The sequence below is a fragment of the Lactiplantibacillus sp. 7.2.4 genome (assembly GCF_018991185.1).
Classification (GTDB): domain Bacteria; phylum Bacillota; class Bacilli; order Lactobacillales; family Lactobacillaceae; genus Lactiplantibacillus; species Lactiplantibacillus pentosus.
In genome coordinates this window covers 1-56,882 of sequence record NZ_JAGYGS010000017.1, presented here as the reverse complement: position 1 = coordinate 56,882, position 56,882 = coordinate 1, and the positions used below count along the sequence as shown (strand labels likewise).

44 protein-coding genes and 2 pseudogenes are annotated in these 56,882 nt (G+C 47.5%); 31 read left to right on the top strand and 15 right to left on the bottom strand.

The features are described 5' to 3' along the window. The first annotated feature begins 335 nt into the window (after positions 1-335). The 4 genes and pseudogenes from KGF70_RS07635 (at position 336) to KGF70_RS07620 (ending at position 4,969) form a co-directional block, all read left to right on the top strand. The gene (locus tag KGF70_RS07635; protein ID WP_216768330.1) at positions 336-2,339 is read left to right on the top strand and encodes a Na+/H+ antiporter; all 2,004 of its coding nucleotides are present in this window, start codon (positions 336-338) and stop codon (positions 2,337-2,339) included. A gap of 1 nt (position 2,340) precedes the next feature. Next, positions 2,341-2,628 (top strand): annotated as a pseudogene (locus KGF70_RS07630) (1-deoxy-D-xylulose-5-phosphate synthase N-terminal domain-containing protein); the annotation flags it as partial. Positions 2,629-2,922: 294 nt separating this feature from the next. Continuing rightward, a complete protein-coding gene (locus KGF70_RS07625) occupies positions 2,923-3,942 on the top strand; it encodes a Gfo/Idh/MocA family oxidoreductase (RefSeq protein ID WP_050339568.1) in 1,020 nt (339 codons plus the stop codon). A gap of 49 nt (positions 3,943-3,991) precedes the next feature. Continuing rightward, positions 3,992-4,969: a Gfo/Idh/MocA family protein gene (locus tag KGF70_RS07620; RefSeq protein ID WP_216768331.1), complete on the top strand. Its 978-nt coding sequence runs from the start codon at positions 3,992-3,994 to the stop codon at positions 4,967-4,969. A gap of 322 nt (positions 4,970-5,291) precedes the next feature. On the opposite strand, the gene KGF70_RS07615 is transcribed toward KGF70_RS07620, so the two are convergent. Next, positions 5,292-6,161, bottom strand: coding sequence for a MurR/RpiR family transcriptional regulator (locus tag KGF70_RS07615; RefSeq protein ID WP_216768332.1), 870 nt, complete (start codon positions 6,159-6,161; stop codon positions 5,292-5,294). Between the two features lie 163 nt (positions 6,162-6,324). On the opposite strand from KGF70_RS07615, the gene KGF70_RS07610 reads away from it, so the two are divergent. Together KGF70_RS07610 and KGF70_RS07605 are read left to right on the top strand one after the other, a co-directional pair. Further along, positions 6,325-7,263 carry a LacI family DNA-binding transcriptional regulator gene (locus KGF70_RS07610; protein ID WP_088770959.1) on the top strand — a complete coding sequence of 313 codons (939 nt, stop codon included), beginning with the start codon at positions 6,325-6,327 and terminating at the stop codon, positions 7,261-7,263. A 17-nt stretch (positions 7,264-7,280) separates the two neighbouring features. Continuing rightward, the gene (locus KGF70_RS07605) at positions 7,281-8,054 is read left to right on the top strand and encodes a Cof-type HAD-IIB family hydrolase (protein WP_021337609.1); all 774 of its coding nucleotides are present in this window, start codon (positions 7,281-7,283) and stop codon (positions 8,052-8,054) included. A 193-nt stretch (positions 8,055-8,247) separates the two neighbouring features. Here KGF70_RS07605 and KGF70_RS07600 read toward each other — a convergent pair whose 3' ends face one another. Next, positions 8,248-9,174 carry a ribonuclease H family protein gene (locus KGF70_RS07600; protein WP_216768333.1) on the bottom strand — a complete coding sequence of 309 codons (927 nt, stop codon included), beginning with the start codon at positions 9,172-9,174 and terminating at the stop codon, positions 8,248-8,250. A 463-nt stretch (positions 9,175-9,637) separates the two neighbouring features. Between KGF70_RS07600 and KGF70_RS07595 the strand changes: the two genes are divergently transcribed. The 3 genes from KGF70_RS07595 to KGF70_RS07585 all read left to right on the top strand — a co-directional run bounded on the left by KGF70_RS07595 (position 9,638) and on the right by KGF70_RS07585 (position 11,619). Further along, the gene (locus KGF70_RS07595; RefSeq protein WP_050339560.1) at positions 9,638-9,958 is read left to right on the top strand and encodes a bacteriocin immunity protein; all 321 of its coding nucleotides are present in this window, start codon (positions 9,638-9,640) and stop codon (positions 9,956-9,958) included. A gap of 350 nt (positions 9,959-10,308) precedes the next feature. After that, positions 10,309-10,572, top strand: a complete 264-nt coding sequence (locus KGF70_RS07590) for a hypothetical protein (protein ID WP_216768334.1) — start codon at positions 10,309-10,311, stop codon at positions 10,570-10,572. 279 nt (positions 10,573-10,851) lie between these two features. Next, complete coding sequence (locus KGF70_RS07585; RefSeq protein ID WP_216768335.1) at positions 10,852-11,619, top strand: hypothetical protein; 768 nt, start codon at positions 10,852-10,854, stop codon at positions 11,617-11,619. 223 nt (positions 11,620-11,842) lie between these two features. Here KGF70_RS07585 and KGF70_RS07580 read toward each other — a convergent pair whose 3' ends face one another. After that, positions 11,843-12,799, bottom strand: coding sequence for a nucleoside hydrolase (locus KGF70_RS07580; RefSeq protein ID WP_088770962.1), 957 nt, complete (start codon positions 12,797-12,799; stop codon positions 11,843-11,845). A gap of 199 nt (positions 12,800-12,998) precedes the next feature. On the opposite strand from KGF70_RS07580, the gene KGF70_RS07575 reads away from it, so the two are divergent. Next, positions 12,999-13,559 carry a nitroreductase family protein gene (locus KGF70_RS07575; protein ID WP_105922453.1) on the top strand — a complete coding sequence of 187 codons (561 nt, stop codon included), beginning with the start codon at positions 12,999-13,001 and terminating at the stop codon, positions 13,557-13,559. Between the two features lie 19 nt (positions 13,560-13,578). Beyond that, positions 13,579-14,463: a polyphosphate kinase 2 family protein gene (locus tag KGF70_RS07570; RefSeq protein ID WP_050339551.1), complete on the top strand. Its 885-nt coding sequence runs from the start codon at positions 13,579-13,581 to the stop codon at positions 14,461-14,463. 163 nt (positions 14,464-14,626) lie between these two features. Here KGF70_RS07570 and KGF70_RS07565 read toward each other — a convergent pair whose 3' ends face one another. Both KGF70_RS07565 and KGF70_RS07560 read right to left on the bottom strand, forming a co-directional pair. Further along, positions 14,627-16,549 (bottom strand): LPXTG cell wall anchor domain-containing protein, encoded by a 1,923-nt coding sequence (locus tag KGF70_RS07565; protein ID WP_216768336.1) that lies wholly within the window; start codon positions 16,547-16,549, stop codon positions 14,627-14,629. 171 nt (positions 16,550-16,720) lie between these two features. Continuing rightward, entirely contained in the window at positions 16,721-17,488 is a 768-nt protein-coding gene (locus tag KGF70_RS07560; protein ID WP_216768337.1) for an alpha/beta hydrolase, read from the bottom strand. 349 nt (positions 17,489-17,837) lie between these two features. Here KGF70_RS07560 and KGF70_RS07555 point away from each other — a divergent pair, with 349 nt between their 5' ends. After that, positions 17,838-18,833, top strand: coding sequence for an NAD(P)/FAD-dependent oxidoreductase (locus KGF70_RS07555; protein WP_216768338.1), 996 nt, complete (start codon positions 17,838-17,840; stop codon positions 18,831-18,833). Between the two features lie 1,003 nt (positions 18,834-19,836). On the opposite strand, the gene KGF70_RS07550 is transcribed toward KGF70_RS07555, so the two are convergent. Beyond that, entirely contained in the window at positions 19,837-21,651 is a 1,815-nt protein-coding gene (locus KGF70_RS07550) for a glycerophosphodiester phosphodiesterase (RefSeq protein ID WP_216768339.1), read from the bottom strand. 213 nt (positions 21,652-21,864) lie between these two features. Next, positions 21,865-24,015 carry an LTA synthase family protein gene (locus KGF70_RS07545; protein ID WP_050339545.1) on the bottom strand — a complete coding sequence of 717 codons (2,151 nt, stop codon included), beginning with the start codon at positions 24,013-24,015 and terminating at the stop codon, positions 21,865-21,867. Between the two features lie 264 nt (positions 24,016-24,279). Between KGF70_RS07545 and KGF70_RS07540 the strand changes: the two genes are divergently transcribed. The 3 genes from KGF70_RS07540 (at position 24,280) to KGF70_RS07530 (ending at position 28,537) form a co-directional block, all read left to right on the top strand. Then, positions 24,280-24,726, top strand: a complete 447-nt coding sequence (locus tag KGF70_RS07540) for a GNAT family N-acetyltransferase (RefSeq protein ID WP_050339544.1) — start codon at positions 24,280-24,282, stop codon at positions 24,724-24,726. An 824-nt stretch (positions 24,727-25,550) separates the two neighbouring features. Continuing rightward, positions 25,551-27,932 (top strand): SpaA isopeptide-forming pilin-related protein, encoded by a 2,382-nt coding sequence (locus tag KGF70_RS07535; RefSeq protein WP_216786427.1) that lies wholly within the window; start codon positions 25,551-25,553, stop codon positions 27,930-27,932. Between the two features lie 230 nt (positions 27,933-28,162). Next, on the top strand, positions 28,163-28,537 hold the full coding sequence (locus tag KGF70_RS07530; protein WP_216768341.1) for a hypothetical protein: 375 nt from the start codon (positions 28,163-28,165) through the stop codon (positions 28,535-28,537). 171 nt (positions 28,538-28,708) lie between these two features. On the opposite strand, the gene KGF70_RS17240 is transcribed toward KGF70_RS07530, so the two are convergent. After that, on the bottom strand, positions 28,709-29,380 hold the full coding sequence (locus KGF70_RS17240; protein WP_253954787.1) for a hypothetical protein: 672 nt from the start codon (positions 29,378-29,380) through the stop codon (positions 28,709-28,711). 131 nt (positions 29,381-29,511) lie between these two features. Then, a complete protein-coding gene (locus tag KGF70_RS07525; protein WP_253954788.1) occupies positions 29,512-31,362 on the bottom strand; it encodes an MMPL family transporter in 1,851 nt (616 codons plus the stop codon). A 150-nt stretch (positions 31,363-31,512) separates the two neighbouring features. On the opposite strand from KGF70_RS07525, the gene KGF70_RS07520 reads away from it, so the two are divergent. The 4 genes from KGF70_RS07520 to KGF70_RS07505 all read left to right on the top strand — a co-directional run bounded on the left by KGF70_RS07520 (position 31,513) and on the right by KGF70_RS07505 (position 34,031). Beyond that, a complete protein-coding gene (locus tag KGF70_RS07520; protein ID WP_216768357.1) occupies positions 31,513-32,139 on the top strand; it encodes a TMEM175 family protein in 627 nt (208 codons plus the stop codon). Next, entirely contained in the window at positions 32,139-32,357 is a 219-nt protein-coding gene (locus tag KGF70_RS07515) for a hypothetical protein (RefSeq protein ID WP_003639318.1), read from the top strand. The genes KGF70_RS07520 and KGF70_RS07515 overlap by 1 nt, the downstream gene beginning before the upstream one ends. A gap of 505 nt (positions 32,358-32,862) precedes the next feature. Beyond that, positions 32,863-33,216 (top strand): hypothetical protein, encoded by a 354-nt coding sequence (locus KGF70_RS07510; protein WP_216768342.1) that lies wholly within the window; start codon positions 32,863-32,865, stop codon positions 33,214-33,216. Next, positions 33,153-34,031 carry an MFS transporter gene (locus tag KGF70_RS07505; RefSeq protein ID WP_216779373.1) on the top strand — a complete coding sequence of 293 codons (879 nt, stop codon included), beginning with the start codon at positions 33,153-33,155 and terminating at the stop codon, positions 34,029-34,031. The genes KGF70_RS07510 and KGF70_RS07505 overlap by 64 nt, the downstream gene beginning before the upstream one ends. Positions 34,032-34,292: 261 nt before the next feature. Here KGF70_RS07505 and KGF70_RS07500 read toward each other — a convergent pair whose 3' ends face one another. Both KGF70_RS07500 and KGF70_RS07495 read right to left on the bottom strand, forming a co-directional pair. Continuing rightward, positions 34,293-34,808, bottom strand: a complete 516-nt coding sequence (locus tag KGF70_RS07500) for a hypothetical protein (RefSeq protein WP_216768344.1) — start codon at positions 34,806-34,808, stop codon at positions 34,293-34,295. A gap of 423 nt (positions 34,809-35,231) precedes the next feature. After that, positions 35,232-36,185 (bottom strand): linear amide C-N hydrolase, encoded by a 954-nt coding sequence (locus KGF70_RS07495; RefSeq protein ID WP_216768345.1) that lies wholly within the window; start codon positions 36,183-36,185, stop codon positions 35,232-35,234. Between the two features lie 498 nt (positions 36,186-36,683). On the opposite strand from KGF70_RS07495, the gene KGF70_RS07490 reads away from it, so the two are divergent. The 3 genes from KGF70_RS07490 to KGF70_RS07480 all read left to right on the top strand — a co-directional run bounded on the left by KGF70_RS07490 (position 36,684) and on the right by KGF70_RS07480 (position 39,399). After that, a complete protein-coding gene (locus KGF70_RS07490; protein ID WP_003639329.1) occupies positions 36,684-37,745 on the top strand; it encodes an aspartate-semialdehyde dehydrogenase in 1,062 nt (353 codons plus the stop codon). Between the two features lie 200 nt (positions 37,746-37,945). Further along, entirely contained in the window at positions 37,946-38,539 is a 594-nt protein-coding gene (locus tag KGF70_RS07485) for a type IV toxin-antitoxin system AbiEi family antitoxin domain-containing protein (protein ID WP_216768346.1), read from the top strand. Further along, complete coding sequence (locus tag KGF70_RS07480) at positions 38,536-39,399, top strand: nucleotidyl transferase AbiEii/AbiGii toxin family protein (protein WP_216768347.1); 864 nt, start codon at positions 38,536-38,538, stop codon at positions 39,397-39,399. Before KGF70_RS07485 ends, KGF70_RS07480 begins: the two co-directional genes overlap by 4 nt. A gap of 320 nt (positions 39,400-39,719) precedes the next feature. On the opposite strand, the gene KGF70_RS07475 is transcribed toward KGF70_RS07480, so the two are convergent. Further along, a complete protein-coding gene (locus tag KGF70_RS07475) occupies positions 39,720-40,955 on the bottom strand; it encodes an MFS transporter (RefSeq protein WP_216768348.1) in 1,236 nt (411 codons plus the stop codon). A gap of 613 nt (positions 40,956-41,568) precedes the next feature. Between KGF70_RS07475 and KGF70_RS07470 the strand changes: the two genes are divergently transcribed. From KGF70_RS07470 to KGF70_RS07435, 8 genes and pseudogenes are all read left to right on the top strand, one after another. Further along, a complete protein-coding gene (locus KGF70_RS07470; protein WP_253954790.1) occupies positions 41,569-42,894 on the top strand; it encodes an iron reductase in 1,326 nt (441 codons plus the stop codon). 101 nt (positions 42,895-42,995) lie between these two features. Further along, positions 42,996-43,913, top strand: coding sequence for an esterase family protein (locus tag KGF70_RS07465; protein ID WP_216768349.1), 918 nt, complete (start codon positions 42,996-42,998; stop codon positions 43,911-43,913). Positions 43,914-44,067: 154 nt separating this feature from the next. Continuing rightward, positions 44,068-44,733, top strand: coding sequence for a flavodoxin (locus KGF70_RS07460; protein ID WP_216768350.1), 666 nt, complete (start codon positions 44,068-44,070; stop codon positions 44,731-44,733). 546 nt (positions 44,734-45,279) lie between these two features. Then, entirely contained in the window at positions 45,280-47,019 is a 1,740-nt protein-coding gene (locus tag KGF70_RS07455) for an ABC transporter ATP-binding protein (RefSeq protein ID WP_216768351.1), read from the top strand. Beyond that, positions 47,006-48,787, top strand: a pseudogene (locus tag KGF70_RS07450) (ABC transporter ATP-binding protein). The gene KGF70_RS07455 and the pseudogene KGF70_RS07450 overlap by 14 nt, the downstream one beginning before the upstream one ends. Positions 48,788-50,046: 1,259 nt before the next feature. Continuing rightward, on the top strand, positions 50,047-50,550 hold the full coding sequence (locus KGF70_RS07445; protein WP_088770977.1) for a polyketide cyclase: 504 nt from the start codon (positions 50,047-50,049) through the stop codon (positions 50,548-50,550). Between the two features lie 47 nt (positions 50,551-50,597). Beyond that, positions 50,598-51,425, top strand: coding sequence for an SDR family NAD(P)-dependent oxidoreductase (locus tag KGF70_RS07440; RefSeq protein WP_216768353.1), 828 nt, complete (start codon positions 50,598-50,600; stop codon positions 51,423-51,425). A 44-nt stretch (positions 51,426-51,469) separates the two neighbouring features. Next, entirely contained in the window at positions 51,470-51,979 is a 510-nt protein-coding gene (locus KGF70_RS07435; RefSeq protein WP_216768354.1) for a MerR family transcriptional regulator, read from the top strand. A gap of 235 nt (positions 51,980-52,214) precedes the next feature. Here KGF70_RS07435 and KGF70_RS07430 read toward each other — a convergent pair whose 3' ends face one another. The 3 genes from KGF70_RS07430 to KGF70_RS07420 all read right to left on the bottom strand — a co-directional run bounded on the left by KGF70_RS07430 (position 52,215) and on the right by KGF70_RS07420 (position 54,733). Further along, entirely contained in the window at positions 52,215-52,562 is a 348-nt protein-coding gene (locus KGF70_RS07430) for a DUF1801 domain-containing protein (RefSeq protein ID WP_216768355.1), read from the bottom strand. 15 nt (positions 52,563-52,577) lie between these two features. After that, the gene (locus tag KGF70_RS07425; RefSeq protein ID WP_050339515.1) at positions 52,578-53,486 is read right to left on the bottom strand and encodes a magnesium transporter CorA family protein; all 909 of its coding nucleotides are present in this window, start codon (positions 53,484-53,486) and stop codon (positions 52,578-52,580) included. Between the two features lie 83 nt (positions 53,487-53,569). Next, on the bottom strand, positions 53,570-54,733 hold the full coding sequence (locus KGF70_RS07420; RefSeq protein ID WP_216786426.1) for a VanZ family protein: 1,164 nt from the start codon (positions 54,731-54,733) through the stop codon (positions 53,570-53,572). A 1,123-nt stretch (positions 54,734-55,856) separates the two neighbouring features. Between KGF70_RS07420 and hisJ the strand changes: the two genes are divergently transcribed. Then, the gene (gene hisJ, locus KGF70_RS07415) at positions 55,857-56,693 is read left to right on the top strand and encodes a histidinol-phosphatase HisJ (RefSeq protein ID WP_216769663.1); all 837 of its coding nucleotides are present in this window, start codon (positions 55,857-55,859) and stop codon (positions 56,691-56,693) included. Positions 56,694-56,882: the final 189 nt, after the last annotated feature.

The window sequence follows — 56,882 nt, the reverse complement described above, 5'->3', positions numbered from 1 at the left end:
TGGGACGAATGAGTTCAAATTGTTGGCGGGAAATATTGCTTGGGTAGTTCATGACTAATCACCTTTTTTGAACTATCATACCAAATATATTAGATTTTAAACAAGTTCTTAGGCTAAAGGGTGAGTGATACCGGTACGGGCAACAGCTAGGTCGCGAGCAAATCAACGGATTCCCGATTGCCCGGCTGTTAGCTACCCGATATAGATACCCCAACGCAGTGTAGATGATCGACTACCGGTGAGAAATCAGTGTCGTAAATCAAAGTCACAATGTGTGTTTATCTGGCGAGTTGCGTTAAAATTAAAGAACAACTAAATCAAGGAGGATTTTTGGTGTGCAAACTGTTTTCTTAGTGCTACTCCTCGTCGCGGCTGTCGTCGTGGCAAATGCCGTCTATGCACGCTTTAATCAAGTCCCGGTCGCCTTTTTGCAAATTGGGGCCGGATTAATTTTGTCATTAATTCCGTTATATCAAGACTTCGAGCTGGAACCGGAAATATTCTTATTTGTGATTATTTCGATTCTCATGTTCAATGACGGGCAAAATACGAACGTCCGTAAGTTGAGTCACCAATTTGGGACGACCTTGTCGTTAGCGGTCGTGTTGGCAATCGTCACGATTTTCATTGTCGGGATACTGACGCACCAACTGATTCCAGAGTTTTCATTAGCACTGGCGTTAGCCTTGGGTGCAATTATTACGCCGACCGATGCCGTGGCCGTTTCATCGATTACGACTAAGGTGGCGATTCCTGATGAAGTCATGACGACGCTGGAAAATGAGTCGCTCTTTAACGATGCTTCCGGTATCGTGGCCTTTAATCTGGCGATTGCCGCCATTGTGACGGGCCAATTTTCCGTCTGGCACGGAATTACGAATTTTTTATACGTCTTTGTTGGCGGAATTATCGTTGGCTTGGTATTGGGATACGTCATCGTCGCCATCCGAATCATGTTGATCAATATGCGTGTGGACACGCCGTCGGTCATTGTGCCTTACACGTTACTGACACCATTTGTCGTCTACTTCTTAGCTGAATCTCTCGGCGTTTCTGGCATCTTGGCCGTGGTGGCGACTGGTTTGATTCATGGCGTGCAATCGGATCGGTTACGGCTGACGACTTCGCGCCTCCAAATCGTGATGTCGACGACCTGGTCGATTGTTGCTAGTATTTTAAACGGAATCGTGTTCGTGCTGTTGGGCGTGTCACTGCCGAGCGTCATCAAACATTTACAACAGCGTGATACCGGGTCAGTGGCCGTATTAATCGGCTTGGGAGTTCTCCTATATCTAGTGATGACCCTGGTGCGGTTCTTCTGGACGCGGTTTGATCTGGCCCGTATTCGCGCTTGGGATACACACGAAAAGACCCGTAATGCGTTTGTGATGGGGCTCAGTGGGGTGCACGGGACGATTACACTGGCGATGGCCTTCTCATTGCCACTAACACTCAACGGCAGTGCGTTTCCATACCGCAATGACATTATTTTCGTTGCCGCCGTCGTTATTTTGACCAGCCTACTGGTACCGACGATTTTGTTACCGCTGACGCTACCGAAGCAAACCGTTAAAGTGACGGAAGAAGAGTTAGCATCAGCCAAAGCGGAGATGGTCACTCATGCGATTCAACTGATGCAGGCGCGCCACGGCAATAACGCCGGTACGGGTAAGGTGATTGAAATCCTATCTGGGCAGCGGACGCTGGATGGCCGGCCAAAACGGTCAGAATTGTCGCAGCTCTTCGATGCCACGTTTGATGTTGAACAGCAGACCATCAATCAAATGGTCGACCGCGATGAAATTACGCCTCAAGCGGCAGATAAATACATGCGCTTGGCGAGTCAGACACGGCTCCAAAACCAGCAAACCTTTTTCAAGCGGTTTAAATTATTTTTCCGGTTTGCAATGGTCAAATGGTCGCTAACCAAGAAGGCTCGTGCTCGCCGTAAAGCCTTCCGTCAATACCATGCGCGTCATGGTCAAGAACGCTCAGAATTGATGTCGCGTCATCGCGAAATGTGGCAACAGATGCGTGCGATTGAACAACAGCCATATGATGCAGTGCTGGCCTATCTCTCAAAGACGATCACTGCCGAAAACCAGCAAGCTATCGGTATCGTCCGTCGAGCCTACGATGAACGGCATCGACGCTTGTCGGGAGAACGGGACTTGCAAGATGTTCAAAATGAATTATTAATTGAAGCCTTTCAGCTGGAATACAACTTTATTCAGAACCAGTTGGCCAATAAGACGTATAGCGCTGAACTGGGCAATCAGTTATATGAACAAATCTCAACTGACCAGTTAGTTTACTTACAATCGGTGAATACCGATTAGTTACACTTCGACGTCAATCGCACTCGCGACTGGGATGGCGGTTGCACGTGATATTGAAGGTAAAACGGGTAACGTGATGGCCGTCATTGGTGATGGGTCCTTGTCCGGTGGTTTAGCACTGGAAGGCTTGAATATTGCGGCGACCTTGAAGTCGAACTTGATTATTTTAGTCAATGATAATGGGATGGCGATTGCGGAAGACCATGGCGGTATTTATCAAAATCTACGGGAACTCCGTGAATCGAACGGGACGAGCAGCCATAACTTGTTTAAAGACTTCGGCCTGAACAAATCGTGACTGCCATCACAGCCCAATTGGCACAAAAGTAATTAAATGACGGTCGTCATATTTTTAGCACCACTGCGTTAAAGCAATCGCTTAGCCGCAGCCAGACACCTGATGAAGGGCTTGGCTGCGGCTTTTTTGTTCGGCAAGTGGTCAGATAAAACATTGGACAAAATGTCCAAAATCTTGGCGACTACGCTTAATTATTGAACGTTTTGACCGAAAGTCAGTCTTTAGCTTGGTTCCGGCGATTAAGTCGGTATAATGAAGCTATCAACCAATTTGGAGGAAGTCAACATGCTAACGATTGCTTATATTGGAAATGGGAAGAGTGCGAATCGCTACCACCTACCGTTTGCCTTGAAACTAAAGGATAAAATTAACGTTAAGACGATTTATTCACGCTCAGGACGACAAACGTGGCAACCGATTGCGGGGGTCCATTACACGACTGACCTGGATGATATTTATCAGGACCCGGCGATTGATTTAGTGGTCGTCTCAACGCCCAGCCACACCCATTACGCGGTAGCCAAGGATGTCTTGTTGCATGGGAAGAACGTGCTAGTCGAAAAGCCGTTTACCGAAACGTCGGCGGAAGCTCAAGAGTTGTTCGCATTAGCCAAAGAAAAGCAGCTGTTCATCCAATGCTACCAGAATCGCCGTTTTGACTCAGATTATCTTACGGCCCAAAAAGTAATTGAAAGCGGCGTACTGGGGGATTTACTGGAAGTCGAGATGCATTTTGACTACTTTCGGCCGGAAGTTCCGACCAGTGTTAAAGAATTCTCGTTAGATACGAGTTACCTCTATGGCCACGCTTGTCATACTTTGGATCAAGTCATCGCCTATTTTGGGGAACCGGACGACGTGCACTTTGATGTTCGGCAACTGTTGGGCGCAAACCGGATGAATGATTACTTTGATATCGATATGTATTATGGCGCGCTGAAAGTTTCCGTGAAGTCCAGCTATTTCCGTATCAAACCACGGCCAAGTTTCGTATTGTATGGCAAGCAGGGGATGTTCGTGAAGGCGGATAAGGATCGGCAGGAATATGATTTAAAACACTTCTACATGCCAGACCATGCAGACTTCGGTATTGACCAACCGGAAAACTACGGGACGCTGACGTACGTTGATGACGCTGGTCGCTATCATGAGGAGAAGGTCGTCTCAGAGGTCGGTGATTACAGCCGCGTTTATGATGGCGTGTATGAGACGCTCGTTAACGGGGCACCGAAGCTTGTGAAGGACGAGGAGACTCTGTTGCAAATCAAACTATTGGAACAAGGCATTCAACAGTGCCGCCGGTAATTATCATTAGACGAGTGGAACAATTTATATAATACGAGGAGGAAGACACATGCGATTAGGAATTTTAGGAACTGGAAAAATTGTTCAAGAATTTTTGCCAATGGTCAAGACGATTCCATCAATTGAACTCGCGGGCTTATTGTCGACGCCGCGGAGCGTTGAACGGGCGCACGACTTGCAGCAACAGTACCAGATTGCGACTGTTTATACGGATTATGCGACGTTATTGGCGGATGCGGCGATTGACACGGTGTACGTGGCGCTGCCGAATTCGCTACATTATCAGTATGCCAAACAAGCCTTATTGGCGGGTAAAAACGTGATTTGCGAGAAGCCGTTTACCCTGGTGGCTGAGCAGTTGGCGGAGTTAAAAGACCTCGCTTTGAGCCGCGACTTAGTCCTGATCGAAGCCATCACCAACCAGTATCTGGAGAACTATCAAGCCATTCGGCGGGACCTACCGGATCTCGGAAAATTGAAGATTATTGAATGCAACTATTCGCAATATTCTTCACGCTATGACCAATTTAAGGCGGGGACCGTCTTACCAGCTTTTGACCCCAAACTGGGTGGTGGGGCGTTGATGGATTTGAACATCTACAACATTCACTTTGTCGTCGGTCTGTTAGGCGCGCCGACCCATGTGCAATATCTGGCAAACGTTGAGCGAAATATCGATACATCGGGTATCTTGGTGTTGTCCTATCCGGATATCAAAGTCGTCTGCATTGGTGCCAAGGATTGTACCTCACCAGTGCGGTCAACGATTCAAGGGACTGATGGGTCAATCGTTTTGAATGGTCCAACCAATACCGTCGAAAGTTTCACGGAAATTGCGCACGATGGGACGGCAACTGATTATGCGCTTAATCAGGCCGCACACCGGATGCATGCCGAATTTGTCGCGTTTGAACGGATCGTTGCCGAGCACGATATGGCAACGGTCAAGCAGCAATTGGCTCATTCAGAAACCGTCATGGCCGTGGTCGACCAGGCGGTGGCGAGTGCGGGATTGAAACTGGGTTAAGCACAGTTATCCATAGGCAATCAACGATTAGGTACTCACGTGCGTCAGTAATTTGGCGTGGTGGGCGCCTTTTTGTGTTGGCACTTGGCAAGTATGAAACCCAAGTTGACTGACAAATGGTAGGACGGCCAGGCCTCGCACGCTTCCAGACTAGGAGCGACTTAACTGCGGATTGCGGACCAACTAGACCCGATGGCGACCGGCAACTCGATAATCCAGCAGGGGACGTCGCATCAGTTGGCATGACCTCTGTTGCTGCGGGGTGCCGCCGTTGCATTGGTTTTAATTATCGCTACCGCCTCCCAATAGCAACTTCACCGCCTTAGCGCTCCTTGGTCGTCAGCGGACCAGCTTGCAGCAGTTGTTGCTTGGCCTGTAAGTTTTGCAAGTTGGCGTGGAAATCTTGCGCGTACATCGTGGCAAAGAGGCTATCGAGGACGTATTCGAAGGCCGCTTGTGAGGCAAAGGTGCCGATCTTGGCAAAATTATATTCGCTTTGCACGGTCAGCAATTGCGTCGTTGCTTGTGCCAACAGCGGCGATTGCGGGTTGCCCGTCAGCACGAGTAATGGAATTTGATGGTCGGCGAAGTACGTGGCAAATTGCTGGTGCACACTGGTTGTGCCGGCATATGAGATGATGAAGGCACAGTCTTCTGTCGTCAAATTAGCGGCGTTCCAAGCCTCATCTGCATACTCGTCGGCAATAATCGCAAAGCGGTTGATTTTAACGAGTTTGTTTTGAAAGCTCCGTGCGCGTAATTGGGAATCACCCTGGGCAAAAATGAAAATTCGGTTCGCTTGCATCAGCAAGTTCGCGGCTTGGGCGAGCTGTGCCGCATCTAGTTGCTGCTGCGCGGTTTGGATGGTGTTGATGGTCAACGTCGCCATCTTGGCGCTGATGGTTTGAACGGAATCGTCATCTGAGAAAGGAAAGTTGGCATCCACGGTAGTCGATTGGTGTTGCTGTGTGGCAATTTCAGCTGTCAACGCCTGCTGAAAATCGCGAAAGCCATGGTAGCCCAGCTTCTGGGTCAGACGGACGATCGTTGAATGCGAGGTGTACGTTTTGGCGGCCAGGTCTTTGATTCGCAACGTGGGCATCTGATTCAAATGAGCTAAGATGTAGGCGCTGATGCGTTTTTCAGTACTTGTGAAGTCGGTCGGGTGTTGTAAGCTGATTAAAATTGACATGTCATGATTTCCTCCAATCATTAATATCATACGAGTAATTCCTAAAAATTGCGATTGTTATCAGAAAATTGAAAATAAACGGCTTGACCTGGTACCGGTTTCATAAATTATGGTAATTATATGAAACATCGTGGTATCATCAAGTTAGAGAGGAAGTTCTGTGATGACGAATATTCATGATATTGCCCGACTGTCAGGCTATTCCGTTTCAACTGTCTCACGGGTGATCAACCACCAAAAGTACGTGGCAGACGATAAGCGGGCGAAAGTCGAAGCGATTATGCAAGAACTCGATTACGTGCCCAACCGGGTCGCACGGGATTTGAGCCGGGGGCAAACCAAAACCATTGGCGTGGTCTTACCGTACGCCAATCATCCGTACTTTGCCCGGATCGTAGACGGCATCGTGGGGGCGGGGTTTGCTGCCGGTTACAAGATTACGCTACTGCCCACTAACTATGACCGGACGATTGAACGACACTACTTGGAAGAACTTCGAAGCAAAGCCTATGATGCGTTAATTTTTACCTCACGTAGTAGTTCGTTAGAAACGCTCGAAAATTATCGCAAATACGGTCAAATCGTGTGTTGTGAAGATCCTGGCGACGACCGTGAACTGGCGGCGGCGTATACTGACCGGATGGCGTCGTACGTGACGGCCTTAAAATGGGCCAAACAGCGCGGTTATGAGACGATGGGCGTCATTTTGAGTCGCAACAACGTCATCAGTGCTAGCACGCGAGTAACCAAACGGGCGTATCAGCAGGTCTATGGGCCGTTGGATGACGCCCACCTGTTTATCGGTGCGGCGACCTATGAAGATGGCTACCGGGCTGGCGAGTACTTTGCGGCGCAGTCACCACAAGTGGCGGCGGTCTTTGCGAATGGCGACGACATTGGGGCGGGCGTTTATCAATACTATATTGACCATCAGTTGCCCCCAATGCCGATCATTGGTCAGGAGAACCTATTGACGAGTCGATTGCTGAAGTTTTCGACGATCGATCATCATTTGGAATCATTAGGCCAGTCTGCATTTCGATTAGCGATGGGCAAGACCCGGACGCATGAATTAATAAAATCAGAGTTTATTGAGCGATAATTTGGAGGCACATTAATATGGTAGCGAGATTAGCCGTTTTTGATATCGATGATACACTATTAGCAAGTAATAAGACCCTTTTGCCGAGTACCGTGGCAAGTATTCAGGCACTCAAGGACCAACAGATCCATGTCGCGATTGCGACTGGTCGTAATTTGGCGATGGCGCGTCCCGTGATTGAAGCGTTGGCGTTACGAGACTATGTGCTCTGTAACGGGTCGGCTGCTTTTGCGGATGGTAAACAAGTTCATCAGCACACCTTGTCCAAAGCTAACTTGGGCAAGCTAATTACGGCTGCTGACCAACAACAAATCGATATTGTGGTCGAGTCATTGGATGGGTTACATATTCACACCCATCCGTCACAACAAACGCGGGATGTTTTGGAGACATTTCGGGCACCGCAACTCGACTACGCCCCGGATTACTATCAAGCCCATGATGTGTATCAGGCGATGATGTTTTATCCGGATGCCCAGAACCGGTTGTTACCACATCCAGATGAGTTTTCGTTTGTTCGCTTCCATGAACGGGGCGTCGATATTATCCCTAAAGCCGGTTCGAAGGCCCAGGGGATTGCCAAACTGGCAGCGGCGTTGAATGTCGACAACGCCAACGTGGCGGCGTTTGGCGATAATGAAAATGACCGTGAAATGCTTCAAAGCGTGGGCATCGGTGTTGCGATGGGCAATGCCAAGCCTGAAATTAAAGCCTTAGCGGACATCACGACCACGGATTGTGACCATGACGGCATCGCCAATGGTTTGAAAAAAATCGGTTGGATTGCCTGAACGTCACAAGCAATAACGGATTGCCTTAAAGCATATAGGGCGTTGTGTTCGGCAGGTTTGATGAGCACAACGCTCACGAGTATCTCACTAAAATAATGACAAAACCGGCGACCTGAATTAGGTCGCCGGTTTTAGACTGCAATGGAAAGTAGAGGTTTACCGTACATTCAAACTAGAATGGTTGCCCCTAAGATTACCGGTCCTGCAGCATTTTTTTGATTGCTGCTACGGAGCGGGCGACTTGTTCCGGGTCTGCGGGGCGCTCGTCAGAATTGAATGGCCCAGTCGAGTCAGTCCGAGTCGAAGGTGCTGAAACGGACTTGGCAGTTGCACTCGGCTTAGTTTGAGTGTTTGTTGTTGCCGACTTGGCTTGACGGGCACTCGTTTTCGCGCCAGTCGAAGCTTGTGCGGGTTTACCGGCGTGCATCTGGTCCATCGTTTGATTTAATAAATGGTCGACGAAGACGTTGCCTTGGTTGGTCGCATGGCCCTTGGTCCACCGGTAGTGAAGGTCAGTGAACTTGGGGAGTAGGCGGTCAACGGCTTGCCATAATTCGGCGTTGACTAGCGGGCCATTACTTCGTTTCCAGCCACGGCGTTTCCAACCAGATAGCCAACCCTTAGTGACCGCATTTAAGACGTACTGTGAATCGAGCACGAATAAAATCGTCGTGTTGGTTTGTTCTAATTTTTCGAGCTGTTCGAGTGCCCGCAAAAAGGCCATGATTTCCATACGATTATTGGTCGCGCCCCATTCACCGGCTGAATCGGTGACGAGTTGATCCGGCAATTCGATCCGATACGCCCACGCGGCCTTGTCATCATGATGCACGTGTTGACCGGCGACGTTACCAGTGTTCCGAGAGCCACCATCGGTATAAACGGTGATGGCGGCGTCCACGGGTGCGGATGCTGGATGTGCTGATGATTTAGAACGGCTAGACTGACGTGTTGATTTGGCGCTAGTTTGACCACTCATAAACGCTTCCGCTTCGGCGGCCGTTGGAAAACTCTTGTACTGTGCTTGTGAGTAACCGTTGACTTGTGCTTGCGTTTCAGCCCAGGTCCGGTAAATGCCAGGCTGACGGCCTTTGCGAACAGCATAATATTTTTGTGCCACGAGGATTCCTACTTTCTGAAAGGTGGCTGCGATTGCGAACGATGCAATCAAGCATTGACACCCAGGATAATGCCCTAAATTATACCATATTTGGCTGGTGAAATTGATGAGTAGACTGCCATGGTAGCGGTTTTGATGGAATGTGAACACAGTGGGTGGCAGGTCAAAACGGCGGTCACACGGTCAATGGTTGGATAACGAACTATCTCGCATTTCCTCTGGACATTGGTTTAGGGAGTGCTCAACGTGACGCTGTGCAATTTTGCAGCATCATCCCATTGCTGGTGATTCGCTAGTTTGACTATCTTCAAGATGCTAACGCGCAAAGTCAATCCTGATGCGTATTGACATGTTATCAAGACTCTGTCAAAATATGGCATGCAAGTGAATCATTTACTTGACTGTCATTGCCAACAATGTTGGTGCGGGGGACAGACTTAAAAAGGAAGTTAGGTGAAGCACAATGTTTGGACGACATCATGTGACTTTGGATGAGGAAGAACTGTTAAGTAATATATACGATTTTGTACTGGACGAATCGATTACTGAACGTGAGCGCAGAATTGGATTGCTGGCTAAGGCTGATTTGGAGGCCAAGCGCTATCCAGTCGCCGTTTTGAATAAAATAGTCGTCAGTTTTCAGATGGAAGCGTTGAACAAGAAGGGGTTGTCACCAGTGGCGTCTAAGTTCTATGACCAGATCGAGCCGCTATTAGTGGCGGTGAAACCCTTTGGTACCAATATCGGATTTGTCGGGATGCACTGTAGTTATTTAGACGACTAACAATTGAATAATGGCTAGGAAAACTAACTGGTGAAAGCTGTGACGGCTTAGTGGGTATATTCGGACTGAATCGTCGCAGCTTTTTTGTGCCTTTGATGGCATGATGATGCAATATCATGACATGGGAATGCAGTGGTTGATTGGGTGGTGCCCGCCGTATGTAAAGCTTTCGGACGTGTGAACATATGAAATATTAATTCCCCGGCGTAAAATAAGTGCAATAAATATTGAATCTTTTCTGATCATTTGTTTGTAAAAATAGTTATGTAACTATATAATTAAGCAAATAAAAACATTGGATTTATGATAAGTGTGACAAATGTAGGCTTGATACAGAAAGGACGACACTAATGCGATTTTATCTGTTTACTCAAGATGAGCAACAAGCCCTGATTGCGGCTAACAATGACTGGTTGGCACGCAAGCGGGCGGTACAAGAATGTGGCCTGAACGCTACAACACCAGCCGTTGAAGTTGAAGAAGCGGAAGTGTTTGATCGCTTCCAACCCATTTTTTTTGATGTGCTGGGTGATAAGAGTGCTTCTGCCGCTCAGATGGCTCGGGCAGTCTTTTCAACGCCTGGTGTGATTTTGACCAATATTCCAAACGTGTGAACGAATGAAAGACGGTGTTGGCAGGGAGCTGATGCCGTTTTATTTCAAAAGGTGAGTGACACGCGCAACGCGACCAACCAGTAGAATCCTGACGACTAACGATCACGACGATTACTGAAAGCCTTTATTTTTAAGCAAAAATCATGACGAACGATGGCTTATTTTTAAAAATTACGACATAATTATCTTGTAGGTGAATTAGTGCTTAGAAAAATAATTATCATTGGACGGTTGAGTATTCTCAGCCGCCAATAAAATCGTAAACGAGGGAGTCAAAGCATGGCAGATCGTCACGAAATCAAAACTGCAGATGTGGATGGGCAGTTGCGAAGCCTATCCTATCTGGCGGATAAATACGAAATCGATCAAATCAGACTAACGACACGTTACAAAAATGGCGAGCGTGGGAAACGACTGGTGCGGCCGGTGCATTATACGAAAGGCCTGCAAATGATTGATATTGATGGGCAAAAGATGAATTTTATCCAGGTTGCTAAGAAGTTCGGTTTAAACCAGCAGACGGTCCTCAGTCGCTATAAGCGGAGCGTTCGCTATCCAGACATTGTGCTACCAGTCGATGAATTTAAACGTAAGATGAAACGTGATGGTCCTCAAGATATTCAAACCGCGATTGATGGCCACGAGATGACGTTAGCCGAGGCTTCCGCTGAATACCAGGTCAAGCCAAGTACGGTGATCAACCGCTATAAACGGGGGATTCGTGGTCCTGAATTGGTGCAAACGGTCAAGCGAGTCACTTCCGGGCCAATCGTTTTGGAAGACGGTCAGACCCTGTCAGAACTGGCCGCAAAGACGGGAATTGATTATATGACGCTCTGGCAACGTTACCAGGCCGGCAAACGGGGCGCTGAGTTAAGTGTTCAACCGAAGCGCAAACGGTTTATGGTTGATTATCAGGGTCGGACGTGGACGCTGTTAGAATTATCGCGCGCGTTTCACGTGCCGGTGGGGACGTTACGAAATCGCGTCAAACAAGGCGAGTCCGGTGATAACTTAGTTCGGCCACCCTATTCACCAAAGAAATAGCTGAACGACTCAAAAGTGCCACTGATTTTGTGGTCTTGAAGGCTGTTTCCAGAGTGAGTTAATAATTTGACGAGTTTTTGTAGGCGCTGATTTTTAACCATTGGTGATCATTAAGACGTTAATATTCAGATAAAAACAGTGTCGTCAAACTGAATTCAGTCTGACGACACTGTTTGTGTTTATTAATAAATTTGTATTGAATTATTCCAGTTTTACAGCAAGCCTAGTGTTGCTTGAACAGCGTCGTTAAGTAGTCCATGAAGGTCTTCAAATAACGGTCCTTATCGACAGTTAAGGCGACGGTCACATTCGTGGGGTCGTTCAAACGGGCAGGGTCGCCAATCGTCCGACCGTAGTCTTCGCCGCTGGCTTGGACGTACATATTCAAGTCAAGTGTCGTGACGAAACTTGGGTCGAGTGAAACGCCGACTGCCAGTGGGTCGTGCAATGCGCAACCGTGTAAATCTGGGCTGGTGATGTCGTAAGCGGCGATGTAGTAGTCAACGATATCCGCGAATTTTTCGCCGGCCGTCGTCTTCAAGTCGCGCCATTGTTGGGTTTCAGTCTTGGTCAATAATGTCCGTAACGTGACGTCGAGGCCGACCATCGTCAACGGCATATTACTAGTGAAGACGGCATTGGCGGCTTCGGCATCTTGGTTGATGTTGGCTTCAGCGTAGTGGCTGACGTTACCAGGAACCGTGAGTGCGCCACCCATCAAGGTCACGTTGCCAATTGTGCTGGCGATGTCTGGGGCTTTTTCGAGTGCTTCGGCCAGGTTGGTCAGTGGACCGGTTGGCACAAGGGTCAAATCAGCGCCATATTGGTGAACAGCGTCAATCAAGAAATCAACGCCAGATTGTTTTTCAACGGCACGTTTTGGTGCGGGTAGTTCGACGTCACCGATCCCGTTCATCCCGTGGATTTGTTGTGAAATCGGCATGACATCAAAGTGCTCGGTCGTACTGGAGTGGGGTTCGCCTAAGAAGACGGGCACATCGGTTGCACCTAGTAATTCCAAGATTTGTAAACTATTAATGGCGGCTTGGTCGACCAGGCAGTTCCCGTATGAACTAATAATCCCAATCAAATCAACGTCGGGCGCACCGACCGCATAAGCAATTGCCATTGCGTCGTCAATCCCAGTGTCCAAGTCTAAAATCATTTTGCGTTTTGCCATGAAAAACATCCTCCCTAGTTAGGTCTGAAGCGCTGTAATGCTATGATTTAATTGTAAACGTTTCAGTGGACGCTGACAACGGCTAGCAGCGAATTAAATGTGGATTAGCCTATAAAATGTTCGGGATTCGTTTGGTAAAACGCTTACTGGCACAAATCCCCTGACTGACTTATACTGAAAGTCAAGGAAGGTGAAGCTAATGACCACTCAAAGTCCATTAGAAACAGTAATTAACGCCCGTCATTCTGTTCGTAAATATGACGGCCAAACTAAAATTGAACCCGAAGAAATGAATCAGATGTTACAGACTGCTTTTCTGGCACCGACGGCCTTGAATCAGCAGCCGATTCGCGCACTGGTCATCACGGATGCGCAACTCCGCGAACAGTTATGTGCAGCCACTGGGAATACCAGTCAATTGACCACATCTAGTGCGGTCGTGTTATTCGTCTTGGATCGCGAAAATCAGCATCAAACGCCCGCGTTTCAACCGGGACAAGGGGACGCACCAGCTCAACATTCAGATACGATTGGGGCCTTAGATACCGGATTGATTGCGATGCAATTCATGCTGGTCGCCAAGGACCATGGCTACGATACCAATCCGATGACTGGTTTTGATGCCGCCGGGTTTACTAAGATTTTAAACTTAGATGCCCAGCGCTATCAGCCACTGTTGCTGGTGTCAATTGGCAAGCCGGGGGTCGCAGGTAAGATGGCAGACCACCAACCATTGTCGACTTTAGTGGATTACCGCTAAACGGGGAGGCGGATGCGACGTGAATTTTGAAAAGCATTATCGCTATACCGGTAAGCAGAAGCTTGGATTGACGAAATTAGCGACGACGGTCGACCCGGAGTTTGAAGACGAAAAGGTGATTAAGAATCAGATTGCCAAAAATATCAAGCAACTGACCGAGCTGCAGGGTAAATTGTATGCGCAAGACCGGTTCGGTGTCCTGATTATTTTTCAAGCGATGGATGCTGCGGGCAAGGATAGTATGATTCGCCACATCATGAGTGGGGTTAATCCGCAGGGCTGTGAAGTCACGTCATTCAAGCAGCCAACGAGTAAAGAAATCGCGCATGACTACTTGTGGCGGATTCACGAGCGGGTACCCAAGCGCGGGATGATTGGAATTTTTAACCGGTCGTATTATGAAGACGTGCTGGTGAGCCGTGTTCATCCTGAGATTATCGTCAACGAACATATTGGTGAAATTGCCCATAAAAAGCAAGTCGACGACGCGTTTTTCGAACGGCGCTTCGGTGATCTACGGTACTTTGAAGACTATCTCCAACATAACGGTTACTTAGTTTTGAAGTTCTTCTTGCATATGTCGAAAGCGGAACAAAAGCAGCGATTTATTCGGCGCATCGAGATCCCAAGTCATAATTGGAAATTCTCCGCCGCCGATATTCAAGAACGGCAGTATTGGGATGACTATCAGCAAGCTTATGATGACGCGATTACGCAGACGGCGACCAAGGAAACCCCGTGGTACGTCATTCCGTCAGATAGCAAGTGGTATTCACGGCTGTGCGTTTCCGAAATCATTAATCAGCGACTGGCTGAATTACCATTAGCCTATCCGTCATTGGATAAGTCCGCTCAGGCACAGTTAAAGACTGCCTTGGAGCAGTTAGACCGCGAAACGGATTAATGCTTGCCATCAACGCCGTACTGAGTTGTACGTTGCCGCTCACGTTAAATCGACTGAGCGCCTATCGCGATGAATAAACAACACAAAAACGGGCCGTTCAAGTCATCTCAGCATTAACTGAGATTGGGCTTGGACGGCTCGTTTTAGAACTCAAACAAATGAGTTAGGAGCGATGATGTGGTTGACGACGAAGCAAAACGTAACTAAGAACGACTAACAGGATGACCATCCCAAGTAAGATCAACCACGAGCTGGAACGTTCATTAGTCTGTGGCAAGTGCCGCGCCGTGGTGGAACCAGCGAATGCCGCTGCGGCAGTGGCTGGTAAAGCGCCAGCCGATTGTGTCGTTGTCAGTGGCACGTTCGTGGACGATGCTAGTGGTGAACGGTAAAACGGTGCGCTAGCAAGGGCACTTGGTCCAGCAGCTGAATTACTCCCAGCGCCGCCATTGTCGACGGTTGGCTGACCAGAGACGGATGGTGTATTGGCTGCACCAGTACTTGGTTGACTTGGCTTAGAAACGTTTGGTGCCGTCACGCTCGGCTTTGATGGGGTTTCCCCGTTCGGTCGTTCTGGCGTGGTGACGCTAGGCTTTTCTGGCTGAGTGACACCTGGTTTTTCTGGTTCAGTCACGCCAGGTTTCTCCGGCGTAGAAGTACCAGGCTTTTCAGGTTCCGTGACACCAGGTTCTTCCGGAGTGGAGGTACCTGGTTTCTCTGGTTCAGTCACGCCAGGTTTCTCCGGAGTGGAGGTACCTGGTTTCTCTGGTTCGGTCACGCCAGGTTCTTCCGGCGTAGAGGTACCAGGCTTTTCAGGTTCAGTGACGCCAGGTTCTTCCGGCGTGGAAGTCCCAGGTTTTTCTGGTTCGGTGACACCAGGTTCTTCCGGCGTGGAAGTCCCAGGCTTTTCTGGTTCAGTCACGCCAGGTTCTTCCGGCGTGGAAGTGCCAGGCTTTTCAGGTTCAGTCACGCCAGGTTCTTCCGGCGTAGAAGTGCCAGGCTTTTCAGGTTCCGTGACACCAGGTTCTTCAGGAGTAGAGGTCCCAGGTTTTTCTGGTTCAGTGACGCCCGGTTCTTCAGGAGTAGAGGTCCCTGGTTTTTCCGGTTCCGTGACACCAGGTTCTTCCGGCGTGGAGGTCCCTGGTTTTTCCGGTTCAGTCACACCAGGTTCTTCCGGTGATTCATTCTCGTCTGGATTATTAGGCTCGGTCACCCCAGGATTCTCGGGCACATCGACCTTAGGCTTATCGATACTCGAATCAGCTGAACCACGGTTCCCATTTTTATCCGTGTATTCAATATCGTTCGTAAAGACAGCGGTTTCAGATTTCGGGTCGATTTGCGTCTTATAAGTCAGCGTCAGCTCAGTCACATAGTTACCACTGGCGTTAAACGTGACCTGATTACCGTTTGTCGTTGCGGTGACTGGAATTGCATTACCAGTTGCATCGTGTAGCACAGCGCTACCCGCGACAAACGTTTGGTCAGGTCCTAAGGTGTCAACGAAGCTGGGATTGGCCAGTTCGTTCTCGTTTGGTAAGACGTGGACGGTCCAAATGATATGGTATGGATCGGCTGGGTCTTCCCAGGCTGCCGTTTTATCTAACAAAATTGGCGATAAGTTTCCGGGATGTTCTGGGACAGTCCCTTTAACATCGAGTTGAACGTATCCGTAGCGGTTGACCGTAGCGTATTGGTAAATCTTATTGAAAGTCACGACCCCGGTATGGGAGCCAGCTGCGATGAAGAAATTACCACTAGAGCCCGCAATGGTCCCGGTCATTGGAAACGAGTCATCGGCTGGAATCGTGACGTTAGCTGGAACTTGGAACGTCATGGTATCGCCGGCCGTAATCTTAACATTGTCCGGAATGCGCCATTTATAATTGACGGTATAATCTGCGTCTGCCGGCAATTGTGCATCATGTGAGATGATATTGCCTTTGCTATCTTTGATAACTGCACTATTCACATCATTCCCAGTCGCTTCAATCACTTCTCGCGCTTGACTGACCAATGGGGGACTAAACATCAATAAGAAGAGTCCCGTTAGAGCTAATAACAACCATTGCCACCTTTTGCGCATGGTAAACACCCCCTGCTATTAAATTACCCATAGTTTACCACTGTTGTACAATTTAATAGTACGCTTAGGTGTTGTTCGTCGAGTTTACTAACCATCATGAATAAACCGGCTTGATTGCCCGTGGATAGCGGTAAATCAAGCCGGTCTAGACTAGGACTGTTTGGTAGGTTCTCAATTGATGACGCCATATAGGAACTGGATGAGGCGCAAGTCAACTTGCGGGTTGATATGCAACATCGAGTGTTCGGCGGTTAGCGGACTGCCGTGGATGATGGTCGTTTGTGGGTGCCAACCGGCTGTGCGGAGTTGCTGACTGAATTTTAAAACATCATCCAGTTTGACGCCGCCATCGCCAGTTGTCTGCCAGATTTGACCGCCGATGTTCAGGACTGGAAAACGGGTCGGCAGTTGTTGTATTGTTTTGCGAGTCACTCCCGGATAAGTCGAGCCAATCGTGACAAACTTGTTGATCTTGGCGGGGTGGTCAATGTTTGCTGTCAGGTAGTCAAAAATAATGTTGCCGCCAAACGAGTGGCCGACCGCATTGTAGCGGGTGACGTGATAACGGTTAGCCAAAATTGCAATGACGGTCGTAAACTGGCGGGCTTGTCGTTTCGCATGGTGGTTATCCGCGAAAATCACTTGAATCGTAGGATTAGCTTTCAGTGGGGCAAACTGCTGCACGCTAACGTGTCCAGATTGACTGACATGGACGATCAGGCCTTTAGTCATCAGGTGTGCCGCGGTCAAACGGTGGACAAAGCCCGCCGTCGAGAAGGCCCGGGCGTAGTCGCCGCCCACGAAAATCGTTGGAATCGACGTTTGATTGACCTGGACTTTTTTTAGTGGCATGAGTCGGTGTTGCCAATAAGTTCCTAAGCAGACGATCAGAGTCGCGCTGATGACCGCCATAATTTTAATGATTTTGTTGTGCCGCATGTTTCCCACCTTGCTTTCAGCTTCTATTATAGTCTGTCTGCTTTGACTATGCGGATAAAGTTGAATCAGTGCGTGAATGAAGATGACGCAACTTGTACCGGCATCTGTTAGCAAGCTTCTACGCACCAGTAGCGTTGGGCGGGGGAGTATAATAAAACTTTGTGCAACACCGCAACCTAAGCCGATATGGAGATGGATTGGGGGCATGCACCGCGCCAAAACGTTTTTCGCGTCATACTAGCAATCTGAGCCTAATTTAAGACAAATCGACAAATTTGGTTTTGCAAACCCTCCCAGAATCCACTAGAATTAGAAGCAACAAATCTACATACAAGAGAGCTGGGAAACGATGAGTTCAGATTACGATTTAACAATTATTGGTGGCGGACCCGTGGGGATGTTTGCGGCTTTTTATGCCGGTATGCGGAACGCCCGCGTCCAATTATTAGAAAGTCTGCCCGAATTAGGTGGACAGGTTCAGGCACTCTATCCTGAAAAAATGATTCATGATGTTGCCGGCTATCCGGCAATTAAGGGGCGTGAGTTGGTCGCCCAATTGGCCAAACAACTGGACCAATTTCCAATTGATGTCCGGTTGGCTTGCCCGGTAACGGATGTGACGGGGGCCATGGGAGACTTTACGGTGACGACCGCAAATGGTGAACAGTCACATACCAAAGCAATTATTGTCGCCACTGGGAGTGGGGCGTTCGAACCCCGTCGATTGGCGGTTGATAACGCGGCGACGTTTGAAAACAAGCAATTATTCTACCACATTCCAAGTGTCGACCAGTTCAAGGACCAGACTGTTTTAGTTGCCGGGGGTGGCGATTCGGCCATTGATATGGCATTGATGTTGGAACCAGTTGCCAAGCAAGTCTACATTATGCATCGCCGCGACCGTTTTCGCGGAATGGAACATAACGTCGACCTATTGAAGGCCTCGTCCGTTCAAATCAAGACGCCATTTCTCATCAAACAACTGGCGGAACTCAACAACGGGCAATTACAATTGACGATGAAGGAAGTTCGCGGTACGGCTGAAGAGACGTTAGCAGTTGATGATTTGATCGTCAACTATGGCTTTATTGCGGATAACAAGGTGATTCGCAACTGGCACGTCACGCCAACGATGGCTCACCGGCTGATTACGGTCGACACTGAAATGAAGACGGATATTCCGGGCATTGCGGCGATTGGTGATACAGTCACTTATCCGGGCAAACTTGGCTTGATTGCAAGTGGCTTCGGTGAAGCACCGAACGCAGTCAATCAACTGATGATGACGTTATACCCGGAACGGCGCAGCCCACTGCACAGTACGACGTTGTTTGAAAAAATGTAATTAATCAACGCTTGAGAAGTGAAATAGCGGCAATCGATAATCAATTTAATGATTACCGATTGCCGCTATTTATATGCTTTAATGAAGATGCAATTGGACAAAAGTGTTCAGACAGCTTTTGACAGAAAGTAGGCGTCTACGCTCATTTGGCATGAATGATGATTAAATTATGCCAATTGTTTGGCTTACTGTTTGTCTGCCGGTGATCGTCTTAGCCCGACTTTCGGAGCAGGCTGACAATTGCTGGAGCGCAGCCAACGTCGATTTGAACTCACGCAGAAGCCCACTGCGCAATTTCAAATACGAGTCTTATTCAAAGCCGGAAGAAGTCCACTTCCGACTAAGAATAAATTGGCTACTGAGCATTGTCCGGCAGTCCGGACAGTCGGAAACCCGCTCGAATGGCAGATAAACGGCCACCTATCTGGGTACAATTGATCACTGGATGTTTGGTGACTGGTCCTTCAAATAAAGATAATATTGCACCGAGAATCATCAACCATTCGACATTCAAATCCTTGCGAACGCAACAGGCTAGTAAGAATTCTGAAATCGTTCAGTTCTACTAAAGAATTGCGGAATTAAACATGAGTGAGATGGCTGATAAATTATCGGAGATCAGTCTTACAGTCAACTTTCAGAATAACCGTTTGTTGAGAATCAACGACCAGCTCATCAAAAGTTGAGTCCGCACATGTCTGCCTTTCGAATACGGTCCAGGCTGGAAGGCGTTTCTGACAATGCTAAGTGGTGAAATTTCACTTATCAAGCGTTTTGTGCTTGGTTAGTGAAAGACCAGTATTTAAGACGTGGTTTTTCGGCTTAAATCTGTGTCCACCACGTTCCAGCGTTGTCAGAAATGCCTGTAAGCCGGTATAGGACAATCCTCCCACTGCAAGTTTAAGCTAACTCGCACTATTTCCAGCGGGTCTCAGCTGGCTGCTTTTGAACTTAAGAACAATCACGATTATGTGCCAAGTCAATGTCTAACCGTTAATCGAACTTATTCATTACTAGTCAAGCTCAACTCATTCATGAAGGTCAAGAGTAGTTTCGCGTAGCTCGGATGGTCGGTGTTGCTCTTGGCTTCCTGTTGCATTTCTTTCAGGTTGTCGGTGATGATCCCCGTTACGCCCATGAACATCATCCGGTCCATTTGGTCAGTGTCGTCGATGTCCCAGGCGTAGACTGTCTTGTGGTTGCGGTCGGCCTTATCGACGAACTGGTCGTTGAGCGTGGTGACTTCCATGGTGTATCCGTTGGCGTCCGTATGCGGGAAGGTCAAGTTATACGGCAAAATGTAACTGACGAACTGTTGTGAGTCGAGTCGCTTCAAGTCGCGCATAACTTTGTAGCTCAGCGTGTGCACTTGGTCGTGATGTGCCAGCAATGTTGCCCCATATCGTTTGATGAACCGTTTGGTATCAGCTGAGGTGTAGGCGGAACTGGTTTTAATCTCAACTAATAACTTCTGGTGGTGTTGCCGGGCAGCCTTCAAGTAAGCATCGAAACTTGGAATTTTAGCTTGATGCCCATTTTCACGCACCGTGATTTTTTCGAGCTGCTTTAGCGTCAATTGGCTCGGTTTCTTGTTAATACCAGCCAGTGCTTTCAGGGTCGGATCATGCATGACGACAAACTGGTGATCCTTGGTGACTTGAATATCCATCTCAACGTAATCAGGATGTTCCTTACTAGTCTTGATGAGCGCCGGAATCGTGTTCTGCACGCCATTGCCATCATCGACCCCACGGTGAGAAATGATGATGGGTTTGGTGATGACTAATCCGTTTAAATAAACGAGGTTGACCGCGACTAATAGACTAGTCGCCAGTAGAATTCCAATCGCCACGCTGGCTCGGGTCCACCGTTTTAGGCGCGGTGCTTCGTTAAAGTGTTGCGGTGCTTCGTTAAAGTGTTGCGGTGCTTGGCGAAGTAGGGTGAAATCTTGGCGATAACAAACGATGATCAGCATCATGAAAACGGCGGTCGTGTAGCAAATAATGACTTCTGTGATGGCTTCCATAATGAACAAGTTGACCGTCGCAGCGGCCATCGCAATCCCAGTCTTATCAAATCCTAATTGCGCGAGGTAAATCAGCATATAAATTAGGGTGACCGTGACTAGAATCATAAACAGGGTTACTAGCATCGTCCAGAGGTACCGCAGTGTTCGGTGCTTGGTTTGTTGCCAACTGCGTGTAACTGCAGTCTTCCATGGTAATCTGTCGATGATCATGAGTGGTAATAGGCTGATCAAACGGATTCCGAGATACCCAGCAATCAAGTAGAACCCTGCCAGTCCCAGTGCCATCCAAGGATTCTCGAGCAAGTAACTGACGATAAAGGCTGGAATACGTGCCTTGTTCAGTAGGGGCGTCGTAAAAATAAAGCTCCCAAATGGCAGAATAACGATGAAGTAGCCGATAAAGAAGAGAAAGGTGCTCGGTGAAGTCAGCGCCAAACTGGTGACCGTTGTCCGTAAGACCTGCCGAATCGTTTGCGGGCGGCCACGGAAGATGTTAATGATCCCTAGTAATAAAAAGGCAAATTGCCAGTAGATCAAAATAATGACGGCTAATAAAATGGCCAACATGCCGAGTGCTGCAATCGGTGTGTGAATAATGATGCTTAAGACATTGGTGTAGGAGACATAACTGACTCCTTGCCATTTCAGCAGCATTTCCAGAAGCCAATTAAAGAAGGGCACTGCTAAGTAACTAATGACCAGATTGGTACTGAAAATCAGTGCCACGTAACTTCCCAAATTTTTATAAAAACGGCGGGTACTATCCCACCAGAAACGCCAAGCGCCCATGCGCATTGCCCCCTTCACGTGATGGCGAGCATCACGCTTCTCAAAATAAGTTGACCATTGCCAGGTCGTCCCGGCTAGTCAGTGGATATAATTTATTTTATTCTATCATGAAACCGGTCACGACAGGCAATCGGCTTGCGGTGGGAACAAAAAATCCTGGTTAAGGTTCTCAGTTGAGAGCTCCTTAACCAGGATATCGTTGTTACAAATCACTTATTTAGAACTGCTAGAACTCGTCGTACTGTCCGTATCGTCCGGATTGGTAATCTTGATCCGAGTTGAATCAGTCTTCTTATGCGACGCTTCTGGGGCATCCGTCTTGTACAGATCGACCGTTGACTTGTTGCCGTTCTTCGAGTACAAACTCGTTGATTTGCCAGCCAACTTGTTTTGAATGTCGATTTCTTTTTCAAGCCCGTCAGCGTAGTTGTACTTCGACGCATCGACTTTCTTAAAGTTCTTCGGTGTGTAGAAGCGCAATAAGTTCTTGTTATTGAGTGAATCGGAAAGACTCAGTTCTTTGTCGACTTTCTTCTGATCCTTGTCAACTTTCTTCTCAACACTTTCATCATCTTCGACTTGTTTACCAGTGGCGTTGTCGTAAATTTTGCCACTGAGAACGGTGTACTTCGGTGTCACGAAGTCGCGATTCCGGAAGACGACCGTACTGTCATGCTGCTTGGAGAAGAGGTCGGTCCCAAACTGAATGTAGCGTTTGCTAGAAATCCCGAGCAAGTGCAGAATCGTTGGCAGAACATCGATTTCACCACCATAAGTCGATTCGACCTTACCACTCTTGATGCCTGGAATGTTGATCATGAACGGTACCCGTTGGAGTTGGGCACTGTCAAAGGACGTCCAGTCATCCGCCGATTTACCAAGAATTGGCGCCAACGTTGAATTTTCACTGTTAGATAGGCCGTAGTGGTCACCATACAAAACAATCATGGAATTCTTGAGTAAACCAGCCTTTTTGAGGTAGGTGTAGAATTCCTTCACTGATTGGTCCAGATAATGCGCCGTCTGGAAATAACCATTGATGGCCGAGTCACTCGTATCCGTCGTCTTGAAGGTCGTATCTTCACTATCTAGTGAGAACGGGAAGTGGTTCGTGACGGTGATATATTTGACATAGAACGGTTGCTGGAGTCGTTCAAGGTATTTGACGGAATCCTTAAATAGCAACTTATCTTTCAGCCCATAACCAGTTGATTTATCACCGGTCGTATCGAAATAACTGGCATCAAAGAAGTACTGATAGCCCATGTTCTTGTAGGTGTTATTTCGATTCCAGAAGCTAGCGACGTTTCCGTGGAAAACCGCGGAAGAGTAGTTGGCCCGTTGATTTAAAATCGCGGGCGCTGCCTGAAACGTGTTGTCGGACCCCAATTGTGAGAACAGGGAACCCGTTGAAAGGCCGTAAGTACTCGTTTCGAGCATGTTTTCGGCATCGGAAGTCTTCCCTTGACCGACTTCATGGAAGAAGTTCTTAAAGCTGTAAGTTGATTGACTGTGATACAGCTTATTGAGGAATGGCGTGACTTCCTTACCATTGATTTTTTGACCAATTAAAAATTGTTGGAAACTTTCCAGATGAATCACGATCACATTACGACCCTTAGCGATCCCGTACATTTTGGCATTTGGGGCGGCGTAATGCGATTCCGTATAATCCTTAACGGTGTCCAGCTCGGATTTCTTCGCGCTGGCCCGTTGATGGTTCGTTTGTTCATCCTTGATGCCGTCGTAGACCGTGAAAGCGTCGAGTCCCAGGTATTTGACGATGTAGGTGCGGTCAAAAGTTCTGGTCAATAACTGGGGACGGTTGGATTCAGCGAGTGTTAAGTTGAGCCCAAAGCCCGCGATCGCGGCAGACGTATAGGCAAACGCGGTGTGCTTCTTAATCGGACGCTGATCTTGTTTAATGCGATGAAGAATCACCAAACCTAAGATGATGACAATGTCTGCCCAGTAAAGCACGTCGCCCCAGTTAGCTAAGGCTAATGAGGAGCCGGTCAGCCCTTGACTGACCTTGGAGACGCCGGTGATCGTGCTCACAGTCATGAAATCTGTGAACTCACGGTGATAGATGACATTGGCATATAGTAAAATGGTGTCCAATGCATCAATGAATAGCAAAATATAGTAATATACACCGGTTTTACGAATGTAGAACGCCAGACTAAACAAGAAGACCGTCGTTGCAATTGGATTGACAAGCATTAAGAACGCTTGCAAGGGATCCGCAACGCCGAGCGCAAATTCAGTTAAGTACGCATAAATCGTTTTGGCCCAGAATAGAAAGACTAGTAGCCAAAAGAATCCAATTCGCGTATTAACGTATTGGCGAAATTTGGTAAACATCGATAAAGACCTCATTTTTAACAAATTTGGATATGACGCGATAAACAGTCATCAAATCATTTTAACATAACATCTAGTTCCGTAATCGCTAACAATTTTAAGAATGCGTTAATTTCAGCCGGCTTGTACAATCTAGGGTGCACATTAAACAAGCTAAGAATACGAGTTTTCAAACGAAACTAGTGTTGTGCTCGAACCGACATTTGACGACGATACCATAAACGCGTATTCTCAAAAGTATTTGAGAAGGAAAGTGGCGATAAGATGAAAATCAAGACGAGTAATCAGATTGACTCAGACGTTTATGCGGATGCCATCGCAATTCGACGGGCGGTCTTCGTTCAAGAACAACACATTGATGAGGCCTTGGAAATTGATACGGTTACGCCAGCAACTTGGCACTATGTTGGTTATGATGACACGGGCAAGCCAGTGGCCACCGCACGGGTGACGCCCAACGATCCTACGACGGGCCATATTCAGCGTGTCGCCACGTTAAAGGCCGCACGCGGCCACGGGTATGCACGCCAGCTCTTAAACCAAATTGCGGTCGATGAGGCTGCGAAGGGCTACCAACAGCTGGTGTTAGGGGCACAAGTCACGGCCCAGAGTTTTTATGCTGAGTTGGGCTATCAACCAACGGGCGCGCCATTTATGGAAGCCGGCTTGCGTCATCAAAATATGGTGAAAGTATTGACGCCTGCCAATTAACTGACAAGTCAACTGCATCCTGAATTCAAGACATCTCAAGCACTGCGACCCGGTTACGACTGACCGGCGACGTGGTGTTTTTTTGCGTTTTTAAGCTAATTACGCATTGTGCTAGGTAATATGTCATGAATCATGATTAAAACGTGCCGGCTCTTGAGTTCAAAAGCAGCCAGCTGAGGCCCGCTGGAAACAAAACGAATTAGTGTAAACCTGATTTGATAGCTGCGTCCTACACCGGCCTCCAGGAATTTCTGACAACGCTGGAACGCGATGGACACAGATTTAAGCCGACAGCCCACGTCTTAAATACTGGTCTTCCACTAACCAAGCACACAACGCTTGCTAAGTGGAATTTCATCGCTGAGCATTGTCAGAAACACCTTCCAGCCGGGGATGGTATTTGAAAGGAGAACATGTGCGGACTCAACTTTTTGTTGAATTAGTCGTTGGTTCATAGTAAACAGTCATTTTGGTTATGAACTGTAAGATTAGTTTCAGGTAAAAGCAATCATACTCACGTTTTAATCATCTTTAATGCTAAATAAGAACTGGCACAACGTATAGCTGATTATATTTTGAGTGCGGCAAGTAAGCTTCTGGTTTTTGTGTAGCGATGACGCGTTTAATTAAGTTAGAAAAGCGGATTCAGTTTGTTCAGTTAGTTGGCAAATGAAAGTTATTAGTCGCCTCTACCTAGTGAGTTGCAGTATTGTACATATGGAACCGATTAGCGCAAAAGACTGACCGGCGTTCGGCCGCTATCATCCGATGGTTAGGCTGGAAAAGTTAGGTTGTTTGGCTTTTTTTGAATGGGGGAGGAGCATATGCGAAAAAAGCGAATAGGTTTTTTGTTAAGTGTGTTGATGGCAATTTTGACGTTATTTGTGTTGGGGTCTACGGCGCATGCCAAGGAAATAAGTGTCAGCGGTCTCGATGCCAATAGTGCTCAAGTATATGATAAGAACGGTCAGTTGATGCCACCGTCCAGTTTGTTGAATACGACCACGTCATATCAAGTGACCTATAATTGGCAGATTCCAGATTCTGAAGTTTTGAACGCCGGTGATACCGTTACGGTAGGTATTCCAGCTAACGTCAAGGTTCAAAACAACGTCAGTTTTCCAGTGGTGGATGCCGATGGGGCAACTATTGGAACGTTCACGTATAAGGCTGGAGATCCCACGGGGACCATCACGTTCAATGATCGAATCAGTGGGTTGCAGAATCGGCACGGGACGTTAACGATTAACGCAAATGGTAATTCAACGATTTCGGGAGATGAACGGAGCATTGCTAAGAGTGGATCGATATTTACGTCGGATGAAGCAGGTTCACCGACCACGCTGTTCTGGCATATCACCGTTCAACCTGGGAATAACCCGACTATTGTCATCACGGATACGTTAGGACCGAACCAAACCTTTTTACCAGATACCGTTCAAGCGTATTTGGTCAATGTCGTGAACGGGATGGAAGTACCTGGTCGGACAGTGACGCCAACGGTTGCGGTTGATGGCAATATCATCACATTTTCATTTACGAATGTAACCAGTAAGCTCGTCCTGAATTATCGGACGAAACCAGAAAATGTTGATCCCGCTGCTGGCAATGTTTGGTATAATACCGCTTCCTTGAATGGTTTGGATGTGGCGGCAGATGCCGATATTGTGTTTGGTGGCAACGGAAGCGCTCAGCAGGATTATAGTGTCCGGTTAACCAAGCATGATGCCGATACACAGGCCGTGCTAGCTGGTGCCACTTATGACCTCCAAGATAGCACTGGCAAAGTGTTGCAATCCGGCTTAACAACGGATGCCAATGGTCAGCTGATTGTCGAAAAATTGGCAGCAGGAAACTATCAATTCGTTGAAACTAAGGCCCCAGAAGGCTATGAGCTGAACACCAAGCCATTGACCTTTACCTTGGGAACACCGAAAACGCTGCTTTCGATTGAAGTGAGTCAAGATGATCAGAAGACGCCGGTCGTACCAGCGACTGGTGATGTCACGCTGGCGAAGACTGATGCGACGACTAAGAAAGTTTTAGCAGGCGCAGTCTACGAACTACGGGATGCTAATGGTAAAGTGTTGCAATCCAACTTGAAGACCGACGCGGCTGGTCAATTGACTGTGACCGGTTTAACAGCTGGCGACTACCAGTTTGTTGAAACTGCTGCACCAACGGGCTATGAATTGAATGCAACGCCATTGCCGTTTACGATCAAAGCCGGTCAAACCGCGGCGGTGACCGTTTCCGCGACTGATGAACCAGTCACGAATCCAAGTCAGCCGGGTGAACCAGGCCAACCCGAAGAACCCGGCAAGCCAAGTGAACCAGGGACGACTGAACCAGGCCAACCCGAAGAACCCGGCAAACCAAGTGAACCAGGAACGACTGAACCTGGACAGCCCGAAGAACCAGGCAAGCCAAGTGAACCGGGGGCGACTGAACCAGGACAGCCCGAAGAACCAGGCAAGCCAAGTGAACCGGGGACGACTGAACCAGGACAGCCCGAAGAACCGGGCAAACCAAGCGAACCAGGAACGACTGAACCAGGACAGCCCGAAGAACCGGGCAAACCAAGCGAACCAGGGACGACTGAACCCGGACAACCAGAAGAACCAGGCAAACCAAGTGAACCAGGAACGACTGAACCCGGGCAACCAGAAGAACCAGGAAAACCAAGTGAACCTGGAACAACTGAACCCGGACAGCCCGAAGAACCCGGCAAACCAAGCAAACCCGGAACAACTGAACCGGGCCAACCTGGACAACCAAGTAAACCCGGGACGACCGAACCAGGTCAACCAAGTCAGCCTGGTACCACTGGCCCAAGCACACCGAGTCAACCAAGCGTGCCTGGAACCGCCACACCAAGTACACCAAGTACACCAAGTCAACCAAGTGGAACGTTACCAACCAATCCTAGCCAGCCTGGTGTACCAGCACCAAGTTTGCCGGTAGCTGGTAACCCATCTGCCAGTCAAGGCGTGACTACCTCAAATGGTTCAGGGACGTTAGCCTCAGGAACCGGTTTGAACGGTACGACTGCAGGAACGGGGACCACTGGTGCTGGCGCAGGCCACGGAGCGGGACTCCCGCAAACGTCTGGAACGCCAACGTCATTATTGATGATGCTCGCTGGCTTGCTCGGCTTGTTGATGGCCGGAACTGGTGTCGTTTATCTGCGGCGTCGGCACGGCTAAATTGCGTCAGTCATCATGATGGATGAGAGATCCAATTGAGTTGTTTTACACGGAACTCCAGCAAGTGCGCTGGGGTTCTTTTTTGAACGCCTAAGATATGGCGTTAGAAATTGCTGGACGACATTCGTTTAGATGTTGACGCAACGAATCCGTTGGGGTGCCAAAATCATTCGGAGCGTGTATGGTCTGAAATATCATTAGAAATCGGCACAATTATGGGGGCGTTGCGCATGCGGGGAGAACGGACGCGATGGTGGCTAAAAATCCTAGTCATTATTGGTATTATGATACTAATTGGTGGTGTGAGTCAGTGGAAGATGGCGCACGCCCGGCAACAACCGACCATTCAGTCGCGGGCAACTGTGCTTATCGCAACGGTCTCACAACAAATTAGTACTGTAACGCCAACTGAGCTGATGAACAGGCGAACTGGCGATCCAGTGTTTTCAGCACGAATCGGCCACTTCCAGCAAGACCATCCGAAGTCGATTACCTCGCAACCATATCGAATCAAACGGCGCGCCTACAATGTCACGTTAATTGGCGGGGTCATGGTCGGCAGTGTCGTATTGTGGTTGGGGTATCATTGGTGGCGCCGGCGATAATGTGGTTATCAAATTGAGAATCACGTGACCGCAAACAGGCCGTTCTAAGCACTGACACACAGTCAGCTTAGAACGGCCTGTTATTAGCTTGATTTGGAATGGAAAATTTAGTCAATCATACTTGGCAATCGTGCCATCATATCACGCTGAGCGACGTTTCAGTAGTTGCGATCACCGTGGAAAACTGACGGTCCAACGAATTAGGCCCGGCAGTGTCGCCGGCACAATTAGATTACTGAGGCCAATCCCAATCAGGCTCATCAGTGCGAGCCCTTTTAGATTCGGTGCAGCGGTCAACCAGAGTGGCAACAGGTAGCCGCATTCCAGCAGCGTAACCGACCAGACAAGTTGTCCACAAGCATAGAAGTGGGCCTGTAACCGCTGGGCATCAAAGTGGTGGAACCAATTTTGACGGTCGACCGCCATCAAGGTGACTGTCAGCCAATGCAGCGCTAGAATCACCAGGCTACTGAGAAAAACAGCGCTGCTTAACAATCCGGCATGTTGCCACTGGGTCATGATTAGCTGGGTCCAGCCCCAACTACTGATAGCCAATGCAGCTAAACCACCGGTCACCAGGGCGCTCAGTAGGAACGAGCGTAAGCCCAACCAGAGGGCGATGACTAGAATTCCCGTGACGCCGACAGTCCATTTTAGCGCGTGTTGGCTGACCAACTGATGGCGGGCCTGTTGTTGCGCGGTAATGCCCGTTGTTGTGATTTTTGAAGCTTTAAGCGGCGTCGCCAACAAACTAGCGTGAGTCACCGCTTCTAGCTGGCGCAACGTCTGACGACTGGCTTGGTCACCTGGCGCCGTTTTGAGGAGCACGGTCAGTTGGGTCATGTTAGAATCGCTGCTAACGTTAGTAAACAAGCTGTTCTGGTAAGCTTGGTTGGTGGCGGCGTTGGTGGGTAGGTAGAAACTGTGGCCCACTTCGCTGTCAGCCAAGCTTTCCAAATAGCTGTGGGTGGCTGTCAATGAGCCAATAACGTTTTAAACGGTGCGGTCGTTTGCTTGAGCGACTGTGTCACGCGATGAACGTGTTGATCAACGTGGCCAGCTTCGGTCGCAACGGCGGTTTGGGCACTGACGACGTGATCAAGAGCGGTCGTGGTGCGGCTGCTCAGGCGGTCGAGCTTGCTCAAGGCGCGGTGTAGCTGTTCAGAGTCAGCCTGCTTGGTCGGTTGTTCGTCGTCAGTCGACGGCGTTAACAGTTTGTTGACTGTTTTAAGTTGGTCATTTAATTGGTCGTTCAAATCGGCTAAATCATTGATGCGGTCCGAGAGTTGATCGACGGACTTAGTGTGCTTGCTTGTTGCCGCTTGTTTCAGCGTTTTTTGATCACTGGCCAGTGTTCGCTGCAGTTGCGCCACGCTGGTTTGTTTGCCCGCCAAATCAATGTTGATGGCGGACAATTGATTGTTGACGTAAAAACTAGCGATCGGTTGGCCAGTTGGTCGGGTGACTGAGATGACACGATTAACGTTTGGCACCGCGGTCAATTGACGCGTCAACTGGTCGATCGTTTGGAGCGCGCGTTGGTTGGTCAAGTTCTGAGTGCCTTGTAGCGTAATCGTGATTGGCCCCGTCGCACCGGTACCAAAGTGCGCTTGAACCAGTTGTTGGCCGAGCTCTGCATTGGTTAATTGGGCCTGCTGCCAGGGGCGTAAATTATCGTCCGCAAATTGTTGATTGGCACTGAGAATGCCGGGGACGATCAACAACGCACTGGCGACAAGTCCTAAGGCTGGCTGCCAGTGACTAAACCGACTTAACTGGCCCCATAGGTTGTGCGACCGCGGTTGCCAAGCGTTGGTTCCAGGCCAGAAGAGGCTATCGCCTAGCCAACCGACAAAGGCGTCATTCAGCGTAGGAACGGCGAGTAGCGTGATCATCAGGGCGACCGCAATCGTCCAGGCACTAGCCAGCGTGATGAAAGCCGTCCAGTGTGCGATCAGCGTGATCAGCATCAACGGAATAATCGTCAGTCCCCATTGCCGATAGTGGGTCGTTAAAATCTTAAGCCCAACCGCTTCGGGCGTTTCATCTGCGGCCGACCGCCAGTATGCGCGCATGAAGGACCAAGTCAGAATTGGCGTTAACACTAAGCTAACTAGCCCAGCTAAGCCCAAGGCACTCGCCGTGAGTAGCCAGTGCCATACCAAATGACTGTTGGTAATGAAACTGACCGTGGTAATTAAGGTCACGGCTTGACAGCCCAGGTTCAATAACGGCACTAATAGTGATTTGAAAATCAGGCCGAGTATCATCAGCGTGATGACCGTCCCAATCAGGTAAACGACCAGCAAGGCGCGTCCTTGTCGTAACACGTGTTGCTGATAGACGAGGTCAGAACTGGTGACACTAGTCGTCAACCCGTCGGCAGCAATCGCGTTGTTTAGTTGGTTGGCAATAATCGGCAGGTCAGCCCGAGAGGTTTGCACCGCCGCTAATGCGAGTTCGGTCGAGCCATCGTTAGACCGTAATAATTGGCGGTCGTTGGTCATGCCAGTCGCGGTGCGGAGCTGCACTAGCCCGTACGTATCCGCTTTGCGATTCAGCTTCGCTAACACTTTGGTGATTTGACGGTGTTGTGCTTTCGTCAACTTACCATTGGGACTGCTGAAGACTAATGTTAGTGAACGGGTGTCCGCTAATCCGTGGCCCCATTGCTGTTGGTATTTGGCAGTGGTACGTTGATTTTGTGGCATGGTTGTTTGTTCATTCACAAATGTGGTGATGTTTGGCAATATCACAATACTTGCCAACACCACGATCCCCCAGAAAAATAAAAATAGCCATTTTGGTTTCAATAATTTTCGCATTCGTCTTGACGCCCCCACATCAATTACTTTTTGTTACGCTAATCTTACCATATCAGTCCTGAGATTAGCGGTTTTGTCGCCAGTTTGAAAAGTTAATTACAGTAATTAATTCAGAGTTATGATATCCTAAAACGCTGTGGGGGTGACGTTATCAAAACAGACCGTTTTCAGGCATTCAGTGATGGCATATTTGCGATTCTGATTACCATTTTAGTGCTGGAATTTCATATTCCGAATTATCAGCCCGGTCACTTGTTGCCAGCAATACTGGCACAGTGGTTAATGTTGTCGTACGTCTTTTCATACTTTTACGTCGGAACTTTGTGGCTGTTTCACCATGATTATTTCAATATGTTGCAACGAATCGACCGTAATTTGAACATGTTGAACCTATTGATGTTATTTAGCATTACGTTGATCGATTATCCGATGTCGTTAGTGGCGGATGCGCTAACGACTGGTAATCGCCAAGACATGCAGACAGCCTTTATCGTTTACGATTTGGTCGCGCTCTTTATTTCTGCGACCTTTTACCTGATGTATGCGTACTTGCATCATCATCAAGCGTTAAAAAAGCCGGGGGTCTCCATGGCTTTCTATACCGCAATCAAACTGGACCCGGTGCGTAGCGTGACGATTTACGCGTTAGCGATCATCGCGACGTTCTGGTCGGTCTGGCTTGGGGTGATTCTGCTGGCGAGCGGCATCATCTTTCACTTTGTCGCATATTTACGGATGAGTCATCAATTAGAGCAGGCGAAAGGAGGCACACAGTGATGGATTATTCTAGTTTATTAGGTCCGGACCGCTATGATTTGGCGGTCACGTTAGCCAAGCAGTACCATCTGGATCCCAGCCAAGTCTTGTTCGGCTACTTACAAGTGGTCAGCCAAGTCACGGGTGGAACGGATGCTGAACACGCCGACTTGCATGAACCAAAAGTCCGTGCAGCGATTAATCAAGAATTTGAGCATTTTTTGAAACGCCGTCATTGATCAGAACGCCACGATACCGCCTAGATTGGCACGTACCGTGGCGTTTTTGTGTTGCGCTATTGCCATGCGGAGGTGCGATGGGACTATTTTTGGATAACTGACAAACGATTCCTTCAAGGCCGCAATGTTCGCCGAGCAAGTTATAATCACAATCATATTGGTTGGTGACGATGGCTAGCTGTTTGTGGCAATGGCAATGTTGACCGACCAATCGCGCAACTGATGTCACGGTCGGACCTCGCAAGCAATCCGAAGTCTATAAAGAATGGAATCAGGGTGAGTAGCTGCGAGTTAAGAAAAGTAAATTCAGTTGTGATATACAGACGGAAAAAGATGGGTAAACAGATAATATTATAATTTGATTAGAATTCGATTTAATTTTATTGTGACTACATGCTAAAATAGCACTATTCACCCTTCCTGTCACCTCAGCCCCTCGGCGCATTTCTGATCAAGTTCAATGAACAGCATCATCAACAATTCAAAGCTAAAGTGAAGTGATTCAATGAAAAATATCTATGTCCTCCTTGCTGGAGAGTCGACATCGCAATTCGGTAATAATTTATTTGATATTGCGATTATGTGGTATCTGTATCGACTGACTGATAATTCAACGACGATTGGCCTGATTTCTGGGACATTCAATGCGTTAGTCGTGCTGAATGTACTGACGGGATATTTAGCCGATCGGTTTCCTAAGACCAAAGTGATGATGACGATTGACGGGTTACAAGCCGTATTAATGGGCGTCGCCACTTATTTGTATTACGGCTTTGCACTTAATATTTGGCGCTGGTGGGGGTCGCGTTTATCGCTAAAATTCTGGGAACTGTTTTTGATCCGGCTGAGAATGCGTTAATTCCGCAAATTGTCCCGACTGATCAATTACAGCGCGTCAATAGTATGAATCAAGGCGTTAAGGTGTGCGCCCAATTAGTGGGCATGTTAGCTGGCGGTAGTCTAGTTGCGTTCGTCTCGCTAGCTGATTTCGTTTTGATCAATGGTCTGACGTTCTTGGTCTCGCTAGGTTGTATCGTGATTGTACATAAACGGGTGGGCCACGCTGAACAAGTGAGCGTCGAGCAGGTGCAAACCCGGGATTGGTATGCTGGCTTAGCTTACGTCTATCATAACCCGATGTTGCGAACGCTAATTTTACTAGCCGTAATCGTGAATATGGTGATTGGTCCCGTGCTAGGACTGAATATCATCTGGACGCGGGGAACCTTACATGCCAGTGCCGTCGTCTATAGCTTGGCACAAGCGCTGTTCATCATTGGGGTGGTGGCTGGCAGTATTCTGATCAATTTTGTTAAAACGACTTTTAAGACCAAGTTACTGCTAGCTTTGACGACGATGACGGTCGCGGTGACGTTCATGGTGTTGACGCGCAGTATCGGTACCACCTTGATTGCGATGATGGTGATTGGCATGGCGGGTGGCTTTGTGAATGTGTCGCTATTCACTTTGATCCAATTGAAAACGCCCGGCGAACTATTAGGGCGGGTGAACGGTGCGATGATGTCTTGCACGAATATTTCAATGCCGATTGGTATCGCACTCGGCGGCGTCATAACCAGGTATGTCGGTATTGCAACCGTATTTATCATCGGCAGTGCGATTACCCTAATGGCATTACTTGCGATGAGTCGGGTGACGCTCAACGAAGCTTGATTGGATAGTCTATTTCCAGCTCAATCAGCAAATTGGTCCATCATGTTGGTATTCCTCGAAGTACCTTAAGCAGGTGATGCGATTTAGTTACGCAGGTTGGGTTGGAAGGACTCAAGCAATGACGCAGTATGATCAATAAAAAAACACTAGTGGCCACAACATTCGGGCAAGTAAGAATGTTGTAACCACTAGTTTTTTTAGCCTTATATCGAGTTTTTGCGGTACTGATTCCTTATTCAAGCAATCAACGTAACCATGCCATCAATTCAAATCTCGTAAAGATTTAGCACTTAAAGCTTGAACATAACTCGACCGGCCAGAGCCGCTGAGCTGTTGATTAGTATCCAAATAAATTTGCCCCGTCCATCGCTTGGACGTTTTGGTTGGTGGTCGCAGTATCACGCGATAGACGATTGGACAATTTTCGAGCGTGACCTGTTGATGAGATTGTCCCGTCGCTTTTAGATATCGCTTGCTCTCCGCTAATGTTTGCGGGCTTGAGAAAGTATAGTCATACCAAACAATGCCACTGAAGGGACCAGATTCTTCTTTAATTAGCTTGCTTCTTGGAATTTGATTGCCATCATGATTTTCTTTCAGCATTACCTCAAGTGTTGCCCGTGCCTTAGTCATCTCCATGCTAGATTTAACGGACACACCAATTAAGAGGATACCAATAATGAGCAGAACAGAAACCGTCCAACTGAGAATTTGATGTCTTTTAAAAAAAGCGAATATGGGTAATAACTGCTTGTCCCAATGATTGATAAAATTCATTTTGTATCCCCCATTTTTAGCATATACAAAACATAACAGGGGTAATGTCGCTTGTCACGAACTTATGAAATTTATACGTAGAACGTTATCACAAGCCAGTGAGCTTTTTTGAATTGAACATAACTAAATTTATACAAGTAGGGTCCGTCAACCGGTAGAAAAAGTGAGTATTGAGAAAATCCGCTCAACAAATGCGAATCCTAAACTGTTTTCAAAAATTTATTTTAGAATTTTTGAAGGCAAAATATTTTCACTGAAATTTTTTTGCAGCATCCCCACAAAAAGGTCTCTGGATCTATTTTCATGGTTATTTCTTTTATTAAAGCCTCAAAATGGAAGTCACTAAAATATTTATACATATGGCGGACCGTGCCTTGGAACCGCGCCCAATTTAAACAGGCGACGGTAGTATCTCGATGAAAATCAGTCCGCTGGAAAGACGTACGGTGTTTGCCAATCCGCGGCCATCTCCGGTGTTAAGGTCAAACTTTGCTGACGACCAGTCGTGCGGGGAATGAAGTGGTAAGTGCGGGTCTCCAGCTGAATCAAACAACGATAATGCGTGTAATTATGACTGATGAGGTTGCGCCGGTTCGCATCATACGGCAAGCTGACTTCTTGGAGCCAACGAAAAATAGTCGCAGGCACTTGCTCGGATGAAAGTTGTCCCGTTCCCAGTCGCCGCAACGCCATATGAATGAAGCGGTCAGTTGGAATCGGACCAGTCGGCAGGGGCTGCTGCGCCTGAATGACTTGTTGGGCAGCCTGCTGAGTTGCTGCGGTGATTTGAGTGCCGCTTAATCCTAAGTAGCGATTCAAACGGCGCTGATGGTCAACCAGGATTGGTGTATTGGTCAGGACGCCAGCCGGATTCAGTTGAGCAGTCAGGGGGCTACCAGTGGGTTCAATGACCACGCTGGTCTGGCGATCACTTAGGAGCCAATGAAAGGGGTAGACTTCCCCAGTATCGTCGCCCCAGGAAACGCCAACGAGATTGATCCGGGGCAGGTCGGCGATGACGGCAGCGACTGACGCGTGTTCACCTAACACCCAGTTGATAAAAGCTTGCGGGGTCAAGTTGATTTGACCGGGGACTGATTCAGTCGCGTAGTTGACCGCGTGTGGCAGGTAAAGTTCGGCACAGGTTAAACCCGCTTCGTTGATTCCATCAGCCATCAAACAGCTACTAAAATGCTTGGGTAGGCGGCCACCGCCGAGAATGGCATACTGGGTCGTTCGCTCAGTCGCTAAGCCGGTTGGCCACTGATAGTGCCGCGGTAAAAAAATTGGCCGCCAGGGTGTCGTCGTTGGAAAGTCCATCGTTCGAGCAAAGTAGTGTTGGTCGTCAATATCAAGATAAGTTAAACTAGTGCACATGTGGCCGCCTCCTGATCAAGTTATGGTGAATGTATGCTGTGAGTTAATGTGTTTTGAATCGTGATTAAAACATGCAGTCCTTGAGTTCAAAAGAAGTTAGCTGAAGACAGGATAAGCTCGCGTCAATCCACAGTGGTAGACACGTTGAACACTGGCTTCCAGGTCTATTGGACAATAGTCAAAGCATGGTGGGCGTGAATGGTCATCAAAAAGTGAGCCAACCAGCTGGCAGATTTTAATCATCAGTAAGATTAAATAATAACTAGCAAATCCGTATATTACATCTAGTATACGCCAAAAGTGGACGTCGAGCAGGTCAGTGTTATTGGTATGCTGGTATTGGAAACGCTACCTACAAGAATTAGTTAGTCCGGTCACTAATGGTGATGCCGCTGCAATTAACCAAGTAACTGCGCCGGTTCGTAAACTCATTGTTTTCTAATTTTTACAAACGTGCTATAATGAGGTTTCAATAACTATCAAAGCGAGGTCTTCATAGTGAGTGGATATAACGTCGCGATTGTCGGTGCAACTGGTGCAGTTGGCGCGCGGATGATCAAAATGGTGGAACAGACGAGTTTACCTGTCAATTCAGTTAAACTTTTGGCATCAAGTCGTTCAGCCGGGAAACAATTACAGTTCAATGGTCAAGCCTTAACTGTCGAAGAGACCGTCCCTGAATCATTCGAAGGAATCGATTTAGCCCTCTTCTCAGCGGGTGGCTCAGTATCTAAGAAATTTGCCCCTGAAGCAGTCAAACGGGGTGCCGTAGTTGTTGACAATACGAGTGCCTTCCGGATGGATCCTAAGATTCCATTGGTTGTTCCTGAAGTTAACCCTGAAGCATTGAAGCTTCATCATGGAATCGTGGCTAACCCGAACTGCTCAACCATCCAAATGGTCGTTGCTTTGGAACCAGTGCGTCAAGCATTTGGACTGAAGCGGGTCATCGTTTCAACTTACCAAGCCGTTGGTGGTGCCGGTAACCGGGCCTTGAAGGAATTGCATGATGAAACCGAAGCCTACTTAAAAGGTGAAGAGATGGAAGCCCATATCTTACCTGTTGCGGGCGACAAGAAGCATTATCCGATTGCCTTCAACGCGTTACCACAAATTGACGTGTTTGAAGAAGATGGCTACACCCATGAAGAATGGAAGATGATCCATGAAACCAAAAAGATCATGTGTGGCGGCGACATGGACAGTAAAGATATCAAAGTAACTGCAACTTGTGTGCGGATTCCAGTGCCAGTTAGTCACTCCGAATCAGTTTACTTCGAAGTTGAAGATCCTAAAGCAACCGTCAAGGGCATTCAAGATGCTTTGGCAGCTGCACCAGGGGTGGTCTTACAAGATGACCCTGATCATCAAATCTATCCACAAGCACATAATGCGGAAGGTTCCAAGGACACGTTTGTCGGCCGGGTTCGTCCTGACCAAGAAACCCCACAAGCTTTCCATATGTGGAACGTTTCTGACAACCTCTTAAAAGGGGCTGCCTGGAACTCAGTTCAGATTGCGGAAACGATGGATAAGATGGGCTTATTGCACGTGCAATAGTCTCAGATGAGTCATGACTTGATTGGCTCGAATTATAAAACGACTTCTCAATTAAGATTGGGAGGTCGTTTTTAGGTACGATTGATTTTGTTGGAGAATGTCGAGTATTTACATCTCCAGCTTGTGGGCGCATAATTGTTCCATTTACACATTAGTTTGTGGTAAAGTAATGTGTAAATGGAACATTTGGGGGTGAGTGCATGACTTTATATAACCAGGCAAAAGTCTTATTGCGTAAATACAACGGAACATTCACAAGACGTCAGGCAATCTCAGAAGGAATTGTGGCGCCATTATTAAGCCGAATGGTTGAACAGGAATTAATTGAACGAGTTGGGCCAGGAATATACGCAGACCCGATGTCGTTTGAAGACGAGTTTTTAATCGCACAACTACGCTTGAGTAGAGGCATCTTTTGCAAAGAAACGGCGTTGTATCTGTATAATATGACTGATCGAACGCCCAATTTTATGGAAATGACTTTTCCAAAAGGATATAAGTCAAATTATTTTGATGAATTAAGAATTAAACCGTATCGGCAAATTGATGCGCTTTACGGTATGGGAATTACAACTATCGAAACGCCTTATGGCAATCAGGTCCGAGTCTATGATATTGAGCGGACTTTGTGTGACATTATTCGGCCACCGCATGTTGCTCAGGATGAAGTTGTTCGTCAAGCAATGCAAGGCTATGTACAACGACCTGAAAAGGATCTCAATCGATTAATGAAATATGCGAAAAGCTTAAAAGTTGATGCGAAAATCAAGACTTACATGGGTGTATTACTATGAAAAATAGGTTTACGAATGCCATGCAGATGAAGGCCTACGTAAATAAACAATCTGCGTTGAATAATATTGATCCTCGTTTGCTGATTCAAGAATTCGTGCTTGATGATTTGCTTGAGCGGATTTCGCTTTCTCCCTATCGTGATAATCTTGTCTTGAAAGGTGGCTTCTTGATCGCATCCCTATTAGGAATAGACACGCGCTCTACTCATGACTTGGATACTACAGTTGTTGGTATGCCCATTAACCCGAATCAATTAATGTCTGTTTTTACGAAGGTGTGTCAAATCGTACCCGAAGATGATCCGATTGAGTTACATCCAGTCAAAATTGAACGAATTCGTGATGACGACAAATATGGTGGGTATCGTGTACATTTTGAAGGCTTGATTTACGGAAAAATTAAGCCGAGGATTAAGATTGATGTTTCGACTGGTGATCAAATTACACCCAATGCAATCAGTTATCAGCATCACCTAATGACTGAGGATAGAACAATTACAATTGCGGCCTATAACATAGAAACAATCTTAGCTGAAAAATTAGAAACAATAATTAGTCGAGGCGCCACCAATTCTAGGTCAAAAGATTTTTATGATTTATACGCACTAATAAAGTTCGAGTATCAAAACATTGATGTTGACCAATTAAAATTGGCATTGACTAATACTGCAGCTCATCGAAGAACACTTGAAACCCTTCGTGATTATCAGGAAATAATCGCTGATGTTATGAATGATAAAGACATGAATACACGGTGGCACATTTATCAGCGAGACAATGAATTTGCAAAGAACATCAGTTTTCAAGATACTTGTAGCACAGTAGTTGAGTTGCTGAATGAAATTTTGAAACAAAAATAGTTTGTTTCAAAATTTCGGAAGAAAATGGGTGAAAGCTGGTATTTGGGGAAAGATTGAGATTCCAATGAATTTTGAGCGATTGTTGAATCTGAATCACTTTTATTGCAATGTGCGACAATTTCCAGAATCACGGAGACACCAAATTCGCGTAAATTTCTCCGGACATCATCCATAACTAAATTAGATCAATTCGTGTCTGAATAATACGACGGTCCAAACCGAGCGTACATTGTATGCCAAGTTTGAACCGTCGTTTTTGATTATTCAGATGCGTGAAGTAAAAAATCGTGGCAGCTGTTTTCAGCTCCCAGCCACCTTCTTTAACTAGCGAGATCATCCGCTTGCGGCTGCTTGACGAATAGCGCGCCGATGCCGATTAGCAGAAAGCAGATGCCGGTGAGATAGGCTGCGTTGGGGGCAACGACGTTATAGAGTAAGACCAGGCCGATACTGCCAAGTGGCACGGCAATCGTGACGAGCGAGCTTAGCGCCCCCGTGACCGTACCAATCATCGTTTGGTCAGTGGTGGCAATGATTTGTGCCGTTAGTTTAGGATTCAACTGTCCCAGACAAAAGGCGGAGAAACACATGCCAGCAAGTAAGAGCCAATAATTCTGGCCCACGATAAAATTAATGAACAGCACTAAAACCGTAGCCGTCGTGGTGACCATGATGGTTCTGTAGGATAAATGGTCCAGAAGTTGGGACTTGGCAAGGCTACCAATGACCGAACCAGCAATGAAGCCGATATTGACCAGCAAAATTTCAACACTGAATGGCAAGGCCGTCAGATGCGGATGGTTAAGAATGAATAAGTTGATCAGCGCGTCGATACTGGCTGCCACACCGTTAACGATGATAATCGAGGTCAGCAGGCTAATAATATTCATCCCAGAAGAGTGTTGCAGAATCGTGATGACCTGGTGACGCAAATCCGAAGCCCGCCGTTTTTGCGGGTGGGCTGGAATTCGGACGTCGATCGTCCGGTGACCAATCATCAAAATGCCGGCAGCGACTAAGAAAGTCACCGCATTAATATAGCCTGCGAGCGCGTAGTCATGCGTTGCGGCAATGATGGTGATTCCCAGCGACTGTCCAACTGGCTGTAGTAGGGTAGTGACACTTTGATTTAACCCTAATACTTGCTGGCGATGCTCATCCGGAATTTTTTGTTTCAGAATTGGCAGGCGGAGACTGGAGCTGTAGATTCCCAGGCAATCCGAGACGATGTTAATGAGAACCACGACTAGGAATAAAATGAAGGTTCGGCGGGTAATGATTAAGCCGAGCAACACGTATAGCGCGGCTTGAACGAGCTTCGCCCCGATGAGAAAGCGACTCTTGTTCAGAGAGTAGTCTGCGAACCGGCCGATGATGACTGCCAACATGCCGGGGACGATCGATCCCAGTGAGACGATTGAGACCAGGGCAGTTGGATGTTGGAAGCTCTTGGCATAGGTCAGTAAGATGATGTTGAAAATACTGATGCCGAGCGTCTCTGCCAGGTTAGCGCCGGTGATGGTGAGATTGGCCTTGTTCGTGATGAGATTTTTCATATATGTATCAGCGTCCTTTTGAAATGTGATTTCAGCATATTACCGATGGTGAAGCGAATTAGAAAATTTGACTAAATTGCCTGGTGACTGATGCCCCGGTTGGGATGATGCCAAATTTTTGGCAGACTAGGTGAAAATCAAAACTAGATTGGTGTGAACGGGTGTACTGGAAAAGTTTGGTTGATTAATTATAATACAGTTATAATCAAGCGTCTGTTTTTAATTCTAATCTAATTTTATAATTTAAATTTATCTTCTGATTTTAAGTGGAAGTGTAAAGTGTTTATTTGCAGTACCAATGAATGGGGCTAAGGCTCACTGAGGCCACGGCGAGTTAAATTAGAAAATAAAGTATGTTGCTTGCAAAACAGAATAGCAGCATTCACTGTCTGTCAAATTGTCTGTCAGCTGTCGAAAATAAAAAATCAGACTTGCCTTGGAGTTCACATCAAGGTATATCGTTAGACACATTATTTGTCTCAGTTACGATGGCTCATAAATCGTAATGCTTGCGTGTCAACGTAAGAATGCAGCACCAAGTCTGACTAAATGAGACTTGGTTTGCTTATGACGAGGTGATTATCATTTCCATTGATATGGTGCTGCTAACACAATGGCCGCAATGATTGGAGGAAAATTGATGCTCAAACGATACCCTGTTGCACTGTATGCGGTCTGGCTGGTTATTTTAATTGTCATTCCGCTTCCACTGATATGGTCACTTGATGTGCAACTGTTAGATACTAGTCGAAATTTATTAATTTATGATGCAGGAGCAGTTGCCTATACGTGGTGGTTAACGATTGTTGCATTGTCTGTTCGACCGCGCTGGCTGGACCGACTCATTGGACTGCCGGCGATGTATTTTGTTCATGGCCTGGTCGGAGTACTCGCACTAATTCTAGCAACAGTTCATGTTCAGCTTGCATATACGATGCATGATATTATTCGCATCACGGGTAGGTGGGCATGGTATTTGGCTATTTTTGGCATTCTATACGCAATGTTTTTCATGTCGGGGTGGATTGTCGATCGATTAGTGCCAGTACAGCGACTCAAGAATAAGCTGCAATTTTTCTTTAAGCATCAGTTATCGGTATGGATTCACCGGTTGAATTTCGTGATGATTGGTTTGATTTGGCTTCATGTTCACGTTATTCCGCGCGTCAATGCCCTGCATCCATTTATCCTGATATTTGATTTATATACTGTGGTGGCACTAGGCCTATACGCTTGGTACAAGTTCGTCGCTTCCGCTTCAGAAAGTCGCAAGGGAAAACTGATTGCAAATAAAATGATTAATGCTCGTGTTCGTCAGTTGACGGTTGAATTAACAGGGGCAGTCAACATGTTTCGTCCAGGTGATTTTTACTTTCTGAGTTTTCCCGCTGTAAAAGGGCTGAGCAAAGAAGCCCATCCGTTCTCTGTGACTACCGTGCCTAATAAAGCTCACACAGTTGTTTTTACCATTCAAACAAGCGGTGATTATACGGAGAACTTAGCCTTAGCTTCTCCAGGTGACCCGGTTCGCCTCGAGGGGCCATTTGGTCGCTTTGACAAAATCCTTTCTCACGATGACCCTCAGCAGCCGCTAATTCTGTATGGTATGGGAACCGGATTAGCCCCATTACTTAGTTTAGCCGACGCCTATGCTTCGGTACGCCCAGTTCATTTATTTTGGACCGTGCGTCCGGGAGATGCGCAGATATTTGATCAACAATTCGAGACGTTATTAGCTCGTCATCCCCAAATAAAATTGAATCGGCACGTTCATCGATTTGAGCCCAAGGACCTTCAGAGGCTGCTATCTAAGAAAGAAATTCAGTCTGGACGATTTGTGGTTGTTGGAAATGCCAGTGGCGTGTTACAGATTGAAAAAACATTTGTTGCGTTGGGTGTGGGTCGAAGCCGGCTAACAGATGAACGATTGACGATGTAGCCCGTATTGATCTGAATGGATGGGAGTGAACCTTAATGCGTATCCGCTTATTTCAAGTCATAGTCGTACTCATTATTTTGATTGGAGGAGGCGTTTGCTATATGAGATATACTCAGCAAGCTCAGTTTGAAAAACAGTCGGTTAATAAAGGAAATACACTGGCACAATCTGAAAAACGAATGGTTGTACCACCCAAGCGATATTTGCAACAAGCCTCTCGTGATCAACGCGGTTCAGTGAAAAAAGTGACTTATCAGACGACAGAACAACATGTTCAGTATTCGAAACAGGCACTCGTCTACTTGCCGGCAGATTATCGACAGGATCGTCAAAAGCCATACGATGTCTTATATCTCATGCACGGTTGGAACATGTCCGCTTCGGATTTTTTAGGCGAAACTGGTACCAATCAAATGACAAGATGGAAATTGATGCTGGATCACGCGATTGCTGAAAAGCGAATTAAGCCACTCATAGTTGTGGCGCCGACCTATTATCAGGACCGGACAAAGATAACATCGGATTGGGACGACGACCTCCCGTTGAATCGGCGATTTGCGACGCAGGAATTAACCAACGACCTGATGCCAGTGATTGCCAGTCAGTTTCATACCTATGCGACTGGCACACAGCCATCACAATTGCAGCAAGCCCGCGATCATCAAGCATTTTCCGGCTTTTCAATGGGAAATGCAACGACGTGGTTTGTTTTTCAATATGATTTGAAATTTTTTAGATACTTTATGCCGATGTCAGGGCCAAATGCCAGTGATGCTGCGGTCATGGCTAAGTCTGTTAAGTCAGCAGGTCTTAATCAAGATGATTTCTTTATCGCGGCCTCAGTTGGTGGTGCAGATAGTACCAAGTATGCGATGAAGCCAGCAATTAAATCGTTGTGGCGGCAGTCAGTTTTTACAAAAGATAATTTATGGTACCGTGAAGACCAGCATGGTGGGCACGATGAACAATCTTTTACGAATCAATCGTATAACGCTTTGCCTTTGCTGTTTAAACAATAGCGGGGGTGGGCGCTAGGAATGAAACAATTCAATACTGATTCCTTTTTCGCCAGTTGATAGCGGAAATCGAATAAAATGGTTGCCTTTGTCTGGAGGCCAACCTGTAAAATCTGAATCAAGTCAATTGCTTATGGTTAGGAAGGAGTTACAAGTTATGAGGAAAAGAATTGTTGTTTTTGTCATTGCAATCGTAGCCGTAGTCGCTGTGCTAGTCGGTTATAATGTCTTTCAGCGGACGCAATCAAAAGATTCTGCTGGGATATCGCAGGTGTCCCGGACTAATCAGGGAAAATCAAAACAAAGGCCCAAAAAGAATGGGAAAGTTTTAATTGTCTATTTTTCGCGGAAAAAAGGCGTTTCGGATGGACCATTGAAAATCGGACATACTAAGGTGGTTGCTGATTTTATCCAGCAGCGAACTGGTGCGGATGAATATGAAATCAAGGCTGCCAATCCATATCCAAAATCTTTTAAGGCCACTGCAGATCGTGCACAGCAGGAGCAAACCGATGATGCACGTCCAAAAATCAAAAACAAATTACCGAATGTCAAAAAATACGATACTGTGTTTCTCGGTGCACCAGTGTGGTGGAGCGAGTATCCAATGATTGTCCGCACATTTATGGATGGTGTGGATCTCAACGGTAAAAACGTCGTGCCGTTCACAACTCATAAAGGCTCTGGGATGGGGAGTGCACAAAACCAAGTTGAGAAGCAATATCCAGATGCTAATGTGTTGGAAGGAATTGGTATTGAAGGTGAACAGGCTGAGAATTCTCAGAAAGAAGTTGACCAATGGCTCAGTAAGATAGGCTATTAGGTGGTTCTTTGTACTCAGCAACGATGAATCACAAAACGATTGAGCGTTCAAAAAATACTGTCTGGAAATTCTGAAAATAATCACGGTTTAAGACGTAGATTGCCGGTTTAAATCTGTCAACCACATTCCGGCCATTGCCAAGAATACCTGGAAGCCAGTGTAGGTGGACTTGCTTATCACTGCACATTTACGGTCACTTATCTTCCTAAGCTGGTTGTTTTTGAACTTAGAAACTGACGTTCTTCAAACATCTATAATGCTAATAATAACCAGAACAATGCGTGGTTTGATGTTTATTAGCATTGTGTGAGACCTCAATTGATAAAACATCTCAAACTGTTCACGAAATCTTCACAAAATTAGCGCGTTTAAAAAGCGATTGCACCGCAACTCAACGGTAATGCAATCGTTTCCGAGGCCAATGGTTGCCGAGCGCACACTTTTAGCCTAAGATAGTAACGTAATAATTTAAAACGTGTCACGGAATCCGAATCCTAATTAGGCGTCGGGCATCCGTGACCCTTTTTTTCGAGGAAGTGATGGTTCGTGTTCCACATTGTGATGCAACATATCCATGGTCGCGCGCGCTGGGCGTTTTTCTTAGCATCGCTGATCATGTTGGGGGAAGTCTTTTGCGACTTGCAACAACCAACCTTGATGTCAGAAATCATTGACCAAGGCTTATCGAAGGGGGACTTGAATTTTGTCATCAGTCACGCGGGATTGATGCTCCTATTCGCCGTCCTGGGTTTGATTTTTGGCGGTGCGTGTGGGGCACTCGGTAGCTACGCTTCATTAAAAATGGGGGAAGCACTGCGGAGTCATCTGTTGACGGTGGCCTTAAACGACCGTCAAGCGGGCTCCTTACCACCCGCCACACTGATTACGCGGATTACGAACGATGTGACTCAGATGCAGAATTTAGTCATGATGGTCACGCGGGGGTTAGTTCGTTCACCAATGCTGTTGATTGGTGGGGTCGTCATGTCGATTATCGTGTGTCCAGATTTAGCCCCAATTTTGTTCGTGGTCATGCCGATTCTGGTGGTGTTTTTGTTGGTCATCGTGCGCTTGAGTGTGCCTAAGTATACGGCGATGCAACAGTCCGTTGATCATATCAACCAAATCATGCGTGAAAATCTGCAAGGGGCCAAGACCATCAAGTCGTACGTTCTGGAAGACCATCAACACGCTGATTTCACGACCAGCAATCAGCATCTCCAACAGACCAGTCAAACTGCGGCGATGGCAACAGTACTCTTGTCACCAGTCATTCAGTTGATGCTGAATCTTGGGGTGGTCGTTGCGCTCGGCTATGGCGGACAATTGGCGATCAGTAATACGATCAGTAACGGCCAAATTATTGCGTTCGTCAACTACATGATTCAAATCACGAGTGCCATGATTCAGACGGTCAACATCATCACAGCGTTCTCACGGGCGATTACCAGTGCAACGCGGGTCCAGGCAGTGTTAGATATGGCCGCCTTTCAGGTTGCACCTGCCCAAGTGGCCGCAGTGGCTGATGTGAAACCGCATGTTAGCCAAATCGAATTCGACCAGGTGTCGTTTGGCTATCAACAGAGTCGCCCGATTTTGGACCATGTCTCGTTTACCGTTCCCGATGGTCAGTGGTTAGGCATCATTGGCGCGACGGGGGCCGGCAAAAGTACGCTGATCAACTTATTGACGCGTCGTTTTGATGATTACCAAGGTACGATCAAAATTGGTGGGGTGGATATCCAGCAGATGGCGCTCTCGACTGTCCACGCCGCCGTGGCTGTCGCGCTCCAGGACTCGTTACTGTTCTCAGGCACCGTCCGTAGTAATCTGACTTATGGCCGCCCTGATGCCACGGACGCCGAGTTAGCTGATGCGACGGCTATCGCGGATGCGCAACCATTTATCGCACAATTGCCGGCTAAGTATGACGCGCCGGTTGAGCAGGCTGGTAAAAACTTCTCAGGTGGCCAACGTCAGCGATTGAATCTCGCACGGGCGATCGTCCCAGCGACCGACATTTTAGTTTTAGACGATGCCACCAGTGCGGTCGACCAGAAGACCAATGCGGCCATCAAGTCCCGGTTGCGTGAACAACGAGCGGACAAGACGACCCTGATTATTTCACAGCGGGTTACCAACGTCATCGACTGTGATCAGATTCTCGTCCTCAATAATGGTCGTTTGGAAGCCATTGGGACGCACGCCGAACTGATGCAGCAGTCGCCATTTTATCGGCAATTAGTCACGACTCAGTTAGGAGGTGCGGCAGATGCAAATGCATAGACGCGGACCACGAAACATTCATCCAGAAAAAGTCCAGTTGACTAACTGGCGTGCAACGTTGACGCGGATGTGGCAGTATCTAGCCGCCTTCAAGGGCCGGTTGTTCCTGGTCTTCCTGTTCACGATTGTGACCACCGCAGCCACGATTATTGGTAACCGGGTCAACGGGATCGTGATCGATCAATATATTAGTAAGAATCGACTACGCGCCCTGATGCTGGTTTGTGCTGGCTTAATCGCCATGTACCTGATCAGCAGTGTCTTTACTTACTTTCAAAATTCCGTGATTATTAAGGTCGCGCAACGAACGAGTGCCCAGATTCGGCAAGATGTGTTTACCAATCTGCAACGGTTACCGATGCGCTACTTTGACCGTCACGACAATGGGGACGTGATGAGTCGGCTGACCAATGATGTTGATAACATCAACACGGCCTTGATGGAAACGTTCGTCCAACTCTTTACTGGAGTCATCAGTGTGATTGGGATGGGCATCGCGATGCTGATTTTATCGCCGCTCTTGACGCTGATTGCGCTGTTGAGTACGGTCGCCACCTATTTCTTCTCAAAAGGAATCGCCAAGTTGACCCAACGGGCGTTCATGACTCAGCAACAAGCCTTAGGGTCGCTGAACACCCAAATCGAGGAGTCGGTTTCTGGCAAACAACTCGTGCAGCTTTTTGACCATACTGAAGCGACCATGCAGACGTTTGACCAAGTTAACGCGACTTATACCCGTGCCGCATTTCGTGCCCAGGCCTTGTCGTCAGTCATTGGGCCGTTCAACAACATGACCAACAATATCGCCTACTTATTGATTACTGCGATTGGCGCCTTATCGATTATTGGTGGCTATGGACACATCACGGTCGGCATCATTTTCACGTTTCTGATTTATTTACGAAATTTTACGGGTCCGATTAACAACGTGCTGAATTTAATTAACACCTTGCAATTATCACTGGCGAGTGCCGAGCGGGTCTTCGAATTGATCGATGAACCCCAAGAGCAGGATCAACCCGGTGCCGTGGCATTACCACAGGCAACCGGTCACGTGACGTTTGACCACGTCTCATTCGCTTATGATGAACGGCCAATCTTGAAAGATGTTAACTTGGTCGCCAACCCAGGCGAAGTCGTCGCCTTAGTTGGGCCGACTGGCGCTGGTAAAACGACGATCATGAACCTGTTGACGAACCTGTACCCCTTAAAAGCGGGGCGGGTCTTGCTAGATGGGCAAGATGTGACGACGATTCGCCGCGCAGATTTACGTCGTTAGGTTACCGTTGTCCAACAGGAGTCGTTCTTATTCACGATGTCGATTCGTGAAAACATTCGTCTGGGACGTCCCGACGCGAGTGACGCTGAAGTCGTGCAGGCGGCCCAGCGTGCCCACGCCGACCCGTTTATTCGCCAACTGCCGGATGGCTACGAGACGATCCTCAGTGAAAACGCGAGTCAGCTGTCGCAGGGGCAACGCCAACTCCTCAGTATTGCACGGGCTTTTATCACGGAAGCACCCGTCCTGGTACTGGATGAGGCGACGGCGTCCATTGATAGCCAGACCGAAGCGGACGTACAGGCGGCAATGGCTGCGCTGATGCGTAATAAGACTAGCTTCGTGATTGCCCACCGCTTATCCACGATTCAATCGGCCGACCAGATCTTAGTGATCAATGATGGCCGCGTCATTGAACGGGGCACACACCAACAACTCCTGGCCGCAGATGGGTTTTACGCACAGCTGTACCAGAGTCAGTTCGAGTAATACCTGCTTAAAATAGAACGCGTCATGCTAGCCTCCGCTATGTGCGGTGTGCCGGTATGACGCGTTTACTGGTAATGACGCATTGTGCTAGTTATTCTTTAGCATTAAAGATGATTAAAACGTGCCAGTTTGGATTACTGTTCGTCAGCGTTGTTCGTCCTAGTCCGACTTCCGGGGCCGGCTGACAACGCTGGAACAGGGCGGACATCGATTTGAACTCACGCAGAAACCCGCTGCGCAATTTCAAATACGAGTCTTCTTCTAGCCCGGGAACCCCACCCGGACAAGAATAATTTCGCCCTTGAGCATTGTCAGCCAGCCCCTACAGTCGGGAAGCCGTTCGAATGGCGGATGAACGGCCACCCATCTGGGTGCACTTGGCCGCTGAATATTAGGAGACAGGTCCTTCGAGCAAACTTTGAATTGGCAATAAAACTCATCTGGAATTTGCAGGTCAAGATTTTGTTGAGCGGATCTAATCGAAACTGCCTTGTTGGTAGATGACAGGATTACTAATTTGAAAACGTATCGAGTAAGGGATAATAATCTAGACACTCCTGTACTGACGGCACTAAACGATTGCCTAATGATTAAGAAAAAGTTTCGACAAAACAAATCTGACAGTCAGATAACCGCTGTACGGTTTGATATGAATCAGTGATCAGTCTTTAAAAAGTTGGGTCCGCACATGTCTGTCTTTCGAATACAATCCCCGGCTGGAAGGCGTTCTGGCGTAGCTAACCGGAAGTCCCAGTCTGACCCGAACACGTTTCATCCATACTGCAGCTAACGTGGAAGACCAGTATTTAATACGCGGGCTTTCGGCTTAAATCTGTGTCCATCGCGTTCCAGCGTTGTCAGAAATGCCTGGAAGCCGGACTAGGAAGCATCCACCACAGCAAGTTTACGGTAACTCGCACTGTTTCCAGCGGGTTTTCAGCTGGCAGCTTTTGAACTTGGAAAACAGCTTGATTCAATCATGATTCATGACAAATAAACAAGCATGATACACAGAATGGGTGTTAAGAAATCGTTAAGCTAGTCTCAATTCGCAAACATTATCCTTGTCCTGGAGTCAGCTCCAGCATATAAGCTTGGTTTATTCAAAGTTAATCAGACGTGTTCAAAAGGCGACCTGACAGCCTGAACGGCGCTGTTGACTTGAGAATTTGGCGTGCTGGTCGGCAATTGTCGATTCAGATCAACGATACATGACCGACGCGCCCAACTAAATACTTAATCAAGTGGAGGAATTGCAGATGCAATCAATTAATTGGTCAACCGAATATTTACCAGGTCATACGGATAATTTTGTTTCAAATGAGGTCATTGCGGATGGCATTACCCTGGATGCGGTCTGGGAGAACCTCGTGGATACGGCAAAATGGACCACGTACTATGACAACGCCGCCAATATCGTTTTGGACGACCAGACTAGTTCCAAGTTGAAGTTTGCGGAACATTTTCGTTTTGATACGTTTGGCTTTCCAATCGATGCACAAGTGATGGAATTAGTTGAACCAACGGATGGCAAGACGGCTCGGCTGGCTTGGCATGGCTGGCAAAATGGTGATGCGGACACGCAGTTTGATGTCTATCACGCCTTTTTAATTGAAAAATTGGCTGATGGTCGGATTCGGTTACTGACCCAAGAATCACAGATTGGTAAACCAGCGCAAGATTTGGCCGCACAAACGCCTAATCCAATGTTAAATGGGCACCAAAGCTGGTTGGATGGATTAGTCCGCGCTGCTAAGAAATAAGGTATTAATTGTCCGTTAATGAAATCAGAATAGGAGTGTTTAGTAAAATGGCAAAAACATGGTTTATTACAGGAACATCGAGTGGTTTTGGTAAGGAACTCGCAACCGTTGTGGCTAAAAATCAGGATACTAACTTAGTTGCGGCTGCGCGTCACTTAGAAGATTTGGCTTATTTGGACGACTTTGATGCAGCGCGCATTGAAAAAGTCATCATCGATGTGACCGATGAAGCGCAGATCAAAGCGGGCGTTGCTAAAGCGCTCGAACGGTTTGAAACCATCGACGTGTTAGTCAACAATGCCGGCTTGGGTTATTTTGCGACGATTGAGGAAAGTGATATGGACCAGGTTCGCTATATGTTCGATGTCAACGTGATTGGATTAGCGAATATGACGAAAGCCGTATTGCCAACGATGCGTGCCCAACGCGCGGGTGTTATCATCAACTTATCGTCAGCATTAGCCCTGACAACCTTACCGACGATGGGGTATTACAGTGCCACGAAGTATGCCGTTGAAGGTTACAGTGATACGTTACGTCAAGAAGTTGCTGATTTGGGCATCAAGGTGATGGCGGTCGAACCGAGTGGTGCGCGGACGCAGTGGTCTGGACGTTCTTCACAAAAAGTGGTGCCAGCGATCAAGGATTATGCGGTATTTAGTGATTCCGTGGCCAACGTATCCGATTCGGTAACCCAAGCACCTGGTGACCCCAAGCGTATCGCCCAAGTGATTTTTGACCAAGCCAATGCCAGTGAGATTCCAGCACACTTACCACTGGGCGACTTTGCCTATCATGGTGGCTTGCAGAATTTGGAAGGCTTAGTGTCCGAAATCAAGTCACGCGAGGACCTTTCATTGTCAACGGATGACTAGTCACGGTAAACTAGTTGGGAAACGAATTGGGAGGAGTAGACGAGATGGCTTATTCAATTGGACAAGTTGCGGACCAATTAGGGGTGTCAATTGACACCATTCGGTACTATGACAAATCGGGACTATTACCCTTTGTTCAACGGAACTCGATTGGTCGGCGAACCTTTACCGACAATGACGTACATCTCATGCGGACGATCGTTTGTCTAAAAAACGCGGGGGTGCCGGTTGCGGAGATCGCCACCTTTATTGAACTGCGACTAAAGGGTGACGAAACCTTGTCGAATCGCTATCAGCTATTGAAGACGCACGAACAAGCGTTGCAACAACAGATTACTGATTTACAAGATACGATGAGTTACCTGAAGTTCAAGGAATGGTACTATCAGACTGCAACGGAAGCGGGGCATGAAGACATACACTTTGTCCCCGGTACGAATGAAGTGCAGCCCGATTTAGATCAAGAATATGACCGACATCTGAAAGCGACTGGTCAGCTTGAGGAACTCGCCCGTTTCGCCAACGTCAAGGACTACCGGTTACGGCGCCGGTAATTCGCTGAAAATGAGAATCAACTAAAAACGCGCCAGCTCTATTTTTGAGCGGCGCGTTTTTGCGTTTTGATGATGTTGTTGGAGCGGTATCGCGTCATGGTGGCAATTTTGGCTTGTTTAAAACGGACCATGTCGATTAAATGGCAGAGTCGCTGTCGAACGAGCTCAAGGTGGCGGGGTGACCGCGATAACAAGAGATCCGGCGTCAATGTGCTTCAGGCTAGCGAAACGAAGCTCAAGCAATCAACTGTAACACTTGTTGGACTAACGCTGTCGGTACCGGTTGTGTCAGCGGCAGGTTCAGGCGCTTTTGACCGGTTGGATAACCAGCGGCCTCAGCTGCGGCTAGCGTGGCTTCATCCAAATCAGCGGAAATACTTAGACTGACATGGGCTTTGTAGGCAGCGATGCTCACATATTGCTTATCACGTTGATAGAATGGAAAGTTCCATTTGATTTTCGCTTCAAAATCTGGCAGCTCAGTGGTAATGAGCTGCACGAGGGTGGTCAGAATCGGTTGAGCCGCTTCGGCCGCCTGATTGATGTAGGCGGTTGTATCAGTCACTTTAGGACGACTTGGCATAACTTAAAGGCTCCTTTATTTGCGAAATGAGTTCCGGCGCAACAACCAAATAGTGAGGGCGCACAGGGCCACGGCAATGACCACGGTGATTTCCCAGCCAAACGGATTCTTCATGAATGGCAGGTCGACGTTTTGTCCGAAAAAGCCGAAGACAATGTTGGGCATCGTTAAGACAATCGAGAAAATCGTTAGGACCCACATCGTGTTGTTCAAGCTATTATCGAGAATGTTCGAGTAGGCGTTGGACACCCGGCCGATGATGTCTGAAGCAATATTGGCCATTTCTAGCCCCTGTTGTGCTTCGACGATAATATCATCGAGTCGCTCTAACTGGGCAGCCGAGAATTTGACGGGCACAAACCGTTTCAGCGATTGCAACATGTCGTTATTGCTCTTGAGGGACGTGAGAAAATAAACTAAAGTCGTTTCTAAGTCCATCAGTTGAATAATGACCGAACGTTGAATCTGCTTTTTCATTTTTAATTGAATGTCCTGCCGTTGCTTGTTGATTTTATTGATGGCCGAAAAGTACTGCCGTGAGAGCTTGTACAAGACGTTAAAAATATGGTCGTACGGATGCAACACGTCTTCCCAGTCGGCGTCGATTTCGTCGGCTAACATGTCTTCAACAAAAATCGTATTGTCGGTCGTGAAAGTCAGCAGCGTGTGGTCGATCAACATGAAGCTGACCTGGGCGGTGTAAGTCCCTTCCTCGGCGTCTTCTGTGACCACGTCAAAAATAATTGTCGTGATGGCACTCTTGGCGTCATATTCCAACCGGCCACGTTCGTGTTGGTCGGTCGCGTAACCTAACATTTCGTCGGTAACGTGTTCGTCAGTCACGAGTTGGTGATAGTCGTTTTCAGTATAATTATTAACAGCGACCCAGCGAAAATCGTCGCTTAGTTCATGGACTTTTATCATTGTTTTTACTTCCAGCATTTTGAGATATCTTCAATTTAACATGAGTTGCGAGCCAACGCAAAAGAAGTTTCAATGAGACCGTCTTAATGGACAGTTGTCCGGCTTAACTTTTCACACCATAACTGATGACTGCGACTGAAGAGTGCTAGCAATAAGTCATAACTGACGATCAGTAAAATGACTGACACGAGGACTAGGTAGACATCTAACCGGTTGAGCGTCGCACTCGGGACGTTTCCCAAACGATTGAATAACCACAAATCTAAGAATAGGAGCGGCAATCCAATCAAGTAGAGACCGCCGTAATGGATTAGCAGTTGCCAGAGACTGGCGCGTTTGCCGTCCGTAGTCACGATTTGGCTGTTGAGTAGTCGTCCGCCCAGCATCTTGCCTTGCCAGCACCAAGCGGGGAGGAGGAAGAACAGGACGATGTCGACGACGTATAACCAGCGAAAATCATGTGGCAATGGCCAATTGAAATGTTTGACTAAGACGAAGTAGACAGTATCAAAAGCCGCAATTGCGAGCCAGTCGATCACTAGCGCACCGATTCGGCGCCAATTGATGGGATGTTCTTGCCAGCGCAGTCGAGTGCTGTGGTCGCGGTTACGCCACTGATTTGGAATCAGGTGTAAGCACCAAGCCCCAACAATGCCACCGAGGGTATTCATCATTAAGTCATCGACGTCAAACATGCGGTATGCTCGCGAATAATAGCCATAGAGTCCGGTCAACTGGGTCGTTTCGAAGAACAGCGAGATCGCGAAACTCGTCAACGTAATTAACCAGAGCGGCCAGCGATGGCGCCATTTTAAGTAAGCGCCAATCGGCATAAATAAGAGAATATTGAAGAACGGTTGGAAGAACGTATCGGATTTAAACGCCGCCAACCACGTACTGGGGTCCCCGAGTTCAAACGGCGTGAGTGCTTTCAACTGTGAGAGAAAATAGAAAGGTTGTAAATTATAGGTCGCAGTTGTCAGGCTCGCCACGGATGAACGGGTCGGCAGTGGCAGAATAATGAGTAAGTATGCCGCAGCCACGTACCAAATAAAGGAATAGGTACTGATTAAGTTACGTTCACTCAAGGTTTGCCGAGTCCGGAGTTGGACGGTCAGAATAATCATGGCTAGTAACAGTGTCATGATGGGTAGCGCTAGAATAACGATATGCACGGGTTCCAGCAACGTACTGACAATATGACTGGAAAGTGCAAGTTGATAAAGCTTGGTGATAAGTTCGTGCATGGCTGGTCCCCCCTTTGGATTCACGTGGTCTTTAACTAATGTTGACTATATCATGGTATAAAGAAATTGTGACGTTTAATATAAATAAATTAGTAAATTGTTAGACTTTCGCGGTTTCTCCGCACTCACGCTGATTGAAATACACCAAGTTGGATTGCTGTTCGTCAGCCGAGTCTGCGTCCTAGCCCGACTTCCGGGGCTGGCTGACAACGCTGGAACAGGGCGGACATCGATTTGAACTCACGCAGAAACCCGCTGCGCAATTTTAAATACGAGTCTTCTTCTAGCCCGGGAAATTCACCCGGACAAGAAGAATTTCGCCCTTGAGCATTGTCCGGCAGTCCGGACAGTTGGGAACCCGCTCGAATGGCGGATGAACGGCCACCTATCTGGGTGCAAGTGATCACTGGATATTAGGTACGCGGTCCTTCAGGCAAACTTTTAATGTGGAACCGATGATGCCTTAGGGGATTTAGGTGCTGATAAGATCACACGAATATCGTTCACTATTCTCAATGTCACAAATTTGATACTGTTCTTGAATTTAGTCGTTGAAATAATCTTCGTTCAAAATTCCAAATTTTGTCATCCCAGGCGATTAGACAAAATCTGTACAACCTTCAGTAATGCTGAAGGTTCGCAGAATTGAAATACAGCAAGATTTCCTAGAAGATCGCCAGTCTTACAGCAAAATGCCAACATGGCGTGTACAAAATATCAACGACCAGTTCATTTAAAATTGGGTCCACAAATGTCCACCTTTCGAATGCCATCCTCGGCTGGAAGGTGTTTCTGACAATGCTCAGCGATGAAATTCCACTTAGCAAGCGTCTTGTGCTTGGTTAGTGGAAGACCAGTATTTAAGACGTGGTTTGTCGGCTTAAATCTGTGTCCATCGCGTTCCAGCGTTGTCAGAAATGCCTGTAAGCCGTCGTAGGACGGAAGCACAAATCAGGTTTACGCGAACTCGCCTTACTTTCCAGCGGGTCTCAGCTGGCCGCTTTTGACCTTAAGCTTTCTAACCATAATTCATAAAGAACAGCTGACACGAGTTTGACCAATGCTTGCGTATCATAACGAAGTATGGTTGAATAAACCTAATTTATGAGAGGGTGATGAGGGTATGTTAATGGATGGACATACGCATACGGAATTATGTCCGCATGGGAGTGGGGAAGCGACGGAAAAGATGGTTCAGCGGGCGATTCAGTTAGGATTTAAACGCTACTGCATCACGGAGCACGCACCGTTGCCGCCAGCATTTCGTGAGCAATATGAAGGGACACTCGAAGGTTATACGGAAGCGTCATTGCGTTTGGATCAGGTCGAGACGTATTTGAACTTGGCCAACGAACTCAAAGCCAAGTATGCTGATCAAATCGAGATCTCCGTTGGGTTTGAAGTCGACTTCTTACCGGATCACGTGGCCTGGACGCGGGACTTTTTGAATACTTATGGTCCGCAGACGCAGGAAAGTATCTTGTCCGTGCACTTCATGCGGGGCTTGCGAGCGCATTTCTGGTGTGTCGATATGTCGACCGATGATTTTGCGGCGGGGTTTGGGCAGTGGCTCAAGACGCCCCAACGCGTGTTTGAACAGTATTATCGAACCGTCTTAGCGTCAGTCCAAGCAGACTTGGGCCCGTACGCACCGCAACGAATCGGTCACATGAGTTTGGTGCGTAAATACCAAGATTACTTTGGGCTAACTGAACCGCTGGATGCCGATAATCTCAAATTAGTGGATCAGACATTGGCGCTAGTGCAGCAGCAGGGACGGCAGTTAGATTTAAATTTGGCTGGACTCTACAAACCATTTTGTAATGATTTTTATCCTGGTGAACAGATTCTACAACGTGCGCAAAAGCGGGCTATTCCGCTGGTTTACGGCTCGGATGCCCATGACATTGCCAGCGTCGGTCGTGGCTATCATCTCATAAAAAAATTAATTAAGGGTTGACAGCCGTCAGTTTAGTGATTACAATGAATTATAAATTAAATGACTAATCAAATTTTAATAAACGGTTGTGATTAGAACAAGTAATGAAGTCTTCCTCATCCAGAGAGCCCGGGTAGCTGAGAACCGGACAGACAGGCTTAACGAACACACATCTATGAACTGCTAGGGTGAACCAGTCTTATTAGCCTT

Bases quoted from the DNA above. Each gene is read 5' to 3' on its own strand.
- KGF70_RS07470 (WP_253954790.1), top strand. From the start codon at position 41,569: ATGGCCGCAATGATTGGAGGAAAATTGATGCTCAAACGATACCCTGTT.
- KGF70_RS07475 (WP_216768348.1), bottom strand. From the start codon at position 40,955: ATGAAAAATCTCATCACGAACAAGGCCAATCTCACCATCACCGGCGCT.
- KGF70_RS07555 (WP_216768338.1), top strand. From the start codon at position 17,838: ATGAGTTCAGATTACGATTTAACAATTATTGGTGGCGGACCCGTGGGG.
- KGF70_RS07615 (WP_216768332.1), bottom strand. From the start codon at position 6,161: ATGTCAATTTTAATCAGCTTACAACACCCGACCGACTTCACAAGTACT.
- KGF70_RS07440 (WP_216768353.1), top strand. From the start codon at position 50,598: ATGGCAAAAACATGGTTTATTACAGGAACATCGAGTGGTTTTGGTAAG.
- KGF70_RS07620 (WP_216768331.1), top strand. From the start codon at position 3,992: ATGCGATTAGGAATTTTAGGAACTGGAAAAATTGTTCAAGAATTTTTG.
- KGF70_RS07460 (WP_216768350.1), top strand. From the start codon at position 44,068: ATGAGGAAAAGAATTGTTGTTTTTGTCATTGCAATCGTAGCCGTAGTC.
- KGF70_RS07430 (WP_216768355.1), bottom strand. From the start codon at position 52,562: ATGCCAAGTCGTCCTAAAGTGACTGATACAACCGCCTACATCAATCAG.
- KGF70_RS07545 (WP_050339545.1), bottom strand. From the start codon at position 24,015: ATGTTTACCAAATTTCGCCAATACGTTAATACGCGAATTGGATTCTTT.
- KGF70_RS07610 (WP_088770959.1), top strand. From the start codon at position 6,325: ATGACGAATATTCATGATATTGCCCGACTGTCAGGCTATTCCGTTTCA.
- KGF70_RS07525 (WP_253954788.1), bottom strand. From the start codon at position 31,362: ATGCGAAAATTATTGAAACCAAAATGGCTATTTTTATTTTTCTGGGGG.
- KGF70_RS07500 (WP_216768344.1), bottom strand. From the start codon at position 34,808: ATGAATTTTATCAATCATTGGGACAAGCAGTTATTACCCATATTCGCT.
- KGF70_RS07535 (WP_216786427.1), top strand. From the start codon at position 25,551: ATGCGAAAAAAGCGAATAGGTTTTTTGTTAAGTGTGTTGATGGCAATT.
- KGF70_RS07425 (WP_050339515.1), bottom strand. From the start codon at position 53,486: ATGATAAAAGTCCATGAACTAAGCGACGATTTTCGCTGGGTCGCTGTT.
- KGF70_RS07445 (WP_088770977.1), top strand. From the start codon at position 50,047: ATGCAATCAATTAATTGGTCAACCGAATATTTACCAGGTCATACGGAT.
- KGF70_RS07420 (WP_216786426.1), bottom strand. From the start codon at position 54,733: ATGCACGAACTTATCACCAAGCTTTATCAACTTGCACTTTCCAGTCAT.
- KGF70_RS07515 (WP_003639318.1), top strand. From the start codon at position 32,139: ATGGATTATTCTAGTTTATTAGGTCCGGACCGCTATGATTTGGCGGTC.
- KGF70_RS07560 (WP_216768337.1), bottom strand. From the start codon at position 17,488: ATGCGGCACAACAAAATCATTAAAATTATGGCGGTCATCAGCGCGACT.
- KGF70_RS07565 (WP_216768336.1), bottom strand. From the start codon at position 16,549: ATGCGCAAAAGGTGGCAATGGTTGTTATTAGCTCTAACGGGACTCTTC.
- KGF70_RS07435 (WP_216768354.1), top strand. From the start codon at position 51,470: ATGGCTTATTCAATTGGACAAGTTGCGGACCAATTAGGGGTGTCAATT.
- KGF70_RS07625 (WP_050339568.1), top strand. From the start codon at position 2,923: ATGCTAACGATTGCTTATATTGGAAATGGGAAGAGTGCGAATCGCTAC.
- KGF70_RS07580 (WP_088770962.1), bottom strand. From the start codon at position 12,799: ATGGCAAAACGCAAAATGATTTTAGACTTGGACACTGGGATTGACGAC.
- KGF70_RS07540 (WP_050339544.1), top strand. From the start codon at position 24,280: ATGAAAATCAAGACGAGTAATCAGATTGACTCAGACGTTTATGCGGAT.
- KGF70_RS17240 (WP_253954787.1), bottom strand. From the start codon at position 29,380: ATGACCCAACTGACCGTGCTCCTCAAAACGGCGCCAGGTGACCAAGCC.
- KGF70_RS07495 (WP_216768345.1), bottom strand. From the start codon at position 36,185: ATGTGCACTAGTTTAACTTATCTTGATATTGACGACCAACACTACTTT.
- KGF70_RS07595 (WP_050339560.1), top strand. From the start codon at position 9,638: ATGTTTGGACGACATCATGTGACTTTGGATGAGGAAGAACTGTTAAGT.
- hisJ (WP_216769663.1), top strand. From the start codon at position 55,857: ATGTTAATGGATGGACATACGCATACGGAATTATGTCCGCATGGGAGT.
- KGF70_RS07605 (WP_021337609.1), top strand. From the start codon at position 7,281: ATGGTAGCGAGATTAGCCGTTTTTGATATCGATGATACACTATTAGCA.
- KGF70_RS07590 (WP_216768334.1), top strand. From the start codon at position 10,309: ATGCGATTTTATCTGTTTACTCAAGATGAGCAACAAGCCCTGATTGCG.
- KGF70_RS07480 (WP_216768347.1), top strand. From the start codon at position 38,536: ATGAAAAATAGGTTTACGAATGCCATGCAGATGAAGGCCTACGTAAAT.
- KGF70_RS07530 (WP_216768341.1), top strand. From the start codon at position 28,163: ATGCGGGGAGAACGGACGCGATGGTGGCTAAAAATCCTAGTCATTATT.
- KGF70_RS07510 (WP_216768342.1), top strand. From the start codon at position 32,863: ATGAAAAATATCTATGTCCTCCTTGCTGGAGAGTCGACATCGCAATTC.
- KGF70_RS07550 (WP_216768339.1), bottom strand. From the start codon at position 21,651: ATGGGCGCTTGGCGTTTCTGGTGGGATAGTACCCGCCGTTTTTATAAA.
- KGF70_RS07465 (WP_216768349.1), top strand. From the start codon at position 42,996: ATGAGATATACTCAGCAAGCTCAGTTTGAAAAACAGTCGGTTAATAAA.
- KGF70_RS07585 (WP_216768335.1), top strand. From the start codon at position 10,852: ATGGCAGATCGTCACGAAATCAAAACTGCAGATGTGGATGGGCAGTTG.
- KGF70_RS07575 (WP_105922453.1), top strand. From the start codon at position 12,999: ATGACCACTCAAAGTCCATTAGAAACAGTAATTAACGCCCGTCATTCT.
- KGF70_RS07485 (WP_216768346.1), top strand. From the start codon at position 37,946: ATGACTTTATATAACCAGGCAAAAGTCTTATTGCGTAAATACAACGGA.